At 72.7% G+C, this 45,173-nt stretch carries 41 protein-coding genes and 2 pseudogenes; 25 read left to right on the forward strand and 18 right to left on the reverse strand.

All coding sequences use genetic code 11. From position 1 onward, the window contains the following. Positions 1-37 precede the first annotated feature (37 nt). The 3 genes from ACFWEP_RS03850 to ACFWEP_RS03860 all read right to left on the reverse strand — a co-directional run bounded on the left by ACFWEP_RS03850 (position 38) and on the right by ACFWEP_RS03860 (position 3,070). Positions 38-1,495 (reverse strand): hypothetical protein, encoded by a 1,458-nt coding sequence (locus ACFWEP_RS03850; protein WP_387365070.1) that lies wholly within the window; start codon positions 1,493-1,495, stop codon positions 38-40. A gap of 97 nt (positions 1,496-1,592) precedes the next feature. Continuing rightward, the gene (locus ACFWEP_RS03855) at positions 1,593-2,375 is read right to left on the reverse strand and encodes a hypothetical protein (protein WP_387365073.1); all 783 of its coding nucleotides are present in this window, start codon (positions 2,373-2,375) and stop codon (positions 1,593-1,595) included. Then, positions 2,372-3,070 (reverse strand): hypothetical protein, encoded by a 699-nt coding sequence (locus tag ACFWEP_RS03860; protein WP_387365076.1) that lies wholly within the window; start codon positions 3,068-3,070, stop codon positions 2,372-2,374. The genes ACFWEP_RS03855 and ACFWEP_RS03860 overlap by 4 nt, the downstream gene beginning before the upstream one ends. A 238-nt stretch (positions 3,071-3,308) precedes the next feature. On the opposite strand from ACFWEP_RS03860, the gene ACFWEP_RS03865 reads away from it, so the two are divergent. Next, positions 3,309-3,986, forward strand: a complete 678-nt coding sequence (locus ACFWEP_RS03865; protein WP_387365079.1) for a 4Fe-4S cluster-binding domain-containing protein — start codon at positions 3,309-3,311, stop codon at positions 3,984-3,986. Here ACFWEP_RS03865 and ACFWEP_RS03870 read toward each other — a convergent pair. Continuing rightward, on the reverse strand, positions 3,961-5,088 hold the full coding sequence (locus tag ACFWEP_RS03870; RefSeq protein ID WP_387365082.1) for a macro domain-containing protein: 1,128 nt from the start codon (positions 5,086-5,088) through the stop codon (positions 3,961-3,963). The two genes, ACFWEP_RS03865 and ACFWEP_RS03870, sit on opposite strands and share 26 nt — an antisense overlap. 311 nt (positions 5,089-5,399) lie before the next feature. On the opposite strand from ACFWEP_RS03870, the gene ACFWEP_RS03875 reads away from it, so the two are divergent. Genes ACFWEP_RS03875 through ACFWEP_RS03890 form a run of 4 tightly spaced genes read left to right on the forward strand, consistent with a single transcriptional unit; the run spans position 5,400 to position 11,696 of the window. Continuing rightward, complete coding sequence (locus ACFWEP_RS03875) at positions 5,400-7,583, forward strand: protein kinase (RefSeq protein WP_387365085.1); 2,184 nt, start codon at positions 5,400-5,402, stop codon at positions 7,581-7,583. Then, a complete protein-coding gene (locus ACFWEP_RS03880; protein ID WP_387365088.1) occupies positions 7,580-9,172 on the forward strand; it encodes a hypothetical protein in 1,593 nt (530 codons plus the stop codon). The genes ACFWEP_RS03875 and ACFWEP_RS03880 overlap by 4 nt, the downstream gene beginning before the upstream one ends. A 38-nt stretch (positions 9,173-9,210) precedes the next feature. After that, positions 9,211-11,175, forward strand: a complete 1,965-nt coding sequence (locus tag ACFWEP_RS03885) for an AAA family ATPase (protein ID WP_387365091.1) — start codon at positions 9,211-9,213, stop codon at positions 11,173-11,175. Beyond that, complete coding sequence (locus ACFWEP_RS03890) at positions 11,172-11,696, forward strand: FHA domain-containing protein (protein ID WP_387365094.1); 525 nt, start codon at positions 11,172-11,174, stop codon at positions 11,694-11,696. The genes ACFWEP_RS03885 and ACFWEP_RS03890 overlap by 4 nt, the downstream gene beginning before the upstream one ends. A gap of 299 nt (positions 11,697-11,995) precedes the next feature. Here ACFWEP_RS03890 and ACFWEP_RS03895 read toward each other — a convergent pair. Next, positions 11,996-12,847: pseudogene (locus ACFWEP_RS03895) on the reverse strand (3-hydroxybutyryl-CoA dehydrogenase); the annotation flags it as partial. 197 nt (positions 12,848-13,044) lie between these two features. Here ACFWEP_RS03895 and ACFWEP_RS03900 point away from each other — a divergent pair. Beyond that, entirely contained in the window at positions 13,045-14,277 is a 1,233-nt protein-coding gene (locus ACFWEP_RS03900) for a glycoside hydrolase family 10 protein (protein ID WP_387365097.1), read from the forward strand. A 166-nt stretch (positions 14,278-14,443) separates the two neighbouring features. Next, positions 14,444-15,382, forward strand: a complete 939-nt coding sequence (locus tag ACFWEP_RS03905) for a phosphotransferase family protein (RefSeq protein ID WP_387365100.1) — start codon at positions 14,444-14,446, stop codon at positions 15,380-15,382. A gap of 91 nt (positions 15,383-15,473) precedes the next feature. Here ACFWEP_RS03905 and ACFWEP_RS03910 read toward each other — a convergent pair whose 3' ends face one another. After that, complete coding sequence (locus ACFWEP_RS03910) at positions 15,474-15,683, reverse strand: DUF1918 domain-containing protein (protein WP_387365103.1); 210 nt, start codon at positions 15,681-15,683, stop codon at positions 15,474-15,476. Between the two features lie 44 nt (positions 15,684-15,727). Next, on the reverse strand, positions 15,728-16,738 hold the full coding sequence (locus ACFWEP_RS03915; RefSeq protein ID WP_387365105.1) for a DMT family transporter: 1,011 nt from the start codon (positions 16,736-16,738) through the stop codon (positions 15,728-15,730). On the opposite strand from ACFWEP_RS03915, the gene ACFWEP_RS03920 reads away from it, so the two are divergent. Further along, positions 16,737-18,194, forward strand: coding sequence for a PLP-dependent aminotransferase family protein (locus ACFWEP_RS03920; protein ID WP_387365107.1), 1,458 nt, complete (start codon positions 16,737-16,739; stop codon positions 18,192-18,194). The genes ACFWEP_RS03915 and ACFWEP_RS03920 overlap by 2 nt on opposite strands. 215 nt (positions 18,195-18,409) lie before the next feature. Here ACFWEP_RS03920 and ACFWEP_RS03925 read toward each other — a convergent pair whose 3' ends face one another. After that, positions 18,410-18,850, reverse strand: coding sequence for a winged helix-turn-helix transcriptional regulator (locus ACFWEP_RS03925; RefSeq protein ID WP_387365110.1), 441 nt, complete (start codon positions 18,848-18,850; stop codon positions 18,410-18,412). A 101-nt stretch (positions 18,851-18,951) separates the two neighbouring features. Here ACFWEP_RS03925 and ACFWEP_RS03930 point away from each other — a divergent pair, with 101 nt between their 5' ends. From ACFWEP_RS03930 to ACFWEP_RS03950, 5 genes are all read left to right on the forward strand, one after another. Continuing rightward, the gene (locus tag ACFWEP_RS03930) at positions 18,952-19,824 is read left to right on the forward strand and encodes an alpha/beta fold hydrolase (protein ID WP_387365113.1); all 873 of its coding nucleotides are present in this window, start codon (positions 18,952-18,954) and stop codon (positions 19,822-19,824) included. A 137-nt stretch (positions 19,825-19,961) separates the two neighbouring features. Further along, a complete protein-coding gene (locus ACFWEP_RS03935) occupies positions 19,962-20,423 on the forward strand; it encodes a GNAT family N-acetyltransferase (protein ID WP_387365116.1) in 462 nt (153 codons plus the stop codon). Positions 20,424-20,471: 48 nt separating this feature from the next. Continuing rightward, on the forward strand, positions 20,472-21,047 hold the full coding sequence (locus ACFWEP_RS03940) for a histidine phosphatase family protein (protein ID WP_387365119.1): 576 nt from the start codon (positions 20,472-20,474) through the stop codon (positions 21,045-21,047). A gap of 69 nt (positions 21,048-21,116) precedes the next feature. Next, positions 21,117-21,662 carry a DinB family protein gene (locus tag ACFWEP_RS03945; protein WP_387365122.1) on the forward strand — a complete coding sequence of 182 codons (546 nt, stop codon included), beginning with the start codon at positions 21,117-21,119 and terminating at the stop codon, positions 21,660-21,662. A 587-nt stretch (positions 21,663-22,249) separates the two neighbouring features. Next, positions 22,250-23,398 (forward strand): serine hydrolase domain-containing protein, encoded by a 1,149-nt coding sequence (locus ACFWEP_RS03950; RefSeq protein WP_387365125.1) that lies wholly within the window; start codon positions 22,250-22,252, stop codon positions 23,396-23,398. Between the two features lie 122 nt (positions 23,399-23,520). On the opposite strand, the gene ACFWEP_RS03955 is transcribed toward ACFWEP_RS03950, so the two are convergent. From ACFWEP_RS03955 to ACFWEP_RS03965, 3 genes are all read right to left on the reverse strand, one after another. Continuing rightward, positions 23,521-24,018 (reverse strand): peptidylprolyl isomerase, encoded by a 498-nt coding sequence (locus ACFWEP_RS03955; protein ID WP_387365128.1) that lies wholly within the window; start codon positions 24,016-24,018, stop codon positions 23,521-23,523. A gap of 89 nt (positions 24,019-24,107) precedes the next feature. Continuing rightward, positions 24,108-24,353: a hypothetical protein gene (locus ACFWEP_RS03960; protein WP_387365132.1), complete on the reverse strand. Its 246-nt coding sequence runs from the start codon at positions 24,351-24,353 to the stop codon at positions 24,108-24,110. 47 nt (positions 24,354-24,400) lie between these two features. Then, a complete protein-coding gene (locus ACFWEP_RS03965) occupies positions 24,401-25,192 on the reverse strand; it encodes a LysR family substrate-binding domain-containing protein (RefSeq protein WP_387365135.1) in 792 nt (263 codons plus the stop codon). Between the two features lie 135 nt (positions 25,193-25,327). Here ACFWEP_RS03965 and ACFWEP_RS03970 point away from each other — a divergent pair, with 135 nt between their 5' ends. The 3 genes and pseudogenes from ACFWEP_RS03970 to ACFWEP_RS03980 all read left to right on the forward strand — a co-directional run. Then, the gene (locus ACFWEP_RS03970) at positions 25,328-25,723 is read left to right on the forward strand and encodes a DUF5997 family protein (protein WP_387365138.1); all 396 of its coding nucleotides are present in this window, start codon (positions 25,328-25,330) and stop codon (positions 25,721-25,723) included. A 379-nt stretch (positions 25,724-26,102) separates the two neighbouring features. Beyond that, positions 26,103-26,645 (forward strand): hypothetical protein, encoded by a 543-nt coding sequence (locus ACFWEP_RS03975; RefSeq protein WP_387365141.1) that lies wholly within the window; start codon positions 26,103-26,105, stop codon positions 26,643-26,645. A gap of 68 nt (positions 26,646-26,713) precedes the next feature. Further along, positions 26,714-27,619: pseudogene (locus tag ACFWEP_RS03980) on the forward strand (NAD(P)-dependent oxidoreductase); the annotation flags it as partial. A 204-nt stretch (positions 27,620-27,823) separates the two neighbouring features. Here the strand turns inward: ACFWEP_RS03980 and ACFWEP_RS03985 are convergent. Together ACFWEP_RS03985 and ACFWEP_RS03990 are read right to left on the reverse strand one after the other, a co-directional pair. Then, positions 27,824-28,573, reverse strand: coding sequence for a hypothetical protein (locus ACFWEP_RS03985; protein ID WP_387365144.1), 750 nt, complete (start codon positions 28,571-28,573; stop codon positions 27,824-27,826). A 204-nt stretch (positions 28,574-28,777) separates the two neighbouring features. Beyond that, positions 28,778-30,304 (reverse strand): multicopper oxidase family protein, encoded by a 1,527-nt coding sequence (locus ACFWEP_RS03990; protein WP_387365147.1) that lies wholly within the window; start codon positions 30,302-30,304, stop codon positions 28,778-28,780. Between the two features lie 286 nt (positions 30,305-30,590). Between ACFWEP_RS03990 and argC the strand changes: the two genes are divergently transcribed. The 5 genes from argC to ACFWEP_RS04015 all read left to right on the forward strand — a co-directional run bounded on the left by argC (position 30,591) and on the right by ACFWEP_RS04015 (position 35,630). Continuing rightward, positions 30,591-31,619, forward strand: coding sequence for an N-acetyl-gamma-glutamyl-phosphate reductase (gene argC / locus ACFWEP_RS03995; protein ID WP_387365150.1), 1,029 nt, complete (start codon positions 30,591-30,593; stop codon positions 31,617-31,619). A gap of 121 nt (positions 31,620-31,740) precedes the next feature. After that, positions 31,741-32,895, forward strand: a complete 1,155-nt coding sequence (gene argJ / locus ACFWEP_RS04000) for a bifunctional glutamate N-acetyltransferase/amino-acid acetyltransferase ArgJ (RefSeq protein WP_387365152.1) — start codon at positions 31,741-31,743, stop codon at positions 32,893-32,895. Beyond that, on the forward strand, positions 32,892-33,866 hold the full coding sequence (gene argB, locus ACFWEP_RS04005) for an acetylglutamate kinase (RefSeq protein ID WP_387365155.1): 975 nt from the start codon (positions 32,892-32,894) through the stop codon (positions 33,864-33,866). Before argJ ends, argB begins: the two co-directional genes overlap by 4 nt. Further along, a complete protein-coding gene (locus ACFWEP_RS04010) occupies positions 33,863-35,068 on the forward strand; it encodes an acetylornithine transaminase (RefSeq protein WP_387365158.1) in 1,206 nt (401 codons plus the stop codon). The genes argB and ACFWEP_RS04010 overlap by 4 nt, the downstream gene beginning before the upstream one ends. A gap of 25 nt (positions 35,069-35,093) precedes the next feature. After that, entirely contained in the window at positions 35,094-35,630 is a 537-nt protein-coding gene (locus ACFWEP_RS04015; RefSeq protein ID WP_387365161.1) for an arginine repressor, read from the forward strand. Between the two features lie 64 nt (positions 35,631-35,694). Here ACFWEP_RS04015 and ACFWEP_RS04020 read toward each other — a convergent pair whose 3' ends face one another. Then, positions 35,695-36,402, reverse strand: a complete 708-nt coding sequence (locus ACFWEP_RS04020; protein WP_387365164.1) for a L,D-transpeptidase — start codon at positions 36,400-36,402, stop codon at positions 35,695-35,697. A 128-nt stretch (positions 36,403-36,530) separates the two neighbouring features. After that, the gene (locus ACFWEP_RS04025) at positions 36,531-36,974 is read right to left on the reverse strand and encodes a nuclear transport factor 2 family protein (protein ID WP_387365167.1); all 444 of its coding nucleotides are present in this window, start codon (positions 36,972-36,974) and stop codon (positions 36,531-36,533) included. A gap of 100 nt (positions 36,975-37,074) precedes the next feature. Here ACFWEP_RS04025 and ACFWEP_RS04030 point away from each other — a divergent pair, with 100 nt between their 5' ends. Beyond that, positions 37,075-37,710, forward strand: a complete 636-nt coding sequence (locus ACFWEP_RS04030; RefSeq protein ID WP_387365170.1) for a TetR/AcrR family transcriptional regulator — start codon at positions 37,075-37,077, stop codon at positions 37,708-37,710. An 85-nt stretch (positions 37,711-37,795) separates the two neighbouring features. Here ACFWEP_RS04030 and ACFWEP_RS04035 read toward each other — a convergent pair whose 3' ends face one another. Next, a complete protein-coding gene (locus ACFWEP_RS04035) occupies positions 37,796-39,187 on the reverse strand; it encodes a HEAT repeat domain-containing protein (RefSeq protein ID WP_387365172.1) in 1,392 nt (463 codons plus the stop codon). Positions 39,188-39,520: 333 nt separating this feature from the next. Here ACFWEP_RS04035 and argH point away from each other — a divergent pair, with 333 nt between their 5' ends. Both argH and ACFWEP_RS04045 read left to right on the forward strand, forming a co-directional pair. Then, positions 39,521-40,960: an argininosuccinate lyase gene (gene argH, locus ACFWEP_RS04040; RefSeq protein ID WP_387365175.1), complete on the forward strand. Its 1,440-nt coding sequence runs from the start codon at positions 39,521-39,523 to the stop codon at positions 40,958-40,960. A 137-nt stretch (positions 40,961-41,097) separates the two neighbouring features. Continuing rightward, positions 41,098-42,069 (forward strand): aldo/keto reductase, encoded by a 972-nt coding sequence (locus tag ACFWEP_RS04045; RefSeq protein ID WP_387365178.1) that lies wholly within the window; start codon positions 41,098-41,100, stop codon positions 42,067-42,069. 77 nt (positions 42,070-42,146) lie between these two features. Here ACFWEP_RS04045 and ACFWEP_RS04050 read toward each other — a convergent pair whose 3' ends face one another. Beyond that, a complete protein-coding gene (locus tag ACFWEP_RS04050) occupies positions 42,147-42,656 on the reverse strand; it encodes a hypothetical protein (RefSeq protein ID WP_387365181.1) in 510 nt (169 codons plus the stop codon). A gap of 119 nt (positions 42,657-42,775) precedes the next feature. On the opposite strand from ACFWEP_RS04050, the gene ACFWEP_RS04055 reads away from it, so the two are divergent. Next, entirely contained in the window at positions 42,776-44,317 is a 1,542-nt protein-coding gene (locus ACFWEP_RS04055) for an MFS transporter (RefSeq protein ID WP_387365184.1), read from the forward strand. A gap of 15 nt (positions 44,318-44,332) precedes the next feature. Here ACFWEP_RS04055 and ACFWEP_RS04060 read toward each other — a convergent pair whose 3' ends face one another. Continuing rightward, the gene (locus ACFWEP_RS04060) at positions 44,333-45,073 is read right to left on the reverse strand and encodes a class I SAM-dependent DNA methyltransferase (protein WP_387365187.1); all 741 of its coding nucleotides are present in this window, start codon (positions 45,071-45,073) and stop codon (positions 44,333-44,335) included. Positions 45,074-45,173 lie beyond the last annotated feature (100 nt).

Below are 45,173 nucleotides of genomic sequence, written 5' to 3' on the forward strand. Positions count from 1 at the left end.
CGGCTCGTCGCGGGCGGGGCCGCGGACGGCTGCCGTCTCAGCGCGGGATCTCGCGGGTCGTGGCGGGCAGCAGCGGCCACTTGGCGGACAGGCGCATCGCCGCCTCCGTCACCGCCGGGTCGGCGGCTGCCATGCTCACGCCGTCCAGGTAGGAGTAGGCCCCGCTCTCGTAGAGGTCACGAACCGCCAAGACGTGTTGCTCAGTCCTGCGCTGCCGCTCCGCACGCCGCGTTTCGGCGCTGTCGAACCAGGCCCGGGCCCGGTCCGTCGCGGCGATGCTCCGCTCGCGGAGCCCACGGAGTTCGAGCCGGCGCTCCACCGCGGTGCGGTACGCGTTGAGGTGCGGGTGCTCCCTGCACAGTCCCAGCAGGAAGCCGATTCCGCCGGACAGCAGCAGCAGCCCGCAGAACAGCCAGAGGACGGTGTGCGGCGCGAGGTCGAGCCGGTCGACCAGGCTGCTGTCCGTCCGGGTCGGGTCCGCGAACCCCGGGACCCCTTCCTCCGCTTCGCCTCCCTGCGTCACGAACTTGGCGCGCAGTGTGCCCAGTACGCAGGCCAGACCGCCCCAGGCGCCGAGGAGGGTAAGGGCCGGGAACCAGGCATGGCGGACGGATCCGGTCTCCGGCCGCCGGCGCAGCACGTGCCCGGCGAGGTGGGGCAGGACCACCATGACGACGGCCGCGGAGACGGCGAGGGTCCCGGACATGAGATCCGCGCCGACCTGGCCCACTCCGTGGAACGGCTGGAAGGCGACCCAGTAGATGGGGATCTCGACGGCGAGGATCGCCCCGAGCAGGCCCCACGTCATCCACGGGGGAATGCCGGGCCGCTTGTGCAGCCCCTCCCAGGCGCGCGCCATGCCGATCTCGTCGGCCGCCCCGGCTTCCGCCCCGTCCGCCGGGCGCGGCGGCACCGGGGCGGGCGCCGACAGCGTCACCCAGTCACCGTCGGGGACCGGCCCGGGCCCCGGCTGCGCCCTCTGCCCCTGGCCGGCGTCCGCCCCGCGGGGGGCGGGTTCCGGCGGGGAGAGGTCGGGGAAGCGGGAGCGCATCCACCGCTCCTCGAGGCGGGCGCGGATGGAGTCGCGGAACCGCAGCCAGCGGCCCGCGCGCAGCGCCAGGACGTCCAACTGTCCTCGTGTGGTGTCTATTTGCTCCTGTGCGTCCGACAGGCGCCGGTCGATCAGAAGGGTCTCCTGGCGAAGCCGTTCGGCTTCGGTACCGGCGTAGGCGTCGTCGTACGCGGCCTCTTCCTCGGCCCGCAACGCCTGACCCTCGATCTTCCGGATGACCCGGTCCCGCACGGACGCCAGTTCGGACAGGTACGGGATGCGGTCGTCGCTCTGCAGGACGAGAGAGTCGAGCGCGCCGCTCTTCGCCGCCTTGCGGCCCCGCCGCCGGGAGGATTCGAGGAACCGCCGCTCGGACCGGTCGCTCAGCAGCGGGCGGTCGTCCGCCGGGGGCCTGGCGAAGTCCGCCGCACGCGGGGAGCGCACCCGCGCCGCACGCCGTGGGGCTTGCCTGTTCGGCAGGCGCAGCCGTCGGGGGCCCGGTGGGGCCGGCGGTGTCGGCCTTCCTCCCGGACGGGGGGTCTCATCGGTAGTCGGTGTGGACATGGGCCTTCGCCCTCCCCTCGAGAATCTCCAGCCAGAACGCCTCGAAGTCCTCGAATTGCCCCGGCTTCGCCTTGAACTGCATGCCGAACCCGACCGGGTAGACGTTCATCCCCTTGATGCCCGGGACGCCGCGTTCCGCCACGAGGGAGTCGACCGCCTCCGTCCGCTGCTCCTCCGAAGCGATCTTCGGCATGGACAACACGAAGTCCGGGTCGGCCTGCGCGAAGTCGCTCACCACGAGGAGCTTGGCCCCGGAGCTGTCCGGAGGCAGGGTGGTGGCGATCCGGTCGAGCGCTCCCCAGACGTCGGACCCGTTCTGGCTGCGGGCGCACTTCAGCTCCTCCAGGGAGCGGCCCGCGGCGACGTTGCGAGCCTTGCGGCGCTGGCTCTCCTGGTCGGTCGTCTCCTTGTGCGGCGGGTCGAGGTCGACGCCCTCCACGCGGCAGGAGGAACTCTGCGAAGCGCGGGTGATGGGCGCGAAGTCCACCGTCCCGCAGCCTTCGTCGTCGAGGAACGTGAGGAGGGTGGCCTTCAGCTTTCCCTCCGCGTCGAACCCCTCGTTCGACGAGGCCCCGGAGCCCGAGCCGTCGACGACCACGCCGCACGCGGTGGTGAGCGGGGCGGGCGGTGAGGTGCAGGAGACCAGGGTGGTGAGCAGCCCGAGAGCCGTCAGCGTGACCGCGTACAGCCGGGGCGACCGACGTGCCGCCGCACGGGTACCACGCGCGGCGCCCGTTGTTCCTGCCGTGGGGGTCCTCATGGCCGGCCCGCCCGTCCCGCGGTGGGACGCGCTCCGGGTGCCCTGACCGCCTGACTGTCGAGTATGGCCAGCGCCTGGCGGACGGCGGACGGGGCGGCAGCCGGACCCTCGTCGTTGCCCCAGTCGTGGATCCCCTGTCCCGTGACCGGCTCGCCGCCCGGGTGCGGCCGTGTGAAGTCCGGCCGGACCATGCCCGGAAGCCAGCCCGTGGGGCGCGGCTCGGCCAAGTCCCCCGTCCGGCGCGCTTCCAGCCAGACCGAGTCCCAGTAGCAAGCCAGTAACCGATTGGCACGCTCGGCGAGTTGTCGGTCCAAGGCTCGGTGCGCCGACGCCGCGTCCCGCCAGGCGGCCACCATCGCACCGTAGCGGGCCAGTGCCGCCGGAGCGGGCCTGCCCCGTTCTGTGTACTGGGTGACGATGCGGACGGACTCCGACTGGATCGCCCGGTGCAGCCGCCGGTCGGTCCGGAGCGTGCGCATGTGAAGCAGGGAACCGCTGCACAGGGCCTGGGCCCGTACGCCCAGCACGTAGGGCGGTAGCGCCCGGTCGGTCGGGGCTCCTTCCGTCCAGGCCTCGGCCAGAACCGGAAGCAGCCCGGAGGCGTCCCGCCTGCCGTGGTACCTGGCGAGTGCGACGGAGAGAAAACTGATCTTGGCCCTGGGGGCGCGGCCTCTTATTCGGCCGATCTGACTCATGAGGAGAAACCTCCATTCCTCTCGCAGGACCTGCGTGGAGATCCGTGCGTCGGGGGAGAGAGTAGCGGAAGGGAGAGAGGTCATGGAGGCGGAAAACGGGTGGAATTGATCCTTCCGCAGTGAGGCCCGGAAAACGACCGGAGTTCGACCGGAAAGCGGCCGGGAAGAGGAATGCGCGCGATTGCGGCGAGGCCGCTTCGCTGCGGATACTCCTTGCGGAAGCGAGCGAGGAGGCGTGATGTTCGCACGTATCGGCGGAACGCATTTTCCCTTGGAAACCCTCGGGCCGGGACGACGGCTCGGTATCTGGTTCCAGGGCTGCTCCCTGGCCTGCGGCGGTTGCATGTCGCGGCACACCTGGGACGCGCGAGGGGGGACGTCCCAGGACGTCGCCGCCCTGCTCGGGCTCTGGGAGCGGGCGCTCGCCGACGGGGCCGAGGGGCTCACCGTGAGCGGCGGTGAGCCCCTTCAGCAACCGGACGCCCTGGCGGAACTGCTCGCCGGCGCGGCCGCGCACAGGGACGGTGACGCCCACCGCGCTGCGAACGACCGGGCCGACCTCCTCGTCTACACCGGATACGAATTCGGCGAGATGACGCCCCGCCAGGCGGGTGCGCTCCGGCACGCGGACGCGGTGATCACCGGCCGTTTCCGGGTCGCGGAGCCCACCGCCCTCGTCTGGCGGGGCTCGGCCAACCAGACGCTCCGCCCGCTGACCGGGCGGGCAAGGGCCCGCTACGCACCACACCTGGCGCGGGAGGCGCCGGCGCCCAGGCTCCAGGCGGTGGTGGACTCCGGCGCGGACGGCCCCGGCATGCAGGTGTACGGGGTGCCGCTGCGGGGAGAGCTGCGCGACATGGAACGCCGGCTGAAGGACGCCGGCGTCAGGCTCAGGAATCCGAGTTGGCGGCCATGAGGAGTTCCGCGTGGTCCCGCCGCCGCACCACGAGCAGCACGGACCAGCTCGGGTCCCGTCGCAACTCCTCGGTCACCGCCCACACCAGCCAGCGCGCGGCGGTGGCCGGGGGCAGACCGCCGTGCCCCGCGCCCACCAAGGGGAAGCAGATGCTGGACAGAGGGAGCGCGAGGGCAGTGCGCTCGTGCCGGGCGAGAGCGAAGGAAGCGCCGACGGCCTCCGGGATCGCCGTGGGTGCGACGTGGTAGCGGTCGCCGTCCCCGAAGGGGGTGGCCACGGCCGCGTGGTGAATGCGCAGGACGCCGCGGAGCGCGAGTGCGCCCGCGGACGTGGCGGCCACGGTGCCGGGCCGGACCGGCAGGCCCGTCCTGCCGTGGGCGCGCAGCCAGACGCCCAGTTCGCGGGCGAGCACGTCATCGACGATCTTCCCAGAGGCGTCCCGGAACGCCGCCGCCCGGCGCAGCGCCCCCGAGACCGTGGGCCGGAAGGTCTTCGACATCTCCAGGTAGACGTTCTCGGAGGACACGAGCACATCGACGTCACGGACCAGCTCGATGGGGCTCACCAGCACCGTGATCCGGTCCCGCACGTGCCGGGGAACGGCGGCGGACGGCGGGAAGAAGCCCGGGCCAGGCGGGGCGGGCTGGGACGGCCGGCTCTCCGCCAAGGCTCCTGGAGCGCGGCCCGCGCCCCTGGCCACCGCCAGGGCGGCGGAGGCGAGCTCCGCCACGACCTCGTGTTCGTGACTCTTGCGGAAGCGCTCGGTGCTCACTCCGTAGACCGCGGCGGCGGCTTTGCGCCGGTCGACCGCCGGCATCCCGCGACGGTCCGGGAACAGGCCGAACGCGTGGCCCGCCGCCCTGGCCAGGGGGTCGCACTCGTTGCCGTCCGAAAGCGGCACCCCGCCGGCCAGTCGCTGCGCCGCCCTGCCCAGCAGTTCCTCTATCGCCTCGAGTTCGTCCTCCGGACCCGTGCGGAGACCGGCCGCGGTCGCGGCGGCGGCCAGGGCCTCGCGGACGCAATGGCGCAATCTGGGCAGTCCCCGGCGTCGCAGTTCCCGGAGTTCGTCGACGATGAGCGCGTGCGGGGGCAGGTTCGGCATGGCGTGCATCGTAATCCCGCCGCAGGACACGGGAAAGCACGAATGGGAGGCCGCGGGTTCCACATTTCCCGTGCCAACGCGCTTTCCAGTGATGTGGCGTCGCCCGAGCGGCGTCACCGATACGATCCAGCAGTCCGAGCCGATTCCTGTCGGTCGGAGCGGAGAATTTCCCGGAAGGCCGGACCATGACGACCACTGGTGCCACTGGTTTTGTTTCTCCCGAGGACGGTGGATTCACAGATGCCCGCCTCGTCGAGACGCGGGACCGGCTGGCCTCCGTCCCGCCGGAATTGGCTGAAAGATTCGTTCTGGTGAAAGTGCTCCAGGAAGCCGGTTTCCCGGCCCAGGCGGTGGTGCTGCGAGTGCGGGACCTGGAGGGCCCCACCCCCGACCTGCCACTTGTCCTGAAGTGGTATCACCGCCTGCACGCGCCCGAGCCGGCGGTCGTCGCCCTGCTGGGGGACCAGCCCGGACCCCTGGAGCGGCGGGTGGAGTCCGGTGTGGCCGACGGCCACCCCTACCACCTCCACCGGTCGCACGGGGAGACCCACCTCGGGCAGTACCTGCGCGAACACCCCGGGGCCATGCGGGGGGACCAACTGGACGCGGTCGTGAGGCAGCTGCACTCCGCCGTGGCGTTCCTCCACGCGCACGACGTCGTCCACCGCGACATCAGCCCGGACAACATCATGGTCGAGGCCCACGCGCACGGGATCGAACTCGTCCTCATCGACTTCGGGGTCGCCGTGCACCGTCCCGACGAGAGAAGCCAGCGGTCCGCGTGGCGGGGCAAGCCGCTGTACCTCGCCCCGGAGGCCGGATCCCGCCACCAGACGGTCTCGGAGGCGGGAGACTGGTGGTCCGTGGGCATGGTGATCGCCGAACTGGCCCTCGGCAAGCACCCGGTGGACTTCCGTGACGACGAGGCGGTGCTCGCCGAGATCGCCACTCACGACCCGGACGTCGGGGGCATCGAGGACCGGCGGATCCGGATGCTGTGCCAGGGGCTGCTGACGCGGGCACCGGAGTACCGCTGGGCCGGCGAACAGGTGGCGGCGTGGCTCGCGGGCGAGTCCCCGGAGATCGCGCCGCGGCGGACCGGAGCACCGTCGGACGAACGGGAGAAGACAGTCGAACCGTTCGCCTTCCTCGGCGAGTCGTTCATGGACACGGAACGTCTGGCCTGGACGCTCGACCATTACCACGTCGCCGCCGACCGGATGCTTGCCGCGGAGGAGAGCCGCTTTGAACTGGTGCGGTGGCTGGAACAGTTCGAGACCGTCGGCACCCGCCGGGCGGAGGAGCGGGACACGCTCCGAACCCTGCGCGCCGAACTGGCCGGACCGCCCACTCCCGAACTCACCGTACGACTCCTCAACTGGCTGGGACCCCGGCTCCACGCGACCTGCTGGGGAATGCCGTTGACCGTGCGCGGGATACGGGACCTGAGCAGAGTGGCTCAGGAGGGAGACGGCGGCGCGCTCCAACTGGTGGAGCACCTGCGGCGCCATCCCGGGATCCTGACCGCCCTGGCCGAGCGCCCCGACGGCGATGACCTGCACGAAGTGGCCGAACGATGGCGCACCCTGCGGGAGCGCTGGCCGCACCTCGTGAGGGAACTGCGCCGCAGCCCGGACCTCGGCCGTGTCACCCGCGTCGGGGGACCGCTGCGGCAGACGGCCGCCCTGGACGCGCGACTGCTGGAACTCGCGCGGGAACCGGCGAGGGTGGCGGCCCGGCTCGCCACCGCGACGATGAACCACCGGGACGGCCTGCCCGCCGCGGTGCCTTGGTTCGACCGGCTGCTGGCCACGCCGGACGATCCCCTGCGCCTGCTGGCCGCCCTGTTGCTGGCACCCCGGGCCGCGCAGGAGGCGGAGGCCCGCCGTGCACGGCTGCTGGACGAGGCCGCCGAGCGTCTGATGGAGGAGGACCGGGACGGCGTCATCGCCGTCATGCGCAGCATGGACCGCTTGCCGACTCTCGGCTGGGCCCTGATGGGCGCCACCGCCGCGACAGCGCCCTGGTGCTTCGTCATCGGGCTGGCCGACGTGCTCGGCCGCGCTCCCCAGGAGGCCGTCGTCGTCGCCTGGCTGCTGACGCTGCCCGCCGCCGCGGCCGTGTTCGCCACCGAACTGCTGACCGCGATCTACATCGGGCCGCCCGCCTATCACCCCCGCAGATCGCTTGCGGCCCTCCTCATCCGCACGGCGGAGCGCCCCGCGGCCCTGGCCCTGTCCCGCCGGCTCGCGACTCTGCTGCCCGCCGCGCTCCTCCTGCTCGGGCTGGTCCTGATCGGATTCCGGGCGGTGACGGCCACCCCATGGCTCTGGCCGGTCGCCACCGTCGCGCTGCTGGTGGGGTGGAGCCTGCACAGGTGCCGGCAGTGGCGGCGGGAGAGGCGTGAGCGCAGGGCGCGTCGCGTCGCGGACCCGCGTCACCGTCCGGACCCCCGGCCGTCGCCCGCACCCCGCACGACAGGAGCAGAGGTATGAGTGCCGGATTCGCGCTGCCCATGGTGGACACGGTCGCACCCACCGTGGCCTTCGCCCCGCCCGCCCCACCGGTGGAGCTCAACTCCCTGGCGCACACCGGGGCGACCCACTTGAGTGACGCCGCCGCCCAGGCGTCCGCCGACCTGTCCGGGCTTGCCGGAGACGCGGTGCACCAGGCGGCCGACGCGGCGCTCCAGGTGCTCGGGTCGCTCAGCGGGGCGCTGCTCGCGGGCCGTGCAGCCCTCGCCGCCACCCGTGTCCTCGCCTCGGCGGCGGTACGCGCGGCCGAGGAACAGCGTTGCCTGGAACGCCAGGAGGAGTTCTCCGCCCTGGTTGCCGAGCAGTGGGAGACAACGGCTTTCGCGGCCGCCCGCGCCAACGCGCGCAGGAGAGCTCTGCTCGCCAGGATCTCCCGGTCCGCGGCGTGCGCCGGGCCGGGCGCGGGGCCGCCGCGCCCGGACCTGCCCCCGCCGCTGCGCCCGGAGGGTGAGCAACTGGCCCGCCTGCGGGTCGAACTGGCGTGTCTCGAGAACGCCGTGCGGCACGCCGAGATCGCCCAGGCCACCTGGGAGTTCGCCTCACGGGCCGACGTGCTCGACCGTGCCGACGACGGGCCCGACTGGCAGGAGATGCTGCGAGCCCGCAGGGACGCCGCACTGCGCTCGTACGAGGAGTCCCGGGTGGCGGCCGACGGCCGCCGGGCGGCGCTCACCGTACCCAGTCCGCCGGCCGACGTGCAGGCCGATGCGAGCCGGGTCCGCGAGCTGGGTGCGGACCTGTTGTCCGCGCTGGACCCCGGGGCCGACTCCGAGATGGTCGAGCTGGCGGTGGAGGCGGTACGTCACGCGGTGGGGAACGCGCACCGGGCACGGCTGCACCTGAAGGAGGCCAGGAGGTTCGTCGAGAGCGCGAACCGGAAGGCCGAGGCACGGAGAGAGGGGGAGGAGCGGGCGGCGGCGCAGCTCGACTTCCTCACCAGCGAACTGCCGGAGGACCAAGGCCTGCCGGACCGGGACCCGAAGGCCGAGGCGCTGTTGCACCGGTACCTCGACGAGGGCGTCGCGCTCAGCCCCGCGGAGCAGGAGCTGGTGAGGTTCAGGGTGACGGAACGGCACCACGCCCTGGAGGTGCTGTACGTCCGTGCCCAGTGCGCCCGGATCGTGGCCGCGATGGCCGGGCGGTCAGCCACGACGACCGGGACGGGCCGCAGCGGTGGTGGCGAGGCGAAGCTCGATTGGACGCCGGAAGGGTGGGGCCGGGAGCACTGGCTCCGGGCGACCCTGACCAACGGCTCCTTCCGCGTCGTCACCATGCGCAGGGCGACCGAGAGCGAGAGAGGGGCCCGGGAGGTGGCTCTGGACGAACTGCGCTGCGCCGAGGCGCGGGACAGACTGACGGAGTTCGAGGAGCTGGCAGGCAGCCTGGGGCTCACGGTGCGCTTCGGGATGGGGAGCGCGCGCGGTGCCGAACCCGGTGAGCCGGGTGCGGACGGGGCCGTTGTGCTGGACGAGGCGCGTCCGCGGCGGCGCGAGGACGCCGGCGACCACCGTCCGAAATACCGCACCGCGGGCGGGGACGACCGGTGGTGACGGCCGTGCCCGTCCCGCGGCCGACCGGGGAGGGACAGATGGATCTTCAGAAGGGCGATCAGCGGCCCCTGTTCGTCGACGAGTTGACCGGCACGCTCAGCGTGCACGCGCAGTACGTCCTGCACGGCAACATCGAGGACCTGCACCTCGTCCGCCGCAAGGGCCGGGACCAGGACCACTCGCTCCTCGAAGTGCTGTGGAACCCGCTGCACCGGATGGGCTACCAGGCTCTGGTGGCCTGCGACCAGATCAACGGCTTCCGGCTGCTGTACGCCGACCCGGAGGTGGCGGAGGCGGTCCGGACCCTCCTGCGGTCCTGCGCGTTTCCCGGTACCAACCCGGCCCAACAGAAACAGGTGATCGACCAGATCCGCGACATCTCGACCGGATGGGCGGACGAACGCAGAAGGGTCCGCCCCGACCGGGTCGAACTGCCCCCGCTGCGCGTGGTCCTGGTGATCGAGCACGCGTCGCGGCTCGTACAGGACGTGACCCGGCTCGGCGCGGACGAGCGTGACTTCTACCTGTCCTGTCTGCAACTCGCTCTCCAAGCACGCCCGGTGGAGAGATCCAGGACGGCGGTCTCCACCGGAGTGGGAGCCGACCTGTTCAATCCCGTGATATGGCTCGCCGCGGGGGAGCGGGACCTGCCGAACTGGCTGGTCGCGGGGAGCGAGCGGATCCGCGCCGTCGCCGTCCCGGAACCGGACGCCGACGAACGGCGCCGGATGGCCTGCCGCCTCCACCGGGAGTACCGCGAGCGGAACCTCCGGTCGGTCCTCCCGCCCGGCGGGCCCGAGGGCGACGAGGACGCGGCGGCCTTCGCACGAGCGGCGGCCGGAATGACGCTGGTGGCCATGCGTGAGAGCTTCAATCTGGCCATGGCGCGGGGGATGCCCTTCGACCGGATGCCGGACGCCGTCCGCATCTACCGGTTGGGTGTCGAGAAGAACCCCTGGAGCCGCGACGAAGTCAGGCAACGCATCCTGAGGGGGGAGGACGAGAGGGACGAACGGTCTATCCCCCGCCGCGTACTGGGCCAGCGGGCGGCGGTCGCGATGACACTGGACATCCTGAAACGGGCGGCCCTCGGCCTCTCGGGCGCACAGGCCACCAGCCCCGGTCACCGCCCCCGCGGGGTGCTGTTCTTCGCCGGTCCGACCGGGACCGGCAAGACCGAACTGGCGAAGGCGGTCGCCTCGGTGCTGTTCGACAGCGACCAGGCTTATCTGCGCTTCGACATGAGCGAGTTCTCCTCGGCCCACGCCGCCGACCGGCTCGTAGGGGCACCGCCCGGATACGTCGGGTACGAAGCGGGCGGCGAACTGACCGCCGCCGTGCGGCAGAACCCCTTCCGCGTGATCCTCTTCGACGAGATCGAGAAGGCGGACAAGGGGGTGCTGGACAAGTTCCTCCAGGTCCTGGAGGACGGCCGGCTGACCGACGGCCAGGGGCTCACCACGTACTTCAGCGAGTGTGTCCTGATCTTCACCTCCAACCTGGGTGTGCAGCGCACCGATCCGGACACGCAGGTGCGCGAGTGGATCGTCGAACCGGGCACGCCCTATCCGGCTCTGGAGGCGAAGGTCCGGGACAACGTGAAGAAGCACTTCGAGCAGGTGATCGGCAGGCCGGAACTGATGAACCGGATCGGCGGGAACGTCGTCGTCTTCGACTTCATATCGCCGCAGGTGGCCGAGAAGATCTTCGACGTGCAGGTCGGCAACATCCGGCGTCAGCTGTCCACGGGTCACCGGATCCGGCTGGAACTGACCGACGACGCGCGCACCGCCCTCCTCGGACACTGCACCGCGGATCAGTGGAACGGGGGACGGGGCATCGGCATGGTCCTCGAAACGCACCTCATCAATCCACTGGCGCGGGTGCTTTTCGCGTCTCCCGGCCTCCGGCAGGGCACCACCGTCCTGGTTTCGGGCGTCGAGCAGGCGGAGGACGGCCGGGTGGAGCTGGCCGTCGCCTTCAGGGACGCGAACGCCCCGTGACCGACGATCCGGACGGCGAGGACGACTGGATCAGTCTGGTCCCGGACGCGCCGGTCCCGGTCGCGCGACCGCGCGTCGTCCCGTGCCGGCGCTGCGGCGCGGTGCTGCCCGACGACCTCACGGTCTGTCCGGCGTGCCACTCGTCCGTGGACGGCGGTCCGGCGTCCGGAGCGCGGACCGACGGCCAAGAGCTGCGGCTGGTCTTCCGGAGCGTGGGACGCCACCTCGGGCTCCGCCGCGGCGAGGAGGTGACGCTGGGCCGGAGCACGACCTGGGCGCCGGACGCGGCCACGTTCCTGGCGGACGAGACCACGGTCTCGGGCCGGCACGCCCGTGTCCACCACGCCGGAGACGGTACGGCCTGGATCACGGAGGTCGAACAGGGCGCCACGAACGGAACACGGGTCAACGGCCGCGTGCTGGTGCCCGGTGCTCGCGAACAGCTCCGGGACGGTGACACCGTGCACCTCGGGCCCAGGGTCAGTTTCCTGGTCCGCGGCGGGGCGGCGCCGACCGGTTGAGCCGACCGCGTCCCGGTTCGGGCTCTGAGCAGCCAGGGACTTTTCAGGGACTCTCAGCTCTGTCGGAGGGGTAGTCGAAGGAGTTTTCGCATGACAGGCGCGGAAGGCTGCGACAGCGCTGAGAGGCCCAGGGCTTCGTCCGCGCGTCCGCGCCCGCGCTCCGGAGTGCTCCGGCACGGCGTCGCGACGGTATGCGGAGACGAGGCTCATCGCAGCCGCACACGGTCCGACCTCGGGGAACGCGCCCTGACAGGCCCGGCGGCGCCAAGCGCCGGGCCCACAGCCGCACGCTCAGGCGTCGGGTGGAACCCGGCGACCGACTTCCGGCCGAGGCGCCCCGCGTCCACCATGCGCTGGAGCAGCGGGGGAGCGGCGTACAGGGGTTCCTTGTACTCCGCGTACATCGAGTCGGCGACGGAGGCCACCGTGTCCAGGCCGATCAGGTCCGCGAGCTTCAGCGGACCCATCGGGTGGGCGCAGCCCATCTCCATGCCGTTGTCGATGTCCTCGCGGCTGGCGATGCCCGACTCGAACATCCGGATGGCGGAGAGCAGGTACGGGATCAGCAGGGCGTTCACCACGAACCCGGACCGGTCCTGCGCCCGGATGGGGTGCTTGCCCAGCACCTCCCGTACGAGCGCCTCCGCCCGCAGCACGGTCTGCTCGGACGTCGTCAGGGCGGGAATCAGTTCGACGAGCTTCTGCACCGGCGCCGGGTTGAAGAAGTGGATGCCGACGACCTGGTCCGGACGGGAGGTGGCCACCGCGAGCTTCACCAGCGGGATGGACGAGGTGTTGGACGCCAGGATCGCGTCCGTCCGGGTCACCACCTGGTCGAGCACCCGGAAGATCTCCGTCTTGACCTGCTCGTTCTCCACGACGGCCTCGATGACCAGATCGCGGTCGGCGAACTCGCCCAGATCGGTGGTGAAGCTCAGGCGGCCGAGGGCCTCGTCGCGCTCGGCCTCGGTGATCTTGCCGCGCTCGGCGGCCTTCGAAAGGGAGTTCTGGAGCCGGGTACGCCCTATCTCCAGGGCCTCACCGGTGGTCTCCGCGACCATCACCTCAAGGCCGCTGCGCGCGCAGACCTCCGCGATACCTGCGCCCATCTGGCCACAGCCGACCACTCCGACGCGTGCAATGTCGGCCACAGTGTCCGTCACCTCGTGCCTCTCCCTGATCTCCGTATCGCGGGGCCCGGGGGTGGCGGTACCCGCTTCGACCTCCAGACGGTACCCGGCGACGCGGCCCAAGTTACCTGCGGGTCATCAACGCTCCGAGAAGGCATGATCTGCGTCACGCAGCCGGCCGGAGCGGCGCGGCGGAGCGCGAGCGGAAGGTGGAGCGTATGCGGCGCATGGGCCGGAGGGCATTCATGCTGGGCGCGGCCGGGGTGGTGGCGGCCCTGGCCGCACCCGGTTCGGCGGGGGCGGCGGGGCCCGGGGCCCGTGACCGACGTCACCGCGCGGCGACCGGGCTGCGCGGGATGTGGATCGCCACCGTGGCCAACGTCGACTGGCCCTCCGCCACGGGCCTGTCGGCGGCCACCCAGCGCAGCGAGCTGACCGCCCACCTGGACCGGGCCGTCCGGTTCGGCCTCAACGCGGTCATCTTCCAGGTCCGGCCCAGCGCCGACGCCCTCTGGCCCTCGCCCCACGAGCCCTGGTCGCAGTACCTGACCGGCACCCAGGGCAAGGACCCCGGCTGGGACCCGCTCGGCACGGCAGTGGCCGAGGCCCACGACCGCGGCCTCGAACTGCACGCCTGGTTCAACCCGTACCGGGTCTCCAACCAGACCGACCCGAAGAAGCTCGTCGCCACCCACCCCGCCCGGGTCCACCCGGACTGGGTCGTTCCGTACGGCGGGAAGCTGTACTACGACCCGGGTCTGCCGGAGGTCCGCGCGTTCGTCCAGGACGCCATGCTGGACGCGGTCAGCCGGTACGACATCGACGCGGTCCACTGGGACGACTACTTCTACCCGTACCCCGTCTCCGGTCAGACCTTCGACGACGCCGACACCTACGCCGCGCACGGAGGCGGCTTCAGCAGCAAGGCGGCCTGGCGCCGGGACAACATCGACCGGCTGGTGAAGGAGACCTCCGACCGGATCAAGGAGATCAAGCCGCACGTCCGCTTCGGCATCAGCCCCTTCGGCGTCTGGCGCAACAGGACGACCGACCCGCTCGGCTCGCCCACCGCCGCCGGGGTGCAGACGTACGACGACTTGTACGCGGACACCCGCAAGTGGATCAAGCAAGGGTGGATCGACTACATCTGCCCCCAGCTGTACTGGAGCATCGGCCAGTCGGGCGCCGACTACGCCCAACTGGTCCCGTGGTGGGCGGAGGTGGTGGACGGCACGGACGTCGACCTCTACATCGGCGAGGCCCTCTACAAGGCCGGCGACCCGGCCCAGAACTCCGCCTGGCAGAGCACGGCCGAACTCTCCCGCCACCTCACCCTCGCCGAGGACTACCCGGCCGTCGGCGGTCACGCCTTCTTCTCCGCGAAGAGCGTGAAGGCGGACCCGATCGGCGCCATGTCCCGGGTGGCGGCGGACCACTACGGGGTGGGGTGAGACTTCCCGCCGGGCGGACGCTCCCTCGACGGTGGCAGGGCTTCCGGGTCTCGCCGCTCGTCCCGCCCAGTCGGCACACCGCACGCGGAACACTCGACCAACGAGGCACTCGCCGGGCTCGGCGTGTCCCTCGCGGTGAACGCCGGCCCTTGGGAAGGAATGATCGGTGAGCGCAGGCTCGGCACGGGCGCGGCGGGAGGACCTGCCGAGCGAGGTGCGGGAAGCGGTGCGGGAGCGGCTCGGTTCGCCGGTGGTGGACGTCGTCCACCCGGAAGGCGGTTTCACCCGGGGGCTTGCCGCGCGGGTGAGGTGTGCCGGGGGCGGCGAGGTGTTCCTCAAGGCCTCGCCGCTCGGTGCGCGGATGGCGTCGCACTACAGGGCCGAGGCGGTGGTCGGGGCGCATCTGCCGACTGCGATCGCTCCGGAGCTCCTGTGGTCGCTGGAGGCAGGCGGCTGGGTCGTCAACGCCTTCGAGTCGGTGCGGGGCAAGGAGCCCGGCCTGTGGCCCGGGTCGGCGGATCTGATCGGTGCGCTGGACGCGGTCGGTGGGCTGGAGCGCGAGCTGACGCCGTGTCCGGTGCCCGAGGCCGGTGCGGTCGGGGAGACCCTGGCGGCGTTGGCAGGACACTGGGTGCGGCTCGCGGCCGGGCCGGCCGGGTGGGCGGGGCAGGGCCGGTGGACCGCCTCGCAGCGTGCCCGACTGGAAGACCTGGACAGAGCGGAGCGGCTGGTGGAACCGTCCGCCGGGGACACGCTGGTCCACTGCGACCTGCGCGCGGACAACATGCTGACCGAGACCGGCACCGGGCGGGTCCGAATCCTGGACTGGTCGTGGGGAGCACGGGGCGCCGCGTGGGTGGACGCGGCGTTCTTCGTCCCGCAGCTGATCCTCGCCGGTCACAGTCCGGCGGGCGCGGAAGTTGCTCTCGCCGCCCGGGTTCCGGCCTGGCGCGCGGTGGATTCCGAGACGGCGAGCGCGTTCGCGGTGGCCCTCACCGGCTACTGGACCTGGCACCACGCGCACGGCCCCGGCGGTGCGCTGGGCGCCTACCGGGGCCGTGCGGCGGAGGCGGGCCGGAAGTGGATCGGCCACCGGCTCGGCTGAGCGGAGGCGTCCGGGGCAGGCCCTGGCCGGGGAGGTGCCGGAGGGCGCCGGCCTTGAGAGGTCTCTCCGGGGCGGTACCTGCCGCTGCCGGTCAGCCCGTTCCGGGCTCCTCCCGCCGACCCGTGTGCTGCACGACGCTGTCCGGCCCCGGGTACGCCAGTGACTCGTGACCGTCCGCGTAGCGCAGCCGGTACGGCGGGGTGCCGCGCGGGCCTCGTACCTCGACGATCTCGGCGACCCGGTCGGGGCGGCCCACGGTTCTGCCGTGGGTCAGCAACCGGTCTCCGGTGTGTGCCTCCACGGGAAACGACCTCCTCTTGGACGGCGGTCCCTGTGTCGACAAGTCTATGACCGTGCGGCCCGGCTTTCGCGGGGGCGCCGGCCGCCGGTCCGCTGGGTCGCCGCGATGCAGACGAGCACGGCCACCGCCGCGAGCGGGGCGGCGGGGACGAGCTCCTCGCCGAGCAGCAGGAACGACCAGACCAGCGTCAGCAGCGGCTGGGCCAGTTGCAGCTGGCTGGCGCGGGGGGCGCCGATCTCCGCCATGCCCCGGTACCAGATGTACAGCCCGACGAACGTGGACCCGGCCGCCGCCCAGACCAGGCCGGCGATTCCGTGCCCGGTCAGGTGCACCGGCTCGTATACCAGCGCCACCGCGCTGCCCGCCATCGCTACCGGGAGCGAGAGGATCAGTGCCCAGCCGATCACCTGCCAGCCGGGCATCACCCGCGCCAGCCTGCCGCCTTCCGCGTACCCGGCCGCGCACACCACCAGCGCACCGAACAGGTACAGGTCCCCGGCCGAGAGCGCTCCGCCGCTCTGCCGGATCGTGAACGCGAGCACCACGGCGGCCCCCGCGAGCGCCGCGATCCAGAACGCGCGGGGCGGGCGGGAGCCCGTGCGCAGGGACGAGAACACCGCCGTGGTCAGCGGCAACAGCCCCACCACGACGGCCGCGTGCGAGGAGGTCGTCGTCCTCAGCGCGAGCGTGGTCAGCAGCGGGTACCCCGCCACCACCCCGCCCGCCACGATCAGCAGCCCGCCCAGGTGGCGGCGGCCCGGCCACGGACTGCGGGCCGCCAGCAGGACCGTGCCCGCGATCAGCGCGGCCAGCACACTGCGCAGCGCCACCAGCGACCAGGGCCCGAAACTCTCCAGCCCCCACACGGTGGCGGGGAAGGTCAGGGAGAAGGCGACGACGCCGAGGGAGGCGAGGACGAAACCGGACCGTTCGGAGGCCGGGACGGCGGGAGCGGCCGTGGAGAGGGAAGCGGAGGAAGCAACGGGGGCGGCAGGGGCGGTGCTGGGCGCGAGCGCTATCGTCCCGGAATGGGTAGCGCTATTGTCGGCTCTCATGAACGAGCGTAGCAGTGTGGGGGAGTTGGCGGAATCCCTACGTGAGGAACTCAACCGCTACTCACCCGGTGGAAAGCTGCCGTCGAGTCGGGTACTCGTCGAACGCTTCCGGGTCAGCCCGGTCACCGTCACCCGGGCCCTCGCCCAGCTGGCCGCCGAGGGGCTGGTCGTCACCCGTCCCGGCGCCGGGGCCTTCCGTGCCCGGGCGCGTACCACCGCACCGGCCCCGGGCGACACGTCCTGGCAGGAGGTCTCGCTCAGCGGCGACGGCGGACCCGAGGTGGTGCCCCGCACCGTCGACGCCTCGGGGGTCCTCGTCACCCTCGCCGCGCCCCCACCGGGAGTCATCGAGTTCAACGGCGGTTACCTCCACCCCTCCCTCCAGCCCGAACGGGCCCTGGCATCCGCCCTCGCGCGGGCCGGCCGCCGCCCCGGCGCCTGGGACCGGCCGCCGGTGGACGGCCTGCCCGAGCTGCGGGCCTGGTTCGCCCGGGAGATAGGGCCCGGCGTCGACGCGGCCGACGTCCTCATCACCGCGGGCGGCCAGAGCGCGCTGGCCACCGCGCTGCGCGCGCTCGCTCCGCCCGGCGCTCCCGTGCTCGTCGAGTCGCCGACCTACCCCGGCATGCTGGCCGTCGCCCGTGCCGCCGGGCTGCGGCCCGTCCCCGTACCGGTGGACGCCGACGGAGTGCGGCCCGAGCTGCTGGACGCCGCGTTCCGCGCCACCGGCGCCCGGGTGTTCGTCTGCCAGCCGCTCTTCCAGAACCCGACGGGCACCGTTCTCGCCCCCGGGCGAAGAGCCGAGGTGCTGCGGATCGCGCGGGCGGCCGGCGCGTTCGTCGTCGAGGACGACTTCGCCCGCCGTCTCGCCCACGAGGACGCCGGCCCGCTGCCCCCACCGCTGGTCGCCGACGATCCCGACGGGGTCGTCGTGCACGTCTGCTCGCTCACCAAGGCCACCTCGCCGAGCATGCGCGTCGGTGCGCTCGCCGCGCGCGGACCGGTGCTGGAGCGGCTGCGGGCGATCCAGGTCGTGGACAGCTTCTTCGTGCCCCGACCGCTCCAGGAGGCTGCCCTCGAACTGGTCGGATCGCCCTCCTGGGGAACCCATCTGCGCTCCGTGGCCGCCGAGTTGGCCCGCCGCCGCACCCTGCTCGCCGGTGAGCTCCGCCGCTCGCTGCCCGGACTCGACCTGCCGCACGTGCCGTCCGGCGGCGGCAGCCTCTGGCTGCGCGTCCCCGGCCACGGCGGCAGTGGCGCCGAGGAGGCCGCGTTCGTCTCCGGCGCCCTGCGCGCCGGGGTCGCCGTGGCCCCGGGACGCCCGTACTTCTGCGCCGAACCACCCTCCGCGCAGGTCCGGATCAGCTTCGCGGCGGCCTCCGGCGCGGCCGAGATGGCGGAGGGGGTCCGGCGCCTGCGCCTCGCGTACGACACCCTCGGAGCCTTCGGGGAGTGACCGCAGGCGGCGGTGCGGGCGGACGGGAAGTGGGTGGACAGGTCCACGGGGGCGTCCCGGACCGGGTCGCGGACGTTCCGCCCGCAACCGCAACCGCAACCGCAACCGCAACCGCAACCGCAACCGCAACCGCAACCGCAACCGCAACCGCAACCGCAACGCCCCCGCACCGGCCACCAGCGCCGCCGCACCGCCCTCGCCGGGCCGTCCGTCGATCAACCGGGCGAACGGTGCTGCTGCTCAGTACCCCCGGCAGACCCGTCGGCGAGCTGGTTGCTGCGGTCGATCTCCGGCATGTGCGTCTCGGCCCAGTCCCGCAGGGCGGAGAGCGGACCTTCGAGGGACAGGCCGAGCTCGGTGAGCCGGTAGTGGACGGCGGGTGGCACGGTGGGTTCCACTCGGCGCGCGACCAGGCCGTCGCGGACGAGGCTCTGCAGGGTGACGGACAGCATCTTCGGTGAGATGCCGGAGATGCGACGCCGCAGCTCCGCGAAACGGAGCTCGTCCGGTGCCTCCTCGGCCAGTACCTTGACCACCATCGATGTCCACTTCGTGCCGATACGGTCGAGCAACTGGCGGGTCGGGCAGAGCGGATTCAGCACATCGCCCCGCTCGCCGGGCCGCCGACCGGGTTCACCGGGGCGTGATGCGGTCACTCCGGGCTCACCACCTGAAGGGAAAGTGCCGTCTTGGAGGAGCCAGGGTAGTTCCTTAGCGTGAGGTGGTCACTCGTCCTCACCACCTTCGGAGCCCCTCCATGCCCGAGCTGCGGCGCGTCCCCGTCAACGGTGTCGAACTGAACGTCGCCCTGGCCGGGTCGGGCCCGGCCGTCCTGTTGCTGCACGGTTTCCCGCACACCTGGGAGGTGTGGACGGACGTCATCGCCGGCCTGTCCGGCCGCTACCGCGTCATCGCGCCGGACCTGCGCGGGTTCGGTGCGAGCAGCGGGACCGGCTCTGGGTACGACGGGACCGGCTCCGGGTACGACGCGGGCACCTTGGCCGAGGACGCCGCCGCGCTTCTCGCCGCGCTCGGCGTGTCCTCGGCCGCGGTGGTGGGCATCGACGCGGGTACGGCGGTGGCCTTCCTCCTCGCCCTGCGCCGCCCCGCCCTTGTGCGGCGCCTGGCCGTCATGGAGTCCGTCCTGGGCGGGCTGCCCGGCGCCGAGGACTTCCTCGCCGACGGGCCACCGTGGTGGTTCGGCTTCCATTCCGCCGCGCCGGGCCTTGCCGAGACCGTACTGGAGGGCCACGAGGCCGCCTACGTCGACTGGTTCCTGAGCGCCGGCACACTCGGTGACGGAGTGCGCCCCGCCCTCCGGGACGCCTTCGTCCGCGCGTACACCGGCCGCCGGGCGCTGAGCCGGGCGTTCTCGTACTACCGGGCGCTGCCCGAGAGCGCGAGACAGATCGAGCAGGAGGTCGTCACCGCCCGCCTGACGGTGCCGACGATGGTGGTGGGCGCCCGGCCCGTCGGTGCCGCACTGGAACGCCAGCTCCGCCCGATCGCCGACGATCTCACCGGACACCTCGTCGAAGACTGCGGCCACATCATCCCGCTGCACCGGCCGCACGTCCTGCTCTCGCTGCTGCGTCCATTCCTCGCCGGTGAGGACGCGAAGGGGACGTGACCGGGCCCGGGAGCCTGTCTTCCGATGCCTGCCCTTGGGTCGTAGCCCGTGATCTCGGCGGTGAGAGGTGCCGAAGGGACAAGTGGCCGGCATCGATCGTCCGGACGTGATCGGTCACGACAGCGGGGAGACGGTTCTTGCTCCGGCCGCCCGAGCCCGCCGGTCCGAGCCCGCCTGCCCGAGCTGCCCGCCCGAGCCCGCCGGCCCGAGCCCGCGAGGACGCGGCCATCGCGGCCTCGCTCGACTTCGGTGTGTACGAACGGAAGTCCGGCACGCAGGTCGGACATGCGTGCGTGGTGACCGACCACGTCACCTTCGCCCGGCTCCGTGACGTCTGCGTCGACCCGGCGGCTCGTGGGCGGGGACTCGGCGTACGACTGGCCGAGGCGGCACGCGATCACCTCGCCCCGGCCGGTGCCCGCAGAATCCCGCTCGCCACGGGCGACGCCCGCGGGGTGTACGCCAAGGCCGGTTTCCTCGGGCTGGAGAAGCCCGGCCGGCGGATGGCTCCGGCCAACGGACAGCGCCCCTCCCGCAAGGATTCGCCCGCGACGGGACGGACCGTGAGCGACCCGGCGCCGGATTGCCAACTCCCTTGACTGCGAGCCCTCTTGACCCGGTGGGCTGTCGGCCCCACGATCGCGGCCATGAGTGTTCGGGTTTCCCTCGTGGCGGCAGCGCGAAGCTCGTCCCTGCTCGCCGAGCGCTTCGACGACGACCGTCCGCTCGACCACGCCGGATGGCGCGAGGTGCAACTCGTCGCCCACGCCCTGGTCCCGCTCGGCGCGGCCGACCTCCGCTACTGCGCACCGAGCCCCCGCAGCCGGGCCACCGGTGACGCCCTCGGCTACGCCCCCATGGCCCAACCCGATCTGAGAGAGTGCGACATGGGGCGCTGGCGGGGCATGACCCTGGCGGAGGTCGCGGCCCGTGAACCCGCCGCCGTCGACGCGTGGCTGGCCGATCCCCGCTCCGCGCCGCACGGCGGCGAGCCGCTGCTCGGCTTCATCACGCGCATCGGCCACTGGCTCGACACCCGCCCCTGTGACGGCGGTTCCATCGTCGCGGTGGCCGAACCCCCGGTGGTCCGCGCGATCCTCGTCTACGCGCTGAAGGCCCCGCCCTCGGCGTACTGGAACATCGACGTGCGCCCTCTCTCGACGGTCACTCTGGTCGGGCAACCGGGCCGCTGGAGCCTCTCCCTGGAACCGCCGGCCCGCTGACGTACCGAGCCCTCGCCGGAAGGGTGAAAACCGGTGCGACCGGGGTGGAGATCGGTCACAATCCCGGACATGCAACGGTTTGCGGAGATGTTCACCGATCCCGGCAGCGACCCACGGGTCGAGGTCCCGACGCAGAGCGACGAGCGGACCATGCTCGTCGCCTCCCTGCGCCGCCAGCGGGACACCCTGGTCCTGAAGTGCTCCGGGCTCGACCCCGAAGCCATGGCCATGCGGTCCGTGGACTTCTCCGGGCTGTCCCTGCTGGGGCTCGTCCGGCACCTCGCCGACGTGGAACACCGTTGGTTCAGGCAGCGGTTGGCCGGCCAGGAGGGGGCGGCGCCCTTCTCCACGGTGGACGAGCCGGACGGAGCGTTCGACCGCGCGGTCCCCGGAGCCGCGCGCACCGCGGAAGCCTGGCGGGTCTGGCGGGAAGAGGTCGACTTCGCGGAGCGCTTCGTCGCCGAGGCCCCCGATCTCGACGTGTCCGCCAACGACCCCTGGCAGGGGCGGATCTCGCTCCGGTGGGTCCTGCTGCACATGGTGGAGGAGTACGCGCGCCACAACGGCCACGCCGACCTGCTGCGTCAGGGGATCGACGGCGCCGTGGGGCTTTAAAGCGTGTTGCGAAAGTCCCGCCTGTCCGGCGACGCCCGGCACGCACGCTCGCCGCGTTGTCGGGATCACCCCGATACATCCAGTATCGGGGCGACCCTCCGCCTTGCGATCGCACGCACCGGACGCCGCCGGACCCGCCCCACGGGCGGACGGCGCTACTTCCGCAACACGCTTTAGGGCGTGTGTCGGAAGCCCCGCCTGTCCGGCGACGCCCGGCACGCTCGCCGCGTTGTCGGGATCACCCCGATACATCCAGCATCGGGGAGGCCCTCCGCCGTGCGATCGCACGCACCGGACGCCGCCGGACCCGCCCCACGGGCGGACGGCGCCACTTCCGCAACACGCGCCAGGACCTCGGGTTCCGGGCGGGCCCGCGGCGTCGCGCGACTCGGTACAGGCCCTGTCCGGACCGGTGCGACACCTTCCCGTCCGCCGGACCGGTCGGTATGTTGCGGGGTCCCGGGCCGGACAGCCCGGGACCCCGGTGGCGCCGGGCCCGCAACTCCGCGACGCCCAGAGCCGGTTCTGCCGCCGGAGGACGACGCGGGCCCCTGCTCCCGGGGCCCGCCCAGGACGAGGAGGCCACCGTGGCGCAGGTCCGAGGCCACTGCGACGAACGGTTCGCCCGCGTGCGTACCGCGTTCGAGGAGAACTTCGCCCTACGCGACGAACTGGGCGCGGCCGTCACGGTCCTGGTGGACGGCGTGCCGGTCGTCGACCTCTGGGGCGGATGGGCGGACCGCGCGCGTACCCGCCCGTGGGAGCGGGACACCCTCGTCAACGTCTGGTCCACCACCAAGGGCCCGACCGCGCTCTGCGCCCACGTTCTCTCCGACCGGGGCCTGCTGGACTTCGATGCCCCCGTGGCCACCTACTGGCCCGAGTTCGCCGCGGCGGGCAAGGAGAACGTCAAGGTGAGCGATCTGCTCTCGCACCGGGCCGGTCTCGCCGGGCTGCGCGAGCCGCACTCGCTCGCCGACCTCTACGACTGGGAACTGACCACGTCCCGGCTGGCCGCGACCGAGCCGTGGTGGGAACCCGGCACCCGTTCCGGCTACCACGCGCTGACGTACGGATTCCTCATCGGCGAGGTCGTCCGGCGGATCAGCGGCGACCTGCCCGGGGAGTTCCTCCGGCGCGAGGTCACCGGCCCCCTCGGCATCGACTTCACGGTGGGGCTGCCGGAGAAGGAGACGGACCGGGTCGCCGAACTCGTCACGACGAGGGCCTCGCCCGCCCAGGCCGCGTTCTTCGCGAGCCTGCCCCCGGTGGCCGTCGCCTCCCTCGCCAACCCCGGCACCGGAGCGGCAGCGGCCAACACCGCCGCGTGGCGGGCGGCTGAGATCCCGGCGGCGAACGGCCACGGCACCGCCCGCGCGGTCGCCGCCCTCTACGGCATCCTCGCCGGCCGGGGCATGCTGTCCGGCCGGCGCGTCCTGTCCGAGAACGCGGCCGAGCGGGTACGGGAGGGCCAGGGAAGCTGCCGCGATCTGGTGCTGGGAGCCGGGTTCGCGCACGAGACGGAGATCGCCCTCGGCGTCTGGCTGAGCGGCCCGAACGCCTCCTACGGCCCCAACCCGCGAGCCGTCGGCCACGACGGGGCGGGCGGCTCCTGCGGACTCGCCGACCCGGAGTCGGGGGTGGCGCTCGGCTACGTCATGAACCGGATGGGAGTCGGGCTCGCCGACGACCCGCGCAAGACGGCGCTGGTCGAGGCGGTCTACGCGTCCCTCTGACCCGGCCGGGAACGCCCCCGGAGACGAGAACGCGCGGGCCGACGGATCGTGTCGGGCCCGCGCGTTCCTACCGCCGCCGCGCGCGAGGTCCTTCGCGGGAGGTGGCGGGTGGCAGGGAATCCTTAGAGGACACCACTCGACGCGATGGTGATCTTCGCCGAGGTGCGGCCGCTCTGGGAGCCGAGGGACTCGATCTTCTTGACGAGCTCCAGGCTCTTCTCGTCCGCGACCTCACCGAAGACGACGTGCTTGCCGTCGAGCCACGAGGTCACGATGGTGGTGATGAAGAACTGCGAGCCGTTGGTGTTCTTGCCGGCGTTGGCCATCGAGAGCAGGCCCGGCTTGGTGTGCTTGAGCGTGAAGTTCTCGTCGGCGAACTTCTCGCCGTAGATGCTCTTGCCGCCCGTGCCGTCACCGCGGGTGAAGTCGCCGCCCTGGAGCATGAACTCCGGGATGACACGGTGGAAGGAGGAGCCGGCGTAGCCGAAGCCCTGCTCACCGGTGCAGAGCGCGCGGAAGTTCTCCACGGTCTTCGGGACGACGTCGTCGAACAGGTTGAACGTGATCCGCCCGGCGGGCTCGTCGTTGATGGTGATGTCGAAGTAAGTCTGGATGGTCATAGAACCATCCTGACACTTCTCGGGCCGGACCTCGTGCGGAGGGGGGTCCCAGCGCGGCCCGGCGGGTCGGCGGATGCCGGAAAAACCTTTCAGTGCCCGTTGCCGCGGCGTCCTCGCGGGGACGGCAGCGGGGCCTGCCGGTCGGCTTGGACGCGGATCTCCTGGTGAGCGGCGTACGAGGTGGTCCGGAAGGCCTCCTCGTACGAGGCCAGAGCCGCACCCATCGCCGCCCCGGCCGTCCCCCGGCGTCGCACCCGGGCCGCGAGCGCGCCGAGGAGGCCCATGACGGCGGTCAGACATCCGGCGACGATCAGCAACGGCAGGAGCGCGCCCATGGGGCGAGCGTAGCGAGCGTGGGGCCGGGGCGGCAGGGCTCCGACGGCTACCGGCCGCGCGGCTTTCCGCGCTTGGCCCCCTTGGCTCCCCCCGCGCTCTTTCCGCCCTTGGCCCCGCCGCCCGACCCGCCCCTCGGATTGCGGGACGACGGCTTGCCCGTGGCGGCGCCGCGACGCTGCCCACCCGCGGCCGGCCGCTTCTCCTGCTTCGGCTGCGCAGGAGTGGGGGTACGCCCGCGCGAGCTGTTCACCGTGCGTCCCCGGACGATGCCGATGAAGTCCTCGACCATCTCGGTCGTCTTCTCCTGCGGCCACGAGAGCGCGATGCGCGACTCCGGGACGTCCGTCATCGTCCGGTAGGTGAGGTCCTTGCGGTGGTGGAGCCGGGCGAGCGACTGCGGCACGACCAGAAGGCCGATCCCCGCCGCGACCAGCGCCACGGCGTCCTCCGTCGTCTCCGGTCGCTCGAACGCGGGCAGCCCCGGCGGGCGCTCCCAGCCGAGCGTGTCGTCGAGCGGGTGCAGCACGATGTCCTCCGCGAGGTCCTCGGCGGACACCTCCTCCGCTGCCGCGAGAAGGTGGTCCTTGGGGATCACCACCACCGAGGTCTCGGTGTACAGGGGGATCGCGCTGAGCTCCTCACGGCCGACCGGCAGGCGTACGAAACCCGCGTCGGCACCGCCCTCCAGCAGCAGCCCCGGGGCCTCGCCGGTGGCTACGGAGACCAGCTCCAGCGGGATACGGGGGAAGCGCTCTTTCCAGATGCGCACCCACTTGGAAGGCGTCACGCCCGGTACGTAGGCGAGGCGGAACGAGGGGGATGCGTCGGAGCCAGTCACCCCGCCAGGTTACCGGCCCCGCCCCCGGGGAGCGTCCGGCGGATCACGGCCGGGACAGTGGCCGGGACACCGCCGCGGACGCCCGGCGTCACCGGTGTGGTCGGCGGCCTCGCACACGCTCGCTACTCTTGAGACATGACCTCGCACCAGACACCCCAGACGATGAAGCCCGCCACCGCGGCGAAGAAGCTGGGTGTGTACCTCGAAGCCACCCCCGCCGAGTTCCAGGAGGGTGTGGTCTCGCGCAGCGAGTTCAACGCGCTGCAGGCCGAACCGCCGGCCTGGCTGGAGGAGCTGCGCCGCAACGGCCCGCACCCCCGCCCGGTCGTCGCCGCGAAGCTGGGCGTCTCCATCTCCGGCCTCGCCCGCGGTGGAGTCACCGAGCCGCTCACCACCGAGCAGATCGACGCCCTCAAGAACGAGATGCCGGAATGGCTGAGCGCCGAGCGCGCCACCCAGGCCGACGTCCGCAAGGAGGCCGTCCGCATCAAGGAGCGGAACGCCGAGCGTGCCGCGAAGGCCGACTCCTGATCCGGACCGCACACTCCCGCCCGGCCGCCGGCACACCTCGCGCGGTCGGGCGGAGCCGTACCCGCCCGGCGGTGCGGACCGTACCGGCCAGGTGAATCGGAGCCGTACGGCCCGGAGGGCCTGACGCGGACGAGCGGATGACCTGACGGCAGGACAAACCGGTGGCCCCTTCCCGGCGCCGCGCGACAACGCCGTGCATCACCTCCTGCTCGGGCTCGCCGCCAACCCTCCGCCGGCCTCCCCACTTGATCGACCGGTTCCTCGCGCACGAGGACAGAACCGCTCTCCTGCGAGCCGGGCGTCGCCGGACAGGCGGGACTTTCGACACACGCCCTCACAGGCGAGGCGCCTGGTCGCGGCGCATGAGGACTGTGCGCTGGTGACCATGTCCACGGCGGTCCGGGTGTTCACGGCGGCCGACGTCGACCCGGCGCGGTGGCCTCTCGTCGCGCTCCGCCCGCTGGAGGCCGGCGCCGGTTCCCCTTCCTGGGTCCGCCGTCTCGCCGCGACCTCCGATGCCTGGCAGCGCGAATCGCCGGCCGCCCTCCCCGACCTCCCCGACGACGTGACCGGGACACTCGCCGGGGACCCCGGTGTCCGGGTGGTGGCCGAGCTCGCGTTCTGGCCGCGTTCCCGGAGGAGCCGGCGCTGCGCGCCCCGCCCGTGCGGAGGGTGCTCCGCGCGGTGGGCCGGCCGGTCCGGGGCGCCGCCGGCGTCGCTGGTCGCCTGCCCGGCGGACCCACGGGCACGGATCGAGGCGGTCCGCCACCCGTCCCTGCCGCGATCCGTGATCGTCGGGCTGCTCGACCACCCCGACCACGCGACGGCCCGGTCTGCGGCGGCCGGCCCCGCCCTGCCGGACGGCGAGACGGTCCGGCTCCTCCCACCGCCCGGCCGCCCAGGACTCCGTGACACGACGTAGCGTGCAGGTGGGGGCGCCGCCGCCGTCGAACGAGCCACCGTGCCCGTTGTTGCCCTTCACGACAGAAAGGTCGACGACCGACCATGACAGACACACTCACCGTCAGCGTTCTGGGCACCGGGATCATGGGTGCCGCCATGGCCCGCAACCTCGCCCGCGCCGGGCACTCCGTACAGGTCTGGAACCGCACACGGGCCAAGGCCGAACCGCTGGCCGAGGACGGCGCGCGGATCGCCGACACCCCCGCGGAAGCCGTCCAAGGCGCCGACGTGGTCCTGACGATGCTGCACGACGGGCCGGCGGTGGCGGAGGTCGTGCGGCAGGCCGCCCCGGCACTCCGTCCGGGCACCGCCTGGGTGCAGTCGACCACCGTGGGCGTCGACGCGGTCGAGGCGCTCGCCGCGACCGCCGAAGAGTACGGCCTGGTCTTCTTCGACGCGCCGGTGCTCGGCACCCGGCAGCCCGCCGAGTCGGGGCAGCTGCTCATCCTCGCTGCGGGCCCGGTCGAGGGCCGCGCGGCCGTCGCCCCGGTACTGGACGCGGTCGGGGCCCGGACCGTCTGGACGGGCGAGAACGGTGCGGACGGCGGCGCCACCCGCCTCAAGCTCGTCGCCAACAGCTGGGTCATCGCGGCCACCACAGCCACCGGAGAGACCCTGGCACTCGCCAAGGCGCTCGGAGTGGACCCGCAGGACTTCTTCGACGCCATCGGCGGTGGCCCGCTCGACATGGGTTATCTGCGCGCCAAGTCCGGCCTCATCCTCGACGACGGCCTCGAACCGGCCAGCTTCGCGGTGACCACGGCCGAGAAGGACGCTCGCCTGATCGTCGAGGCCGGGCAGCGGTACGGCGTCCGCCTCGACGGCGCGGTGGCGAGCGCTGACCGCTTCGCCCGTGCCGCCGCCCAGGGCCACGGCCACGAGGACATGGCCGCCGCCTACTTCGCGAGCTTCGAACCGGACGAGTCACGCTGACCGGGTCCGCGGCAGCGGGGTGCCCCTGACTCCGGTTCCGGGCACCCGGCTGCCGCCGTCACCCGGGTCGGCGGACGGGGCCGCCCCGGTGGTCCCGGCCACGAGCCGCGCGTGGGAATCCTGGCAGGTGCACCGACACCGCCGCCCGAAGGGGCAGGCCAGGAGAAGACCGTGGCGGACGCGATCCGCGCCCGCCACGGTCACTCAGGTCACGGTGGGCGAGGCCCCGGTGAGCGACATCCACCGCCGGACGGTGTCCTGGTGCGAGCCGGTCGCCGTCCCGGTGGCCACCGCTTCCGCGTCCCCGGCGGACCGGGGAACCCCGGTACGGGTCAGGAGCGTCAGGGGCCAGACGGGGCCCGGTCCGGGGGCTGCCCGGTCGAAGGCGTCCCAGTTCCAGGGCCCCCGGTGGAGCCAGGCCCTGCCGTCGGCGTCGGCCACCTCGTCGTCCGCCCGGAGAAACGCGTACGGCCGCATCAGCAGCTCGAAGACGTACGGGGTGCCGTCGCCCGGATGGAGCCCGTGGCCGAAGCCGTCGAGATGGCTGCCGTCCGGATACTCCTGGTAGGACATGCCCAGGGGCAGCACGGTCACGGTCAGCGCCGGGCGCGGCAGCCAGCCGGTCTCCAGCGGCGGATCGTGGCGGTCGACGGAAGTGACGTGCACCAGGGTCGGCGGAATTCCGACCCGGCAGGGATCACCCGCCTTCAGGCGGTTCGGCGGCGGCTCGGTGCGGAACAGTTCCGACGGGTTCCCCGGGGAAGGGTTCCCGTTCCGGACACCCAGGGCCACGACCCCGTTCCAGTGGAAGAGGTCGCTGTCCGCATCGATGGACCACCATGGCCGGCGCACCGGCAGGTAATCCCACGTCACGCCCGACTCGACCACGGTCTCCGTGAAGGGGCAGGCGACCGACAGCACGTCACCGACCCGGAATCCCCCCTCGTACGTCATCGGGCCAGGGTAGAACCCCGCGCACGGGCCCCCGCCGGGGCGGTCGTCGGGGGCGGGAGGGCTCCGCGCCGGGGCAGCGACGAGCGTGCCGCCGCCTGGTCGGTCCCGAGCCCGGGCCGCCCACGGCCACCGGCCGCCCCCGGGGCGGCCCGCTCCGGTCCCTTCGACGGCCGAGCCCGCCGCCTGCGCCACCGCCGGAACGCGTCACTCGACGTATTCGACGAGCTGCATCATCCCCTGGTCTTCGTGCTGGAGCTCGTGGCAGTGGATGAGGGCCAGGCCGGTGAAGTCCGTGAAGCGCACGCGCAGGGTCACCGAGCCGCCCCTTCGGACGCCGATGGTGTCCTGCCACACGGGTGTGTCCAGGGGACTGCCGTCGACGGCGGTGACCAGGAAGCGGTTGGTGTGCAGGTGGAACGAGTGGTTGGGGTGGGTTCTCGAATCGTTGCGGATCGTCCACTCCTCGGTCTCGCCGAGCCGGAGGGTGTGGTTGACGCGGGCCGGATCGAACCGTCCGTAGGCCGGATCCGTCGGGTCGGCCGGGTCGCGGGTCGGCGGGGTCGCTCCGTCGCCGGTGATGCGGAACGCGTGGGGGAAGGGCTTGCCGGGAAAGGCGTTCATGTCGCTGTGGAACGTCAGGGAACGGCGGCGGGTCACTTCCCGCGGGTCGATGTACGGAGCGGGCCCCGGCAGATCGGTGGGCAGCTCCATGGGCGCGCCGGAGCCCGGAGTCACGGTCATGGTCGCCAGCAGGACGCCACCCGCCGTGATGCGGTAGTCGCCCGGGCTCTGCGCTCTGATCATGACGTCGGAGCGGTTGCCCATCGACAGGGTGACCCCGTCACGCTCGACGGTCCGGGTGAGGGCGACGCCGTCCACGGCGATCTGGTGCAGCGCGTGTCCTTCCACCCGGACCGGCAGGACGGTGAACGCCGACCCGTTGATCAGGCGCCAGCGCTGCACCTCACCCTCCCGCAACCGGATCACCGGTCGGTAGGCGCCGTTGACGACGAACGTCGACGCCACCCTGTTGAGGTCGTTCTCGGCACGCAGCTCGGGCACTTGGCCGTCGGAGAGCTTGAGTTCACCGATGCACATCACCACGTCGCTCGCGGCCGCGATCTCCGGGACCCTGTCGATCTCGCCTTCCACGACGAGCGCGCCCAGCAGGCCACCGGCCAGTTGGACGGCGGTCGACCCGTGCACGTGCGAGTGGTACCAGAACGTGCCGCCCGGGTGGTCGGCGGGAATCTCGATACGGCTGCGGTAGCTCCTGACGGTCAGCCCGTTGGCCGGATCGTAGGGCGTGAACTCCCGGAAGACGTTGTCCGCGTCCCCGCTCGGGGACACATGGAGTCCATGGGTGTGCAGATTCACCGTGTTGAAACCGTGCGGCACGTTGTGGTCGCCGTGCGAGACCTGATCGGGGTTGGGGGGCAGATCGTTGATGTGTTCGATGTCGAGCAGATCGCCCGGACGCACGCGCAGCGTCGGCCCGTTCATGGACCCGTTGTAGAGCCGGAGATCCACGTCGCCGACGCCGGCGAGCGTTCCCCGGGTGAACGCGACCCGCAAGGTGGTGGACAGGACTCCGTTCGCCGACCGGATCAGCGCGGGCCGGTCGAAGGGCGCAGCCGCCGCGGACGCGCGGGGGGCCCGCAGTGCGCCGGTCATCAGGGCAGGCGCCGACAGCAATACCGCACGTCTGCCGATTCCGCGTGATGAGTCCATCGATGTCACTCCTGCTCGTGAACGGCCAAAGGCCGTCCAGCGTGGCGAGCGCACCACCGGATCCGGCGGACGACACGTCCCGCGCCGCGCGGCTTCCCCTGATCGGCGCACCTGACGGAGCGCCCCTCGATGTCCCTCCGTGCTCCTCGGGGCTCCTCGCGGCGGACGAACCGTCGGTCGCCCCCGGGCCCCGGCGCCCGTCCGGTCCGCGCGAAGGCTTACTCACCGACCTTTGCATAAAAGTGCATCACTGCGTATAGTCATGCCATCGATGAGGAGGATTCCGATGGTGGTACGTGCAGCGGTGGCAGGGGCGAGCGGATACGCCGGCGGTGAGCTGCTGCGCCTGCTGCTGGCCCACCCCGAGATCGAGATCGGCGCCCTGACGGGCCACTCCAACGCCGGGCAGAAGCTCGGCGCGCTCCAGCCGCACCTGCGGCCGCTGGCCGACCGGGTGCTGGAGCCCACCACCGCCGAGGTGCTCGCCGGGCACGACGTGGTCTTCCTCGCGCTGCCGCACGGGCAGTCCGCCGCCGTCGCCGAGCAGCTCGGCGACGAGGTGCTGGTCGTCGACATGGGGGCCGACTTCCGGCTGGCCGACGCCGCGGACTGGGAGAAATTCTACGGTTCTCCGCACGCCGGTACGTGGCCCTACGGGCTGCCCGAGCTGCCCGGCGCGCGCGCCGCGCTCGCCGGGACCCGGCGGATCGCCGTACCCGGCTGCTACCCGACCGCCGTGTCGCTCGCGCTCTTCCCCGCGTACGCCGCCGGGCTCGCCGAACCCGAGGCGGTCGTCGTCGCGGCCTCCGGCACCTCCGGCGCCGGCAAGGCGGCCAAGCCGCACCTCCTCGGCTCCGAGGTGATGGGCAACATGACCCCGTACGGAGTCGGCGGGGGACACCGGCACACGCCGGAGATCACGCAGAACCTCAGCGCCGTCGCCGGTGAACGCGTCACGGTCTCCTTCACCCCGACCCTCGCCCCCATGCCCCGCGGCATCCTCGCCACCTGCAGCGCCAAGGCGAAGCCCGGCGTGGACGGCGAGGCGCTCCGCGCCGCCTACGAGAAGGCGTACGCGGACGAGCCGTTCGTCGACCTCCTCCCCGAGGGCCAGTGGCCCGCCACCGCGGCCGTGTACGGCTCCAACGCCGTGCAGATCCAGGTGGCGTACGACCCCGCCGCCGGCCGGATCATCGTGATCAGCGCCATCGACAACCTCGCCAAGGGCACCGCCGGGGGTGCCCTGCAGAGCACGAACATCGCCCTCGGGCTGCCCGAGGACACCGGTCTGACCACGACCGGCGTGGCACCGTGACCGACCCGCGCCCGGCCGCACCCACCCTGGGCGCCGGGCGTACGGACGCCCGGCCCCGGACCACCACGGAAACCGCCGCAGCGCCGCACCGCGCGGGCGGAGAAGCGAACGAGGAGATGCAGTGAGCGTCACGGCAGCACAGGGATTCTCGGCGGCGGGCATCGCCGCCGGGATCAAGGAGAGCGGCAACCCGGACCTGGCCCTCGTGGTCAACCTCGGGCCGCGCCGCGCCGCCGCGGGAGTCTTCACCTCCAACCGCGTCAAGGCCGCACCCGTCCTCTGGTCCCAGCAGGTCCTCAAGGGCGGCGAGGTCTCCGCCGTCGTCCTCAACTCCGGTGGCGCCAACGCCTGTACGGGACCCAAGGGCTTCCAGGACACGCACGCCACCGCCGAGAAGGCGGCCGAGGTCCTCGAAGGCCACAGTGCCGGCGAGATCGCCGTCTGCTCCACGGGGCTCATCGGCACGCTGCTCCCCATGGAGAAGCTGCTCGACGGCGTCGGCAAGGCCGCGGCGGCGCTCAGCACGGAAGGCGGCACGGACGCCGCCATCGCGATCAAGACCACCGACACGGTCCACAAGACCGCCGTGGCCGCCGGAGAGGGCTGGACCGTCGGCGGCATGGCCAAGGGCGCGGGCATGCTCGCCCCCGGCCTCGCCACCATGCTCGTCGTCCTCACCACCGACGCCGACGTCGAGGCGCCGGCGCTGGACGCCGCCCTGCGCGACGCCACCCGTACCACCTTCGACCGGGTCGACTCGGACGGCTGCATGTCGACCAACGACACCGTGCTGCTCCTCGCCTCCGGCGCCAGCGGCGTCACCCCGGAGCAGGACGCGTTCTCCGCCGCCGTACAGGCTGTCTGCGCCGACCTGGCCCGCCAGCTCATCGGTGACGCCGAGGGCGCGTCCAAGGACATCCGGATCGAGGTCGTCGGAGCCGCGACCGAGGACGACGCCGTCGAGGTGGGCCGCTCCATCGCCCGCAACAACCTCCTCAAGTGCGCCATCCACGGCGAGGACCCCAACTGGGGCCGGGTGCTCTCCGCGATCGGCACCACCCGGGCCGCCTTCGACCCCGACCGGCTGAACGTCGCCATCAACGACGTCTGGGTCTGCAGAGACGGAAGCGTCGGCGACGACCGCGACCTGGTCGACATGCGCTACCGCGAGGTCAAGATCACCGCCGACCTCTCCGCGGGCACCGAGTCGGCCGTCATCTGGGCGAACGACCTCACCGCGGAGTACGTCCACGAGAACAGCGCGTACAGCTCATGAGCGACTCGGAGAACACGGGCGCCGGGAAGAACACGGGCGCCGAGAACAGCACGGCCCGGAAGCACACCGCCCTCCCGAAGGCGCAGATCCTCATCGAAGCGCTGCCCTGGCTGACCCGGCACAACGGCCGGACCGTGGTCATCAAGTTCGGCGGCAACGCCATGATCGACGACGACCTGAAGGCGGCCTTCGCCCAGGACGTCGTGTTCCTGCGGCAGGCCGGCCTCAAGCCCGTCGTCGTGCACGGCGGCGGCCCGCAGATCAACGCCCAGCTCGACAAGCAGGGCCTGGTCAGCGAGTTCAAGGCCGGACTGCGGGTCACCACGCCCGAGGCGATGGACGTCGTACGGATGGTCCTGGCCGGACAGGTCCAGCGCGAACTCGTCGGCCTGCTCAACCAGCACGGGCCGCTCGCCGTCGGCATGACCGGCGAGGACGCCCGGACCATGACCGCCGTCCAGCACCGCCCGACCATCGACGGCGAGCTCATCGACATCGGCCGGGTCGGCGAGATCACCGAGATCGACACCGGGGCCATAGAGGCACTCCTCGCGGACGGCCGCATCCCGGTCATCTCCTCGATCGCGCGCTCCGCCGACGACAACCACGTCTACAACGTCAACGCCGACACCGCCGCCGCCGCCCTGGCCGCCGCGCTGAACGCCGAGACGCTGATGGTCCTCACCGACGTCGAGGGCCTCTACGAGGACTGGCCGAACAGCGACGACGTGATCAGCCGCATCACCGCGACCGAGCTGGAGAAGCTGCTGCCCGAGCTGTCCAGCGGCATGGTCCCGAAGATGCAGGGCTGCCTGTACGCGGTACGCAACGGCGTCGAGACCGCCAGGGTCATCGACGGCCGGGTCCAGCACGCGATCCTGCTGGAGATCTTCACGGACGAAGGCGTCGGCACGATGGTCGTGCCCGACACGGACACGGCGGCTGAGCCGGTCACGGAGGGGACAGCATGACGAACGCGGAACTCGGTCAGCGGTGGAGCGACTCGCTGATGGACAACTACGGCACGCCGCAGATCCCCCTCGTCCGCGGCGAGGGCGCCCGGGTCTGGGACGCCGACGGCAAGGAGTACCTCGACTTCGTCGGCGGTATCGCGGTGAACGCGCTGGGCCACGCCCACCCCGCGGTCGTCGAGGCGGTCTCCACCCAGATCGCCTCCCTCGGGCACGTCTCCAACCTCTTCATCGCCGAGCCGCCCGTCGCGCTCGCCGAGCGGCTGCTCCAGCTCTTCGGCCGGAGCGGACGGGTCTACTTCGCCAACTCCGGTGCCGAGGCCAACGAAGCCGCCTTCAAGATCGGCCGGCTCACCGGCCGGACCGGCATGGTGGCCACCACCGGCGGCTTCCACGGCCGGACCATGGGCGCGCTGGCCCTCACCGGACAGGAGAAGAAGCGGGACCCGTTCCTCCCGCTGCCCGCCGAGGTCACCCACGTGCCGTACGGGGACGTGGAAGCGCTCCGGGCCGCCGTCACCACGGACACCGCGCTCGTGATCATCGAGCCCATCCAGGGTGAGAAGGGTGTGGTCGTCCCGCCCGAGGGCTACCTCTCCGCCGCCCGCGAGATCACCCGGGCCACCGGCACCCTGCTCGTCCTCGACGAGGTGCAGACCGGCACCGGCCGGTGCGGCACCTGGTTCGAGTACCAGGCCCACGAGGACGTCGAGCCCGACATCGTCACCCTCGCCAAGGGCATCGGCGGTGGGCTGCCGCTCGGTGTCACCGTCGCGTTCGGCGCCGCGGCCGACCTGCTGAAGCCGGGTCACCACGGCACCACCTTCGGCGGCAACCCCATCGCCTGCGCGGCCGGCCTCGCCGTGCTGGACACCCTGGCGGCGGACGGCGTGCTCGACAACGTCAAGCGGCTCGGCGAGCGCATCCGCGAAGAGGTCGAAGGGCTCGGACACCCCCTCGTCTCCCACGTCCGCGGCTCCGGCCTGCTGCTGGGTATCGTGCTCACGGGACCCCACGCATCGCAGGTGCAGCAGGCGGCCCAGGAAGCGGGCCTCCTGGTCAACGCCCCCGCGCCCGATGTCGTACGGCTGATGCCGCCGCTGATCATCGGTGACGCGGAGGTGGACGCGTTCCTGGCCGTCCTGCGGGGCGCGCTGGACACGGTGGACCCGGGCAGGGGCGACGGAGAACCCGGAGCATGACCACCCGGAGAATGAGGCGACGACGATGACCGAGGCGCAGGACAACGAACACGGCGGCCCTGCCGTGCCGCAGACCCGCACGGCACGCCACCGCCGGATCGTGGACATCCTGAACCGGCAGCCGGTGCGCTCGCAGAGCCAGCTGGCCAAGCTCCTCGCCGACGACGGGCTGAGCGTCACCCAGGCGACGCTCTCCCGCGACCTCGACGAGCTGGGCGCGGTCAAGATCCGCAACACCGGTGGCGAGCTCATCTACGCCGTGCCGAGCGAGGGCGGTTTCCGTACCCCGCAGGCGCCGCTGGGCGGCTCCGCCAAGGAGGAGCGGATGCGGCGCCTCTCGTCGGAGCTGCTCATCTCCGCGGAGGCCTCTGCCAATCTCGTCGTCCTGCGCACGCCCCCGGGCGCCGCGCAGTTCCTCGCCTCGGCCATCGACCAGGCCGAGCTCCACGACGTCCTCGGCACCATCGCCGGGGACGACACGCTGATGCTCATCAGCCGTGACGCGGCCGGTGGCCAGGCCCTCGCCGACCACCTCCTGCGTCTCGCGCAGAACGAACGCTGACGCGTACCCCGCACGCGGAGGAGCCCGGTCCGTCTCCCACGGACCGGGCTCCCGCGCGTAGGCGTCAGTAGTGGGTGACCGCCAGCCGCCCGGCGGACGTACCGATGACGATGTGCGGGTGCTTCGCCGGGTCGGCCCAGGCCAGGACGCGGTCCATCGCCTCCGCCGCCACCGAGACGCAGCCCGCCGTCGCCCCCTCGCCGCCGACGTGCAGGAAGATGCCCGCACCCCGGCCCCGTACCGGCTTCGCGTAGTTGAAGCCGATCACCATCGCCCGGGCGTACTGCGTCGGGTACGTGATCAGGTGCTCGGCCTCCGCGGCCCGGCAGTCGGACGGCAGCGGCTCCACCCACCGGTTGTAGTCGCGCGCCCCGTTGTCCTGGCACCACCACGAACCCTCCGTCACCCTGCGGTACGGGTACGCGGTCGCGGCCGGAGCCTGTCGGAGACCGAAGGCGTACGGGAGGTCGTACAGGCCCGTCGGGGTGGTGTCCGTGCCCTGGCGCCGGGTACTCCCCTCGGCAAGCCCCGCAGCCCCGAACCGGGCCGGTGCGGAGCCCGCCCGGGCCCACCGCCCGCGCCGCAGTTCCCACCAGGTGACCGTGCCGGTGGTGGACCCGGCATCCGGGGCCTCGGCGACGATCAGCTGCCGGCCACCGCCCGTGTCGGCAAGCAGCCCGGGCAGCGGCCGGAGGGTGTCCCCGGGAGCGGCCACCGCGACGGAACCGGTCAGGGCCAGCAGGACGGACAGGGCCACCAGCGATCTGCGCATGCCCGGACCGTACGGGCGCGGGGGAAGGGGCTCCACCGGGGGTGCTCCGTCCGGTCGTACGGTGGGCGGGCGGTCTCCGGTCCGGGCCGCGTCCCCTTACTCCAGCGGCAGGCCGCCCCGGAAGTCGGTCACCCCTGTTGGTCCACCGCGGCGAGCAACTGGCTCGCGCGTCCGTCCGCAGCGGCGAAGGCGAGGTGGTCGTGGTAGTCGCGGGTCTCGACGATCAGGCCGTCCCTGACGCGCAGGACCTGGATGTTGGCGGAGCGGAAGGTGCGGCCGGAGGCGGGGTACAGACCCTCGTAGTCGAATTCGGCGATCACCACCTCGGGATCGTCGGTCGTGTGGACGTGGATGTTCTCGGCCCGCAGACGGATCGCGTCGGCGGCCCCCAGGGCGGCGAAGCGCTTGCGGAGCTCCGCCCGGCCGTGGACGCGGCGTGGGGGAACCGGCGAGAAGACGATCTCCACCTTGGCGTCCTCCGCGTAGAGCTCGGGGAGTTCGCTCCATTCGCCCGCCGAGATGAGGCCGATCAAACGTTCGAAGACCTCGCGAGGCGTGACTGGTGCGGACATGGCTGACCTCCGTGATCTCGCCGCCTATAATCGGATAGGCGACTCCGTTTTCGACGATACGGATACGCGACTCCGTTTGTCCAGGCGTGAAGAGGATCACTTGACGACAGATCAGACTCCCCCCGCCACAGGTGCGAAGCCTCTGCGCGCCGACGCACGGCGAAACCGCGCGCGGCTGCTGGAGGTCGCCGAGGCCGTTTTCGCCGAGCGGGGCACTGGGGCGTCGACGGAGGAGATCGCCCGGGAGGCGAAGGTCGGCATCGCCACCGTGTTCCGTCATTTCCCCACCAAGGAAGCCCTGCTCGAAGCGGTGCTCGTCCGGCGATTGGAACGGCTGGCCGACGAGGGGCGACGCCTGATGGCCGAGACCGGGGCGGCACACGCCCTCTTCGCGTTCTTCGACCTGGTACTGGACCAGTCTCCGGTCAAGAACGCCTTCGCCGCGGCTCTCGCCGACGCGGGAGTCGATGTGCGATCCGCCACCTCCGAGGCAGGGCGGGCTCTGCGCGAGGCGCTCACCGCGCTCCTCGAAGGCGCCCAGCGGGCCGGTGCCGTGCGAGGGGACCTGGAGGTGCCGGAGCTGACGGCGATCCTGGTGGGCACCTGCCGCATGCTGGAGCACTTGGACGGCCACCCGGAGTCCGCGAAGCGCGCCCGAGCGGTCGTCCGCGACGGGCTGAAGGCGGGCGCCGGGAGCCCCGAAGGGCCTCTGCCCCGAGGACGTGCCCGCTCCTGAAGGAGGAGCGGGCCGGCCACGTTCAGGACGGTCCGCAACCGTCAGGAGCACGATCTGCGGCCACCGACTGCCTCTGTCTTCCGGCTCAAGCCGGCGGCAGCGGTTCGTACCGGGCGCGCTGCGCCTCGTGGGCGACCTCCGCGTCCTCGTCCTCCTCCATCCCCGCCAGCACCCGCTTGCGGAGCCCGAGACTGTGCGCGCCGAGCAGCCGGAGCCCGGCGCGGCGTACGTGCGTGGGCCGGGCGGGGGCCACCAGCGCGGCCAGCCACTCCTCCGGGACGAGCAGTACGTACGGGGTGAGGGCCTTGCGGGCGGTGCGCACCACCGGCGGATGGGGGTCGGCCATGGCGGCCATCAGCTCGTCGGGGGAGGCCGCGTCCAGCATGCGCAGACCGGCCAGCGCCGCCGCGCGTACGCGGCCCTCCGGATGGTGCGTCAGGGCCCGCAGCGGGCCGGTCGCGTCGGGCGATCCGGATTCGGCCAGCCCGAAGACCGCGCCCGGGGGCAGGCCGGGCGTGGCGGAGTCCGCGCACCGCTCCCGGTAGAACGCCCATGGGTCCGCGCCCTCCAGCCGTAGCACCAGCCGCGCGGCGGAACGCACCCGGGCCGAAGGGTCGGCGAGGTGGCCGGACGCTTCCGCGCCCCGCCCCGCCCGGTGCAGCGCGGCCACCGCCGAGGAGCGGGTCGCCGCCGAGGAAGCGGTGAGCAGCGGATCGAGGAGGCCGTCCGGATCGCCGGTCCTGACCCGTGTGAGGAGCACGTCGGTGCAGAGCCTGCGGACGGCCCGGTCCTCGGCGGTCAGGATCAACTCCGTGAGCCGGGCGGTCGCGAGGAGACCCCGTTCCAGGCAGAGCCCGATGCCGAGCAGCCGTGCCCTCGGCCGGGGGCTCGCCAGCAGCAGCGCGGGCAGCGAAGGCGAAAGCGCGGGGGCGGCGGTGAGGACCAGTGCGAGACCGGGCCCGCCGTGCGGGCGGAGCGCCAGCTGTACGGCCAGCGGGACCAGCGCGGCCGCGCGTCCGGCCGCCGTCGGCCCGTCCAGTGCGGCGCCGGCCGTCCGGCGGGCTCGTTCCCGTACGGGGGCCCGACCGTCCGCGCACCGCAGGAGCAGCAGCGGGAGCAGTGCGGGGCGCCCGGCGGCGAAGGGCAGCGCGGCCTCGCGCACCTGCCACCGGCGGTGGCACAGGGCGAGGGCGGTCTCCGGCTCGGACGGCGGGAAGTCCGTCCACGTCACGTCCCGTGCGCGCTCGTCCCACTGCGGGTCGAACGGCCGCCCGGGGACTCCGTCGTGGCCGGTGCCGGGGCCCGGGGAGGCGCCGCCGGGCGGTGTGCTCGCGGACCCCGCGCGGACGCGTCGGTCGAGGTCGATCCAGGCCTCGGGATCGGCGGTGTCCAGGACGGAGTCCAGGGGGTTGCCCCTCAGCAGGCGCTCGTGCGCCGCGCGTGGGCGCCTGGGGGACGGGTGGGTCGGCTTCCGCATGGGGCGCAGCCTATGGGCAGCCGGAGCGTGCTCCGTCCCGCCCCCGGAGACGTACGGCGGGAGCGGGACGCCGTACGCGACCCGTGGGTTCCCCTCTCCGTGAGCGCCGTCACCGGCGCCTTTGACAAAACATACGGAGGATTGCATAGTTATGCCAACGGTGGGTGCACCGTGGAGAGTCCTCCGGCCTCCTCCGCGAAGGCCGCCGCCCGGTGTGACTCCGCCCGACAGCGCGTGCCACGCCCGCACCACGCGTACAGAACCGGCCTCCTCGACCGTCAGCGGCGGGGAGGCGGTCGCACATCCACCCCCTTGTTCTTCGAGGAGCACGCAGTGAGCAACGCCCACGCCAACGGCAACAGCGACGTACGCCTCTGGGGCGGACGTTTCGCCGACGGACCGGCCGAGGCGCTGGCCAAGCTGTCCGCCTCCGTCCACTTCGACTGGCGTCTGGCGCCCTACGACATCGCCGGCTCCCGCGCCCACGCGCGTGTCCTGAACAAGGCGGGCCTGCTCACCGACGAAGAACTCACCCGCATGACCGCCGGACTCGACCAGCTCGAAGCCGATGTCGCGGACGGATCGTTCACCGGCACCATCGCCGACGAGGACGTCCACACCGCGCTGGAGCGCGGTCTGCTGGAACGCCTCGGCAAGGACCTCGGCGGCAAGCTCCGTGCCGGCCGCTCCCGCAACGACCAGGTCGCCACGCTGTTCCGGATGTACCTGCGCGACCACGCCCGGATCATCGGCGGTCTGATCGCCGAGCTCCAGGACGCGCTGGTCGGCCTCGCCGAGACCCACCCGGACGTCGCGATGCCCGGACGCACCCACCTCCAGCACGCCCAGCCGGTGCTCTTCGCCCACCACGTCCTCGCCCACGTGCAGGCCCTCTCCCGGGACGCCGAGCGGCTGCGCCAGTGGGACGAGCGCACCGCCGTCTCGCCGTACGGCTCCGGCGCGCTGGCCGGCTCCTCCCTCGGACTCGACCCGGAGGCGGTCGCCGCCGATCTCGGCTTCGAGCGCGGCTCGGTCGCCAACTCCATCGACGGCACGGCCTCGCGCGACTTCGTCGCCGAGTTCGCGTTCATCACGGCGATGACCGGGATCAACCTCTCCCGGATCGCCGAGGAGATCATCATCTGGAACACGAAGGAGTTCTCCTTCGTCACCCTGCACGACGCGTTCTCCACCGGCTCCTCGATCATGCCGCAGAAGAAGAACCCGGACATCGCCGAGCTGGCGCGCGGCAAGTCGGGGCGGCTCATCGGCAACCTGACCGGACTGATGGCGACCCTGAAGGCGCTGCCGCTCGCGTACAACCGCGACCTCCAGGAGGACAAGGAGCCCGTCTTCGACTCCTGCGACCAGCTTGAGGTCCTGCTGCCCGCCTTCACCGGCATGATGGCCACGCTCACCGTCAACCGGGAGCGCATGGAGGAGCTGGCCCCGGCCGGCTTCTCGCTCGCCACCGACATCGCCGAGTGGCTCGTCAAGCAGGGCGTGCCCTTCCGGGTCGCGCACGAGGTCGCGGGCGAATGCGTCAAGGAGTGCGAGCAACGGGGCGTCGAGCTCGACGAGCTGACCGACGAGCAGTTCGCAGAGATCTCCGAGCACCTCACCCCCGAGGTCCGTACCGTCCTCAACGTGCCGGGCGCGCTCGCCTCGCGCGACGGCCGCGGTGGCACCGCCCCGTCCGCCGTCGCGGTCCAGCTCGCCGAGATCAAGCAGGACCTCGCGGTCCAGCACGCCTGGGCGACCGCCCGGAAGTAGGCCCTCGTGTCCGGACCGGGCCCGCACGCCCGGTCCGGACGCGCGCGGCGGCCGGGTGCGAGGTGTACGGACGGCGACGCGGGCTACGTTGACGGGGAAGGGTGAAGAACCGACCCCGGACCACGAGGAGCCCCGCGATGCCATTCGACCGCCTGACCGCGGCCACCGCCTCGACCGCCCACATCGGGCTCGGCCTCGCCGCCGTCGGCAGGCCCGGCTACATCAATCTCCACCGCGACCTCGACCTGCCCGGGGACCGCACCCCCGACGCCCTGCGCGACCGCACCCACGAACTCCTGGACGCGGCCTACGCCCAGGGCGTCCGCTACATCGACGTGGCCCGCTCCTACGGCCGCTCCGAGGCGTTCCTCGCCGAGTGGCTGACCGCCCGCCCCGCCCTCGACGACGTCGTGGTCGGCAGCAAATGGGGCTACACCTACACGGCCGACTGGTCCGTGGAGGCCGAGGCGCACGAGGTCAAGGACCACTCGGTGGCCACCTTCGACCGCCAGCGCACCGAGACCCGCGCGCTGCTCGGCGACCGGCTCGACCTCTACCAGATCCACTCGGTGACCGCCGACAGCCCGGCCCTCACCGACAAGGAACTCCACGCCCGGCTCGCCGACCTGGCCGCCGAAGGCGTCACGATCGGCCTCTCCACCAGCGGCCCCGGCCAGAAGGACGCCATCCTGGCGGCCCTCGCCGTCACGGTCGACGGCGAACCCCTCTTCCGTACCGTCCAGGCCACCTTCAACGCCCTGGAGACCTCGGCGGGCCCGGCGCTCGCCGAGGCCCACGGAGCCGGACTGACAGTGATCGTCAAGGAGGGCATGGCGAACGGACGACTGGCCGGTACCGAGGCCCCGGCACTGATCCGCGAGATCGCCCGGGACCGGGAACTCGGCAGCGACGCGGTGGCCCTCGCCCTCGTGCTCCACCAGCCGTGGGCCGGTGTCGTCCTCTCCGGCGCCGCCACGGCCCTCCAGCTCGCGGGGAACCTGCACGCCGTCGCGCTCGACCTCGGCGAGGAGGAACGGGCCCGGTTCGACACCCTCGTGGAGGACCCGGAAGCGTACTGGCGGTTCCGGGCCGCCCTGCCCTGGAGCTGACGGACCCCCGCCGCGCCCGTCCGGCCCGGCGCGCCCCGACCGGGCCCGCCGCGCTGCCCCGTCCGGTCCGGCGCGCCTCAGGCCGCCCAGGCGGCCAGCGCGTCGAAGTCGGGCCGCTCCAGGCCGACCGCCGGATCGATCTGCCGCAGCAGCGCCGGGCCGGGGTGATGGGCCGCCACCCACGCCCGGTCCTGCTCGCGGATCTCGTCGTCGATCCAGGCGAACGCCCGCCCGGCCGCGTACGCCACGACATGCCGTGTCTTCCAGAAGGTCCCGTCGCCCGCGCTCTCGCCCACCACGGGCCAGTCGACGAACGGCAGCGGCGGCAGCCCCAGATGCGGGCCGACCCACTCGTTGGCCTCGTTCTTCCAGGTGGTGGCCCAGACCAGTTCGTACCGGTCGGACAGCGCCAGCAGCTCCGCACCGTGCGCCGCGTTGAGCAGTACGGGCAGGGCCTGCCCGGTCTCCCACCCCGTCGGGCGCATCCGGTGGCGGCGGTACCCCTGCGGATTCCGCCGCCGGGACAGTGCCACGTAGGGGTTCAGCGGACCGTCGATGTCGATCAGCAGCAGCGGTTTGGTGCCCATGTCCCCATGCTGCCGCCCGGCGGGCCGGAGCGGTAGCGAGATACGGCCGCGGGGTCCCGGCAGGGCCATCCGCTGACCGCCGGGTTGCCGCCCGGCGGCAGGGGCCGGAGCGTGGAGCGGTGAGCACAGCCGACCGGGGGACCGGCACCGAAGAGACCCGGCGCCCGGGCCGCTGGATCGCGCTGACGGTCCTCGTTCTCGCCGTCCTGCTGGTCGCGGTGGACGCCACCGTCCTCGGCCTCGCGACCCCGTACCTCACGGAGGACCTCGAACCGACCGGCACCCAGTTGCTCTGGATCGGCGACGTCTACTCCTTCGTGATCGCCGGGTTCCTCGTCTCCATGGGCAGCCTCGGCGACCGGGTCGGCCGCAAGAAGCTCCTCCTGACGGGCGCCACCGCGTTCGGGGCGATCTCCGTCCTCAACGCGTACGCGGGCAGCGCCGAGACGATGATCGCGGCCCGCGCGCTGCTCGGCGTCGCGGGAGCGACCCTGATGCCGTCCACCCTGGCCCTGATCCGCAACATCTTCCACGACCCCCGCGAGCGCAGCCTCGCCATCGGCATCTGGGGCGCGGCGGCCTCGGCCGGCGCGGCGGTCGGGCCCGTGGTCGGCGGATTCCTCCTCGAACACTTCTGGTGGGGTTCCGTCTTCCTCATCAACCTGCCGGTGATGGCCGTCCTCGTGGTGGTGGGCGCCCGGCTGATCCCCGAATCGAAGGACCCGGCTCCCGGTCCCTGGGACCTGCCCAGCGTCGCCCTCTCGCTCGTCGGCATCATCGGGGTGGTCTACGCGGTCAAGGACGCCGCCGCACACGGATTCGGCCCGGGCGTCGCGCTCGCCGCCGTGATCGGCGCCGCCGCGCTGGTGTGGTTCGTCCGCAGGCAACTGCGCCTGCCGGCCCCCCTGATCGACGTCCACCTCTTCCACCACCGTGGATTCTCGGGGGCCGTCCTCGCCGATCTGCTCACCATCCTCGGTCTGTCCGGACTCGTCTTCTTCCTCTCCCAGTTCCTCCAGCTGGTCCAGGGCCGCAGCCCGCTGGAGGCCGGCCTCGCGGAGTTGCCCGCCGCCGTGGGATCGGTGGTGGCGGGTCTGCTAGCGGGCAGGGCGGCCCGCCGGTTCTCGGTGCGGGCCGTCGTCTCCGGCGGGCTCGCCGCCGTGGGCCTGGCGCTGGCCGCGGTGACCCTGATCGGCCAGGACACCGCGTATCCGCCGCTGGGCGCGATCCTGCTCGTCCTCGGCGTCGGCGCGGGATTCTCCTTCACCGTGACCGCGGACGTGATCCTCTCCAGCGTTCCCAAGGAGCAGGCCGGCGCCGCCTCCGGAGTCTCCGAGACCGCGTACGAACTCGGCGCCGCCCTCGGCATCGCTCTGCTCGGTTCCGTCGTGACCAGCGTCTACCAGGGATTTCCCACCCCCGCGGGGGTCCCGCCGGGCACCACGGCCGCCGCCCACGAGTCGCTCGGCGGAGCCGTGGAGGCGGCCCGGACACTGCCCGCCGCCGAGGCCGGTCCGCTGATCGCCGCCGCGCAGGACGCGTTCACCGACGGGCTGCGGGCCGCCGCCGGGACCGGCGCCGTCGTGCTGCTGGCGACGGCGGTCGCCGCCTGGTCCCTGCTGCGCGGACAGCGGCTGGAGGGGGGCGCCGCACACGGGTGACCCCCTGGCCGGCCGTCAGTCCGCGGGCTTCTCCCACACCGAGACGTGCCGGCCGCTCTCGTTGCCGAACGGGCTCCGGTCCCAGTCCTCGAACCGCTCCCGCAGCCGCATCCCCGCGAGCTGAGCCATCAGGTCGAGCTCGGCGGGCCACACGTAGCGGAACGGGATCGAGCGGTACTCGCCCCGGCCGTCGGCGAGGTCCACGTAGTTCGAGCTCACCGACTGGGTGGCGACGTCGTAGTCGTCGTAGGCCCAGCGCGTCGCACTCGTGTGGAAGGGCACGATCCGCTGGCCGGCGGGCAGTTTGCGCAGTTCGGGCACCATCACCTCGATCACGAAGGTGCCGCCCGGCGCGAGATGGTCCGCGACGTTGCGGAAACAGGCCACCTGGTCCGCCTGGGTCGTCAGGTTCATGATCGTGTTGAAGACCAGGTACGCGAGGGTGAAGGTGCCCTCCACCCGCGTCCCGGTGAAGTCCCCGATCGTCACCCCGACCGCCTCGCCGCCCGGTTTGGCGCGCAGCCGCTCCACCATCGCCCGGGACAGGTCGATGCCGTGCACCGGGACCCCGCGCCGCGCCAGCGGCAGCGCGATCCGCCCGGTTCCGATGCCGAGTTCGAGTGCCCGGCCGCCGCCCGCGAGCTCCGCCAGGAAGTCCGCGGTCGTCCCCACCAGGTCCGCCGCGAACATGCCGTCCGAAGGATCGTCGTACGTCGCCGCGATCCGCTCTCCGAAGAAGTCTTCCTTGTCGGTCACGCCCGGGACCGTACCGCCCGGCCGCCCGTCGCGCCCCTGCATTACCGCGTTCTCGCGCGCGTCCGGACATACGGAGGGCCCGCCGCCCCGGGAGACCTCC

Source organism: Streptomyces sp. NPDC060198 (genome assembly GCF_042728415.1).
Lineage (GTDB): Bacteria > Actinomycetota > Actinomycetes > Streptomycetales > Streptomycetaceae > Streptomyces.

Excerpts from the sequence above, each read along its gene's own strand:
- ACFWEP_RS03855 (WP_387365073.1), bottom strand. The coding sequence starts at position 2,375 with ATGAGGACCCCCACGGCAGGAACAACGGGCGCCGCGCGTGGTACCCGT.
- ACFWEP_RS03860 (WP_387365076.1), bottom strand. The coding sequence starts at position 3,070 with ATGAGTCAGATCGGCCGAATAAGAGGCCGCGCCCCCAGGGCCAAGATC.
- ACFWEP_RS03865 (WP_387365079.1), top strand. The coding sequence starts at position 3,309 with ATGTTCGCACGTATCGGCGGAACGCATTTTCCCTTGGAAACCCTCGGG.
- ACFWEP_RS03870 (WP_387365082.1), bottom strand. The coding sequence starts at position 5,088 with ATGCCGAACCTGCCCCCGCACGCGCTCATCGTCGACGAACTCCGGGAA.
- ACFWEP_RS03880 (WP_387365088.1), top strand. The coding sequence starts at position 7,580 with ATGAGTGCCGGATTCGCGCTGCCCATGGTGGACACGGTCGCACCCACC.
- ACFWEP_RS03885 (WP_387365091.1), top strand. The coding sequence starts at position 9,211 with ATGGATCTTCAGAAGGGCGATCAGCGGCCCCTGTTCGTCGACGAGTTG.
- ACFWEP_RS03900 (WP_387365097.1), top strand. The coding sequence starts at position 13,045 with ATGCGGCGCATGGGCCGGAGGGCATTCATGCTGGGCGCGGCCGGGGTG.
- ACFWEP_RS03920 (WP_387365107.1), top strand. The coding sequence starts at position 16,737 with ATGAACGAGCGTAGCAGTGTGGGGGAGTTGGCGGAATCCCTACGTGAG.
- ACFWEP_RS03915 (WP_387365105.1), bottom strand. The coding sequence starts at position 16,738 with ATGAGAGCCGACAATAGCGCTACCCATTCCGGGACGATAGCGCTCGCG.
- ACFWEP_RS03930 (WP_387365113.1), top strand. The coding sequence starts at position 18,952 with ATGCCCGAGCTGCGGCGCGTCCCCGTCAACGGTGTCGAACTGAACGTC.
- ACFWEP_RS03940 (WP_387365119.1), top strand. The coding sequence starts at position 20,472 with ATGAGTGTTCGGGTTTCCCTCGTGGCGGCAGCGCGAAGCTCGTCCCTG.
- ACFWEP_RS03945 (WP_387365122.1), top strand. The coding sequence starts at position 21,117 with ATGCAACGGTTTGCGGAGATGTTCACCGATCCCGGCAGCGACCCACGG.
- ACFWEP_RS03955 (WP_387365128.1), bottom strand. The coding sequence starts at position 24,018 with ATGACCATCCAGACTTACTTCGACATCACCATCAACGACGAGCCCGCC.
- ACFWEP_RS03960 (WP_387365132.1), bottom strand. The coding sequence starts at position 24,353 with ATGGGCGCGCTCCTGCCGTTGCTGATCGTCGCCGGATGTCTGACCGCC.
- ACFWEP_RS03970 (WP_387365138.1), top strand. The coding sequence starts at position 25,328 with ATGACCTCGCACCAGACACCCCAGACGATGAAGCCCGCCACCGCGGCG.
- ACFWEP_RS03985 (WP_387365144.1), bottom strand. The coding sequence starts at position 28,573 with ATGACGTACGAGGGGGGATTCCGGGTCGGTGACGTGCTGTCGGTCGCC.
- ACFWEP_RS03990 (WP_387365147.1), bottom strand. The coding sequence starts at position 30,304 with ATGGACTCATCACGCGGAATCGGCAGACGTGCGGTATTGCTGTCGGCG.
- argC (WP_387365150.1), top strand. The coding sequence starts at position 30,591 with ATGGTGGTACGTGCAGCGGTGGCAGGGGCGAGCGGATACGCCGGCGGT.
- argB (WP_387365155.1), top strand. The coding sequence starts at position 32,892 with ATGAGCGACTCGGAGAACACGGGCGCCGGGAAGAACACGGGCGCCGAG.
- ACFWEP_RS04010 (WP_387365158.1), top strand. The coding sequence starts at position 33,863 with ATGACGAACGCGGAACTCGGTCAGCGGTGGAGCGACTCGCTGATGGAC.
- ACFWEP_RS04015 (WP_387365161.1), top strand. The coding sequence starts at position 35,094 with ATGACCGAGGCGCAGGACAACGAACACGGCGGCCCTGCCGTGCCGCAG.
- ACFWEP_RS04020 (WP_387365164.1), bottom strand. The coding sequence starts at position 36,402 with ATGCGCAGATCGCTGGTGGCCCTGTCCGTCCTGCTGGCCCTGACCGGT.
- ACFWEP_RS04025 (WP_387365167.1), bottom strand. The coding sequence starts at position 36,974 with ATGTCCGCACCAGTCACGCCTCGCGAGGTCTTCGAACGTTTGATCGGC.
- ACFWEP_RS04035 (WP_387365172.1), bottom strand. The coding sequence starts at position 39,187 with ATGCGGAAGCCGACCCACCCGTCCCCCAGGCGCCCACGCGCGGCGCAC.
- ACFWEP_RS04045 (WP_387365178.1), top strand. The coding sequence starts at position 41,098 with ATGCCATTCGACCGCCTGACCGCGGCCACCGCCTCGACCGCCCACATC.
- ACFWEP_RS04050 (WP_387365181.1), bottom strand. The coding sequence starts at position 42,656 with ATGGGCACCAAACCGCTGCTGCTGATCGACATCGACGGTCCGCTGAAC.